The 42,422-nt window shown below is 60.9% G+C and carries 33 protein-coding genes and 4 pseudogenes; 18 read left to right on the forward strand and 19 right to left on the reverse strand.

What is annotated here, in order from left to right; translation table 11 throughout:
* The 3 genes from CWO89_RS07810 to CWO89_RS07820 all read right to left on the reverse strand — a co-directional run.
* The coding region (locus CWO89_RS07810) for an FAD binding domain-containing protein (RefSeq protein ID WP_130578050.1) at nt 1–896 on the reverse strand (896 nt) is incomplete at its 3' end.
* 3 nt (nt 897–899) lie between these two features.
* The gene (locus CWO89_RS07815; protein ID WP_130578051.1) at nt 900–1,571 is read right to left on the reverse strand and encodes a 2Fe-2S iron-sulfur cluster-binding protein; all 672 of its coding nucleotides are present in this window, start codon (nt 1,569–1,571) and stop codon (nt 900–902) included.
* Nucleotides 1,514–2,377, reverse strand: coding sequence for a helix-turn-helix domain-containing protein (locus CWO89_RS07820; RefSeq protein ID WP_245475805.1), 864 nt, complete (start codon nt 2,375–2,377; stop codon nt 1,514–1,516). Before CWO89_RS07820 ends, CWO89_RS07815 begins: the two co-directional genes overlap by 58 nt.
* An 887-nt stretch (nt 2,378–3,264) precedes the next feature.
* Between CWO89_RS07820 and CWO89_RS07825 the strand changes: the two genes are divergently transcribed.
* From CWO89_RS07825 to CWO89_RS07835, 3 genes are all read left to right on the forward strand, one after another.
* Nucleotides 3,265–3,984, forward strand: coding sequence for a response regulator (locus CWO89_RS07825; RefSeq protein ID WP_130578053.1), 720 nt, complete (start codon nt 3,265–3,267; stop codon nt 3,982–3,984).
* The gene (locus CWO89_RS07830) at nt 3,981–5,507 is read left to right on the forward strand and encodes a sensor histidine kinase (protein WP_130578054.1); all 1,527 of its coding nucleotides are present in this window, start codon (nt 3,981–3,983) and stop codon (nt 5,505–5,507) included. The genes CWO89_RS07825 and CWO89_RS07830 overlap by 4 nt, the downstream gene beginning before the upstream one ends.
* A gap of 244 nt (nt 5,508–5,751) precedes the next feature.
* Entirely contained in the window at nt 5,752–6,849 is a 1,098-nt protein-coding gene (locus tag CWO89_RS07835; RefSeq protein ID WP_245475806.1) for a lactonase family protein, read from the forward strand.
* A gap of 155 nt (nt 6,850–7,004) precedes the next feature.
* Here the strand turns inward: CWO89_RS07835 and CWO89_RS07840 are convergent, their stop codons facing one another.
* From CWO89_RS07840 to CWO89_RS07850, 3 genes are all read right to left on the reverse strand, one after another.
* Nucleotides 7,005–7,469, reverse strand: a complete 465-nt coding sequence (locus CWO89_RS07840; protein WP_130578056.1) for a HEAT repeat domain-containing protein — start codon at nt 7,467–7,469, stop codon at nt 7,005–7,007.
* 10 nt (nt 7,470–7,479) lie between these two features.
* The gene (locus CWO89_RS07845; protein ID WP_130578057.1) at nt 7,480–9,300 is read right to left on the reverse strand and encodes a glycoside hydrolase family 15 protein; all 1,821 of its coding nucleotides are present in this window, start codon (nt 9,298–9,300) and stop codon (nt 7,480–7,482) included.
* A gap of 228 nt (nt 9,301–9,528) precedes the next feature.
* Entirely contained in the window at nt 9,529–11,694 is a 2,166-nt protein-coding gene (locus tag CWO89_RS07850) for an amylo-alpha-1,6-glucosidase (RefSeq protein ID WP_130578058.1), read from the reverse strand.
* A 468-nt stretch (nt 11,695–12,162) separates the two neighbouring features.
* On the opposite strand from CWO89_RS07850, the gene CWO89_RS07855 reads away from it, so the two are divergent.
* From CWO89_RS07855 to CWO89_RS07895, 9 genes are all read left to right on the forward strand, one after another.
* Nucleotides 12,163–12,783, forward strand: a complete 621-nt coding sequence (locus CWO89_RS07855; protein ID WP_130578059.1) for a histidine phosphatase family protein — start codon at nt 12,163–12,165, stop codon at nt 12,781–12,783.
* Between the two features lie 103 nt (nt 12,784–12,886).
* Nucleotides 12,887–13,576, forward strand: coding sequence for an HAD family hydrolase (locus tag CWO89_RS07860; RefSeq protein ID WP_130578060.1), 690 nt, complete (start codon nt 12,887–12,889; stop codon nt 13,574–13,576).
* 4 nt (nt 13,577–13,580) lie between these two features.
* A complete protein-coding gene (gene tal, locus CWO89_RS07865; protein WP_130578061.1) occupies nt 13,581–14,666 on the forward strand; it encodes a transaldolase in 1,086 nt (361 codons plus the stop codon).
* A gap of 27 nt (nt 14,667–14,693) precedes the next feature.
* The gene (locus CWO89_RS07870; RefSeq protein WP_130578062.1) at nt 14,694–15,401 is read left to right on the forward strand and encodes an ROK family protein; all 708 of its coding nucleotides are present in this window, start codon (nt 14,694–14,696) and stop codon (nt 15,399–15,401) included.
* A gap of 12 nt (nt 15,402–15,413) precedes the next feature.
* Nucleotides 15,414–17,048 carry a glucose-6-phosphate isomerase gene (gene pgi / locus CWO89_RS07875; protein ID WP_130578063.1) on the forward strand — a complete coding sequence of 545 codons (1,635 nt, stop codon included), beginning with the start codon at nt 15,414–15,416 and terminating at the stop codon, nt 17,046–17,048.
* Nucleotides 17,049–17,143: 95 nt separating this feature from the next.
* A complete protein-coding gene (gnd, locus tag CWO89_RS07880) occupies nt 17,144–18,175 on the forward strand; it encodes a phosphogluconate dehydrogenase (NAD(+)-dependent, decarboxylating) (RefSeq protein WP_130578064.1) in 1,032 nt (343 codons plus the stop codon).
* Nucleotides 18,176–18,177: 2 nt separating this feature from the next.
* Nucleotides 18,178–19,551: a glucose-6-phosphate dehydrogenase gene (zwf, locus tag CWO89_RS07885; protein WP_130578065.1), complete on the forward strand. Its 1,374-nt coding sequence runs from the start codon at nt 18,178–18,180 to the stop codon at nt 19,549–19,551.
* A 145-nt stretch (nt 19,552–19,696) separates the two neighbouring features.
* Nucleotides 19,697–21,763: a transketolase gene (gene tkt / locus CWO89_RS07890; RefSeq protein ID WP_130578066.1), complete on the forward strand. Its 2,067-nt coding sequence runs from the start codon at nt 19,697–19,699 to the stop codon at nt 21,761–21,763.
* 1 nt (nt 21,764) lies between these two features.
* On the forward strand, nt 21,765–24,488 hold the full coding sequence (locus CWO89_RS07895; RefSeq protein ID WP_130578067.1) for an MGH1-like glycoside hydrolase domain-containing protein: 2,724 nt from the start codon (nt 21,765–21,767) through the stop codon (nt 24,486–24,488).
* A 69-nt stretch (nt 24,489–24,557) separates the two neighbouring features.
* Here CWO89_RS07895 and CWO89_RS07900 read toward each other — a convergent pair.
* Nucleotides 24,558–24,677, reverse strand: a pseudogene (locus CWO89_RS07900) (transposase); the annotation flags it as partial.
* Between the two features lie 146 nt (nt 24,678–24,823).
* On the opposite strand from CWO89_RS07900, the gene CWO89_RS07905 reads away from it, so the two are divergent.
* Nucleotides 24,824–25,447 (forward strand): TetR/AcrR family transcriptional regulator, encoded by a 624-nt coding sequence (locus CWO89_RS07905; RefSeq protein WP_165421048.1) that lies wholly within the window; start codon nt 24,824–24,826, stop codon nt 25,445–25,447.
* Nucleotides 25,448–25,582: 135 nt separating this feature from the next.
* Here CWO89_RS07905 and CWO89_RS07910 read toward each other — a convergent pair whose 3' ends face one another.
* Nucleotides 25,583–25,801 (reverse strand): hypothetical protein, encoded by a 219-nt coding sequence (locus CWO89_RS07910; RefSeq protein WP_130578069.1) that lies wholly within the window; start codon nt 25,799–25,801, stop codon nt 25,583–25,585.
* A gap of 8 nt (nt 25,802–25,809) precedes the next feature.
* Complete coding sequence (locus CWO89_RS07915) at nt 25,810–26,724, reverse strand: SDR family oxidoreductase (RefSeq protein WP_130578070.1); 915 nt, start codon at nt 26,722–26,724, stop codon at nt 25,810–25,812.
* A gap of 205 nt (nt 26,725–26,929) precedes the next feature.
* Between CWO89_RS07915 and CWO89_RS07920 the strand changes: the two genes are divergently transcribed.
* Nucleotides 26,930–27,358 (forward strand): DUF2147 domain-containing protein, encoded by a 429-nt coding sequence (locus CWO89_RS07920; RefSeq protein ID WP_130578071.1) that lies wholly within the window; start codon nt 26,930–26,932, stop codon nt 27,356–27,358.
* A 99-nt stretch (nt 27,359–27,457) separates the two neighbouring features.
* On the opposite strand, the gene CWO89_RS07925 is transcribed toward CWO89_RS07920, so the two are convergent.
* The 5 genes and pseudogenes from CWO89_RS07925 to CWO89_RS07940 form a co-directional block, all read right to left on the reverse strand.
* Nucleotides 27,458–28,051 (reverse strand): TetR/AcrR family transcriptional regulator, encoded by a 594-nt coding sequence (locus CWO89_RS07925; protein WP_130578072.1) that lies wholly within the window; start codon nt 28,049–28,051, stop codon nt 27,458–27,460.
* A 441-nt stretch (nt 28,052–28,492) separates the two neighbouring features.
* Complete coding sequence (locus CWO89_RS47670; RefSeq protein WP_245475807.1) at nt 28,493–28,747, reverse strand: hypothetical protein; 255 nt, start codon at nt 28,745–28,747, stop codon at nt 28,493–28,495.
* A 3-nt stretch (nt 28,748–28,750) separates the two neighbouring features.
* Nucleotides 28,751–28,936: pseudogene (locus CWO89_RS49430) on the reverse strand (hypothetical protein); the annotation flags it as partial.
* A gap of 653 nt (nt 28,937–29,589) precedes the next feature.
* Nucleotides 29,590–31,776 carry a xanthine dehydrogenase family protein molybdopterin-binding subunit gene (locus tag CWO89_RS07935; protein ID WP_130578074.1) on the reverse strand — a complete coding sequence of 729 codons (2,187 nt, stop codon included), beginning with the start codon at nt 31,774–31,776 and terminating at the stop codon, nt 29,590–29,592.
* Nucleotides 31,776–32,222 carry a (2Fe-2S)-binding protein gene (locus CWO89_RS07940; protein WP_282528112.1) on the reverse strand — a complete coding sequence of 149 codons (447 nt, stop codon included), beginning with the start codon at nt 32,220–32,222 and terminating at the stop codon, nt 31,776–31,778. Before CWO89_RS07940 ends, CWO89_RS07935 begins: the two co-directional genes overlap by 1 nt.
* Before the next feature lie 534 nt (nt 32,223–32,756).
* Between CWO89_RS07940 and CWO89_RS07945 the strand changes: the two genes are divergently transcribed.
* Entirely contained in the window at nt 32,757–33,569 is an 813-nt protein-coding gene (locus tag CWO89_RS07945; protein ID WP_165421049.1) for a DUF3108 domain-containing protein, read from the forward strand.
* A gap of 286 nt (nt 33,570–33,855) precedes the next feature.
* Here CWO89_RS07945 and CWO89_RS07950 read toward each other — a convergent pair whose 3' ends face one another.
* Together CWO89_RS07950 and CWO89_RS07955 are read right to left on the reverse strand one after the other, a co-directional pair.
* The gene (locus tag CWO89_RS07950) at nt 33,856–35,184 is read right to left on the reverse strand and encodes an MFS transporter (RefSeq protein ID WP_130578077.1); all 1,329 of its coding nucleotides are present in this window, start codon (nt 35,182–35,184) and stop codon (nt 33,856–33,858) included.
* 472 nt (nt 35,185–35,656) lie between these two features.
* The gene (locus CWO89_RS07955) at nt 35,657–36,553 is read right to left on the reverse strand and encodes a dihydrodipicolinate synthase family protein (RefSeq protein WP_165421050.1); all 897 of its coding nucleotides are present in this window, start codon (nt 36,551–36,553) and stop codon (nt 35,657–35,659) included.
* Nucleotides 36,554–36,737: 184 nt separating this feature from the next.
* On the opposite strand from CWO89_RS07955, the gene CWO89_RS07960 reads away from it, so the two are divergent.
* Nucleotides 36,738–37,472, forward strand: coding sequence for a FadR/GntR family transcriptional regulator (locus tag CWO89_RS07960; RefSeq protein WP_130578079.1), 735 nt, complete (start codon nt 36,738–36,740; stop codon nt 37,470–37,472).
* A gap of 281 nt (nt 37,473–37,753) precedes the next feature.
* Here the strand turns inward: CWO89_RS07960 and CWO89_RS47680 are convergent, their stop codons facing one another.
* Both CWO89_RS47680 and CWO89_RS49435 read right to left on the reverse strand, forming a co-directional pair.
* Nucleotides 37,754–38,062 (reverse strand): hypothetical protein, encoded by a 309-nt coding sequence (locus tag CWO89_RS47680; RefSeq protein ID WP_245475809.1) that lies wholly within the window; start codon nt 38,060–38,062, stop codon nt 37,754–37,756.
* A gap of 51 nt (nt 38,063–38,113) precedes the next feature.
* Nucleotides 38,114–38,685: pseudogene (locus CWO89_RS49435) on the reverse strand (filamentous hemagglutinin family protein); the annotation flags it as partial.
* 610 nt (nt 38,686–39,295) lie between these two features.
* On the opposite strand from CWO89_RS49435, the gene CWO89_RS07970 reads away from it, so the two are divergent.
* Nucleotides 39,296–39,511, forward strand: a complete 216-nt coding sequence (locus CWO89_RS07970) for a hypothetical protein (RefSeq protein ID WP_130578080.1) — start codon at nt 39,296–39,298, stop codon at nt 39,509–39,511.
* A 269-nt stretch (nt 39,512–39,780) separates the two neighbouring features.
* Nucleotides 39,781–40,728, forward strand: a pseudogene (locus CWO89_RS07975) (HWE histidine kinase domain-containing protein); the annotation flags it as partial.
* Between the two features lie 21 nt (nt 40,729–40,749).
* Here CWO89_RS07975 and CWO89_RS07980 read toward each other — a convergent pair.
* Nucleotides 40,750–42,297 (reverse strand): acetolactate synthase large subunit, encoded by a 1,548-nt coding sequence (locus CWO89_RS07980; protein ID WP_130578082.1) that lies wholly within the window; start codon nt 42,295–42,297, stop codon nt 40,750–40,752.
* Nucleotides 42,298–42,422 lie beyond the last annotated feature (125 nt).

The raw sequence follows: 42,422 nt of genomic DNA on the forward strand, positions 1-42,422 counted from the left end.
CCGGAAAGGGCCGCATCGGCGGCCGCGGCGCAGGTCTCTTCACCCGCGGGCTGTCCGGCAAGAGCCCGCTCGCCTTCGGCAGAGCGCCATGGCTTGGGCGCAACGCCGCCCATTGCGATGCGCGCGCCACGGATGCGTCCGGCGGCGACGTCGACAATTGCCGCGACCGAGACCAGGGCGAAAGCGTAGGACGCGCGGTCGCGGACCTTGCGGTAGAGCTGCCGACCCGGCGGCGGTGGCGGCAAGATCACAGCGGTGATCATCTCGCCAGCGGCGAGCGTGGTCTCGATGTGCGGCGTCGTTCCCGGCAGACGGTGCAGTTCTCGAAGCGGAAAGACCCGTGTGCGGCCGTCGGATTGTATCGTCTCGATACGCGCATCGAGCGCGGTCATGGCCACCGCCATGTCGGATGGGTGGACGGCCATGCAGGCCTCGCTGGCGCCGAGGATCGCGTGAAGCCGGTTGAAGCCGCCGCGCGCGCTGCAGCCCGAGCCGGGGTCGCGCTTGTTGCAGGGCATGCCGCGTTCATAGAAATACGGGCAGCGCGTACGTTGCAGCAGGTTGCCGGCGGTACTGGCCTTGTTGCGCAACTGGGCGGAGGCACCCGAAAGGAGCGCCTGCGAAAGCAATGGATAGCGGGTTCTCACCCGCATGTCGGCTGCTAGATCGCTATTGGGAACCTGTGCCCCGATACGCAGGCCGCCTTCCGATGTCTCCTCGATCAACCGCAGTGGCAGCCGGCTAATGTCGACGAGATGTATCGGCTGCTCGATTTCCAGCTTCATCAGATCGACGAGATTGGTGCCGCCGGCGATGAATTTGATGCCGGGACGCGCGGCCACCGCGGCGGCCGCCTCGCGCAGGCCGGATGCGCGTTCATAGGTGAACGGCTTCATCGTTCAGGTCCTCTCGGCGACATCGCGAATGGCCGCGACGATGTTGGGATAGGCGGCGCAACGGCAGAGATTGCCGCTCATGCGCTCGCGAATTTCGGCATCGCTCAGCGTGGTCTGTGCAACGAGATCGTCCGTGACATGGCTCGGCCAGCCGTCCCTGGCTTCGTTCAGCATGCCGACGGCCGAGCAGATCTGGCCCGGCGTGCAATAGCCGCACTGGAAGCCGTCGCGCGCGATGAACGCGGCCTGCATCGGATGCAGCGCCTCGCCTTGCGCCAACCCTTCGATTGTCGTGATCTCGTCGCCTTGATGCATGACCGCGAGCGTCAAGCAGGAGTTAACTCGCCTGCCGTTGATCAGGACCGTACAAGCGCCGCACTGACCATGGTCGCAGCCCTTTTTGGACCCGGTCAGACCAAGCTGGTGGCGCAGCGCATCGAGCAGCGTGGTGCGCGGATCGAGTTCGACTGAAGTCAGGCTGGCGTTGATGATCAGACTTACGGGGATTCTCGTCGTTGCGGCTGCAGGCTCGACAAGACTGCTAGACTGAGCAAGCGCCGGCACAGCGTCGGCGATCCCAACGGTGAGCAGCGCCGTCGCTGCCGCGGCCCCCTGAATCACGCTCCTTCGAGTCGGCCCGTCATCGGTCGGGCGTCGGTCCTTGCAGTCGGCCATGTCGAGCTCGCTCCCTTGCGCACCCCGTGCTTGCTCGGCGCAAGATAGGTGCGCCGCTTCGGGCGTTCTTTCACGATTCCGGCGCTCTTGCAGGATTCAGGAAAAAGCTGTTGCCGGTAAGCCCGGGGCGTCATGCCTCGCTCGCGTTTGAATGCCGTGGTGAAATGGCTCTGGCTGGAGAAGCCTAGTCTGGCCGCGATCAGCGCAAGTTCGTGGTCGGAAACCGCAAGAAGCTGCTCGGCGCGGCGAATCCGCCGCGCGATCACAAAGGCATAGGGAGCCATTCCGGTCGCGGTCCTGAAGCGGCGCGCGAAGGAATCGATCTCCCTGTCTGCGATCGCCGCGAGATCGCTCAGCCTGATTTCCCCGCCGAGGTGCTCGTCGACGTACTCCTCAATCCTGCGGAGCGTCGCCTTGCTGAGTGCGCCATGTGCACTTGGACGGGGTTTGCCGCCGTCGAGCGCCATGATCCGATGCATCGCAATGGCGGCGAGATGCTCGACATAAGCAGTGTCCGGCTTGCTGCCGAATGCAACGTCGTTATGCAGCGCCGTCAGCAGCGCGGCGATAACCGCATCGGCGCGATTTACTAATATTGGTAACGTCTGCGCCGAACGCTCGCATCCGAACCGAGCGTGATCGAGCCAAAGGGCGGAGTAGACGAGATCCGGCTCGCAATAGCTGCCGGAGCGCTCGACACCTGCGGGGATGAAAGAGAGCGCGCCCGGCCTGTCTCGGCCGTCATAGACGAGTTCGCCGGAGCACGAAATCCGCGTTCGTGCGGTCTTGCCTGTATGGGTCAGCACGATCAGATGCGAAGGCGCTGTCCAGGTTAATTCTGCTTCCCGGCAGGACCAGCGGCGATGGTCGAAGACGATTGCGCCATCAAGCCATGAACACGTATCCGGTGACTCCGATCGGATCTCATCTGTGATCCGGAGTTCACCCTCTCCGATCATCGGGGTCAAAGCCATGGCATGCACCTTTCCTTGATCAACTCAATTCGCTTGACCTCATCGAAACGGCCCAAATGAATTCGGGCACTTCCGCATACGAATTTGAGATCTCGCTCGGACGTCAAACAGTCGCCCTCCGTCACGAGGCGTGAAATAGCTGTGCTATTTGCGCCATACGTCAGATCAAGGGGCGTCGCCGAGGTAGACGCATTCCGCAACACGAAGACGAGCAGCCAACTTATTCGAAATGCGTATCTGCAAGAAAACGGTCCCTTCCGTGTGGCGTAGTCTTCATCGCTCTCGGCTGATGAGCCCCTCGAGCTTCCGGGAACTACCCTGCGAGAAACAGCATCGATCGCATCGCACATGCAGTGCTCCTGCTTCGTTGAACAGGCGCACGATGGGGTCCGGTTGTCGCAGAACTTTGCCGACCGCTATCGGCAATTGTCGCAATCTGTCTCAGGAACGCTGCACTGCATAGTTCGCGACAAATTGGAGCCGTCTTTCGCTGAAGCTTCTGTCCGCTCCTCTTCAATCACCTTGCTTTCAATACGGCTTCGCGGAACTGCATCAAGTCCTAAGCGATACGACTTTGCGACAAAGTGGCTCACTGGGACCTGATTCTGCGACGGCTTGTACTTAAAACGGATTCAACCCTGCGCGACCGATACATTCTGTTACACTTTTCCGGTGGGTTGAACGCTGGACTTCGGTATGATGTGGAACGGAGCAACTGGATGGACTCGGCACCGCACATCGCCGTCGTGGATGATCATCGCGACATCCGCGATCTGGTCGGCAAATACTTGATGCAACATGGCTACCGCATCAGCCTTGCGGAGAGCGCCGCTGCACTTCGCCGTCTGCTCGAACGAAGTGCTTTTGACCTGGTGGTTCTCGACGTCATGATGCCGGGTGAGGACGGATTGTCTCTCTGCCGCTATCTCCGCAGCACCACGGACCTTCCCGTTATCCTGTTGACTGCCATGGTGGAGCAGACCGATCGGATCGTCGGCCTCGAAATCGGCGCCGATGACTACGTGTGCAAGCCATTCAATCCGCGCGAACTCCTTGCCCGTATCAAAGCGGTGCTTCGCCGAGTCCAAAGCCTGCCGCCGCAGAAAGGCCGGCTCGCGACCAAGATCGTACGTTTCGATCGGTGGACCTTTGACATCAGCCGGCGCGAGTTGGTGGGACACGATGGCGTTGCTGTGCCGCTCAGCACCGCTGAGTTTCGGCTCCTATGCGCCTTTGTCGACCATCCCGGTCTGGTGCTCAGCCGCAATCAGCTCCTCGACTTGACGGTCGGCCGAGATGCCGATCCGTTCGACCGGAGCATTGATAATCAGGTCAGTCGCTTGCGGAAGAAGATCGAGGCCGATCCGAAGGTGCCGGCCTTGATCAAGACTCACTGGGGCGGTGGATACAGCCTCGTCGCACAGGTCGAACGGCCATGATGAGCTTATGGAAGCGCAGCCTGGCGGCCCGCTTCATCTGCTTCACGCTGCTATCCCTCATGCTGTCGCAAGCAGTGGTGTTCTTCATTTCCTGGGATGAGCATGGGCAGGCAATCCGGAAGGCCGCCAAGGGCGAGATTTTCAGCCGGTGCGCCTCGCTCGCCCGGGTCTTAGAGGCGACGCCTCCAGCGCTTCAGTCCGATATCCTGAACGCCAGCAACACCAGTTCAGCAAGATATTGGATATCGGCCAACGGCCTGAAGGATGCCCCCGCCTGGCGAGAGGAGGCGTGGGAGCGTTTGGCCCAGCCGTTGCCGCGCGTATCCTTTCCCGGCCACAGCGCGCCCGTCGAGGCGAGACCGGATTTCGTCCGAAATTCGGCCAGCAGTAGCAGCGCCACCTCCTCGCAATGGATCGATCTCAAGCCGGGAGCTTGGCCGCTGTCCCGGCCAGCGAAATTTCTCTATCTCGATGACAGCACCGGCATGGGTTTGGCCGTTCAATTGGCGGACGGCGCATGGCTGAACACTGCATTTGCCAAGCCCGCGCAAGACGGCTTCTGGACCTCCCAATCCACGGTAACGCTCGGCCTGTCGGCGTTGTTGTTGTCGATCATTGCCGTATTCGCCGCGCGCGGCATCGCGCAACCATTGCGTCGGCTGGCCGAGGCGGCCGAAGCCCTTGGCCGCGGTCAGGAGATCGTACCGCTGCCGGAGACCGGCCCCGACGATATCCGGCGTACGGCCGAGGCATTCAATCGCATGCAGGCGCGCCTGCATCGTTTCGTCGACGATCGAACCAGAATGCTGGCCGCCATCGGCCATGATCTGCGCACACCTCTGACCTCGCTCCGTTTGCGTGCAGAATTCGTGCCCGATCAGGAAGTGCGGGAGAAAATGCTCTCCACGATTACAGAGATCCAGACGATGACGGAGGCAACCCTCGCATTCGCCCGCGAGGATGCGACCGCAGAAGCCACGCGTACGGTGGACCTCTCCGCTCTCGTGGAAAGTCTTTGCGACGATCTCGCCGAACTTGGCTACGATGTTTCGTTCTCGGAGGGGACGAGGATCAGCTATAGCTGCCGGCCTGACGCGCTGCGCCGCGCGTGCCGCAACCTCGTCGAAAATGCCATCCGTTATGGCGAGCGGGCGCGGGTCTGCGTGGAGAGGCGAGCAGACAGCATCGAAATCATCGTCTCGGATGATGGCCCCGGTATTCCGGACAGCGCCAAGGAGCAGGTTTTTACGCCGTTCTTTCGGATGGAGAATTCGCGGAATCGCGAAACTGGGGGCGTCGGTCTTGGTCTTTCGATTGCGCGGACCATCGTGCGCCATCATGGCGGAGATATCACATTGATCAACCAGCAGAAGGGACTGCGCGCGGCCATTAGCCTGCCACCGCTGGATAGCGGACCTCCTCCCAATAGCGGACCTCCTCCCATCGGGGTCCGCGTCACGGTCGCAGGAGTGAAGGACAATATCAACGCTCTCGAACCGGCAACCCGCAGCGTTTCCACTTGAGCATACCATCGAGATAATGCCTTGCCACAATACGCTGTTTGAAATTTGATCCAGAATATTGATCAAGGTCCGGTGCACGACAGCGGGCTGATTCCGACCGTCGGTTGTGCGCGGACGCATTCTCGCTGAATGCCGCCAAGCGACATGCCTTTGACAGGTCCAGGGAGAGGTCAAAATGAAAACGCTAACGAGTGGAGCGACGCGTCTTGCACTAGCACTGCTGCTTACAATCGGAGCAACGCTGATGTGTGCCGCAAAGACATTCGTCTATGTGTCGAACGCGCAGGACGGCAACATCGATGCCTACACCATGGACACGAGCACCGGCTCGCTCACGCCGATCGGAAAGGCCGAGGCCGGCAAGCTGGTCATGCCAATGGCAGTGAGCCCGGACAAGAAGCACCTCTATGCCGTGGTACGCTCGCAGCCGCCGCACGTATTGACCTACTCCATTGATCCGGCAGCCGGTGTGATCACGCAGAAGGCATCGGCGCCGCTTCCCGACAGCATGCCTTATGTCTCGACCGATCGCACCGGGCGCTACCTGTTCACCGCCTCTTATGGCGGCGACAAACTCGCCGTGAGCCCGATCGACGAGAATGGGCTGGTCGAGGCGGAAGCGATTCAAGTGATCCCCACCGGCCGCAATGCGCATTCGATCTTGCCCGATCGCAGCAACAAATTCGTGTACGCGGCCACGCTCGGCGCCAATCAGGTGTTGCAATTTACTTTCGACAACAACACCGGCAAGCTCACGCCCAACGTCCCGGCGGCGGTCAGTCCGGGGCCGGGTCACGGCCCCCGCCACATGGCGTTGTCGCCCGACAACAAGAACCTCTATGTGCTCAACGAATTGTCGGGGCACGTCACGCAATATGCGGTCGATTCCGGCAAGGGGACGTTGACCCTCGTCGAGAGCATTAGCTCGGTGCCGGCGGATGCCGGCCTCGCTTGGGGTACGCCGCAGGCGCCCGTCGGCGCTGCACCGACGCCCGGCTCAGCGCTGCCGAAGGACGAGAAGCCGAAAGTCTGGGCTGCTGACATCCAAATCACGCCCAACGGCAAGTTTCTGTATTCGACCGAACGTACCACCAGCAAGATCGCCTTGTTCACCGTGGCACCCGGAACCGGCAGGCTCGCCTACGTCGCCAATTTCGCGACCGAGGCGCAGCCGCGCGGCATTGGGATCGATCCGAGCGGCCAGTACCTCGTCGCGTCGGGTGAAAAGTCGGATCACCTTTCGGTCTACAAGATCGACCAGAGCACGGGCAAACTCGGCGAGCCTAGTCGCTATCCAGTGGGAAGTGGAGCGAACTGGGTCGAGATTGTCGACGTGCAGTGAGCGTACTCGCTTTTTTTGGGCTCTGTTCCGCGGAGATCGTGCGTTGCGCCTCCGCGATTGCGCTTGTTCTACTCCCCAATGATGGCCATCGACGTGAGCCAGGATGGCTTCAATAGGATTGCGTTGGCGACCATCAGCCACGGGCTCGCTGTCGCTCAAGTACACAAAGACCTCAGCTCCGGCGGCGGGGCGCCCTTCCCCTCGAGCATCCCCAGCGCTAGCGCGGCCTCCACCCGCACGCTCGGATCCTGATCGCCCGCTAGCTGTCGGAGAGGGAGGAGGGCTTGTTCGATCCCCGGGAAGGCCGGACCGAGGCGACCGAGGTGCCAGGCCGCCAGGCTGCGGACGAAGCCAAGCTCGTTGCCCAACTCCGCGATGAGGACGGTGACCGACTCTCCACCCGATGGCGCCACCCGGGCCAGGGCCGCCGCCGCCCAGACGCGCACGAACGCAACCGGGTCCTGGAGGGCCGCGGCGAGGTCGGACATAGCCTCGGTTGCCGCGGGGCCGATCTCGCCCAGGGCATATGCGCCGAGGCGGCGCTGGAGCGGATCGGTGCTCGAAAGCTCCCTCGCCCAGTCTGGAACGGAAGTCCCTAGGTAAGCGAACTGCGCGCTCATGGCCCGACCCTCAAGGCCCCGCGCCGAGCCGGCGGTCCAGGTTGAACGCGGCGCTTATCAACCCGATGTGAGTGAATGCCTGCGGGAAGTTGCCCAGCGCTTCGCCACACGGACCTGTCTCCTCGGCGTACAGACCGAGGTGGTTGGCGTAGGTCAACATCTTTTCGAAGATGAAGCGGGCCTCCTCGGCGCGGCCCGCCCGGGCCAGCGCTTCCACCAGCCAGAACGTACACATATTGAACGTCCCCTCGCTCCCGGTCAGGCCGTCGCCGGCTCCTCTGCCGATCTCGTAGCGGTGCACCAGGCTGTCGGAGACCAGCTCCGCCATGGTCCGGTCCAGCGTCCCGCGCATGCGGGGGTCGGTCGGCGACAGGAAGAAGACGAGCGGCATGATCAGATTGGACGCATCCACCGCGTCAGTGGCGAAGTGCTGCACGAAAGTCTGCCGCTCCGTGTCCCAGCCGTGCGTCATGATGGCCTCGTAGATGCGGTCCCGCTCCGCGGCCAGGCGGGTGCGGTCCAGCGGCAGGCTCCGCTTCTGCGCAAGGCGGATCGCCCGATCCAGCGCCACCCAGCACTGCACTTTGGAGTAGACGAACTGCTGCTGTCCACCGCGCACCTCCCAGATGCCATCGTCGGCTCGCTCCCAGTTGTTCGTCACCCAGTCCAGCATCTTGCGCAAATGGCACCAGGAATCATAGGCGATCGGCGTCCCGTACTTGTCGTACAGGTAGACGGCGTCCATCAACTCGCCATAGATGTCGAGCTGCAACTGGTCGGCAGCGGCGTTGCCGACTCGCACCGGACGCGAGCCGCGGTAGCCATCGAGGTGGCCGAGGACCTCCTCGGGCAACTCGCGCCCGCCGTCGATGCGATACATAGTCTGCAACGGGTCGCCCCGGGTGCCCTCAACGGCCCGTTGCTCCAACCAGGCCATGAACTGCTCTGCCTCCGACGTCAGCCCCAGGCGCAGGAAGGCGTAATTGGTGAAAGCGGCGTCGCGCACCCAAGTGTAGCGATAGTCCCAGTTGCGCACCCCGCCGATCTCTTCCGGCAGCCCGCAGGTCGGCGCCGCCACGATCGCGCCGGTCGGCGCGAACGTCAGCAGCTTCAACACCAGCGCCGAGCGGTGGACCATCTCGCGCCAGCGACCTGAATAGTTGCACTTCCTCAGCCACTGCCGCCAAAAGGCCAGGGTCTGCGTCAGGGCCTCCGTGCCGACCAGCCGCGCCTCGAGCAGGACCCCGTCATGAACGCTGTCGTGGCCGTTCTCCTCCACCTGGCGGAGGATGAACGTGGTCGTCTCGCCGGGGTTGAGGACGAACTCGGCAGCGACGCCGTCGCCCTGCCGACCAAGCGGGAAGCGGCTGACTAGCGAGACTTTCATGCCTTGCGCCTCGAAGATCGCTCCCCGGCCCTCCAGGACGACCTGGTGGGGCCGGCGGGCGAAGTCGAAAGCCGGCCGGCAGTCGAGGCGGAAGCGGACCGACCCGCGCACCGCCCGCACCACCCGGACGATCTGATGGATCTTTCTGATCTCGCGCGCGCTTTGGACCGGCATGAAGTCCACGACCTCACCGACGCCCTGGTCGCTAAGAAAGCGCGTCACCAGAACGTTGCTGTCAGGCATGTACATCTGTTTGTGCTGCGCCTCGTAGAGACTGGCGATGCGGAATGAGCCCCCTTTCTGGTCGTCGAGGATCGCCGCGAAGACGCTCGGCGAGTCAAAGTGCGGCAGGCAGCACCAGTCGATGGAGCCGTCGATGCCAACCAGGGCAACGGTGTGCAGGTCGCCGATGACGCCGTAGGACTCGATCGGCTTGTAGCCCATGATCTCGTCTCCTCCGCTCGCTCGACGCTGATCGAGCCCCACGATGGGCGTATCGTCAATGCCCTGAGGCGGCGAAAAGACACACCGGATATTCAACTTTTTTGCTTGCAACCCTCGCCCGCGGCCGCTCGCCAGTAAGATTTCTGAAATTCAGAATCCGCTAAGAGGTCCGAAAAACATCGTTCGCATCGAGATCAACTGGTCTGCACTTTCGATAGCTTAAGCGTTCTACGCTGAATGTGGAAACTCCAGCCGTGCACCGAAGGGCCTCCTTTGGACGGCTCCTGGAGCGCCTCGCAGGACGTCAAAGCGCGTCTCATCGCCATCGCGCCAGAAACGGATGTCGAATAGCCCTGTACCAAGCCGCAGATCGAGTACGGTCAGATCGGGCAACCATTGCGGCAGAGATGGATCAACGTACAGCTTTCCCTTCGGAGCGTCCGGCGCGAACCCAAGTATCGCCTGCAGAAATGCGAAGACCGACCCCGCTGCCCAGGCCTGTGGGATGTTGGCGCCAAGATATTGAACGGGAAAGCTCCTTCGATCACGCTCGATCGTCGTATAGAGCTCCGGCAACTGATTGGACAGGAAGTGGCTTCCTGCATCGCTGATATCGCGCGCGATCCTTGCGGCCTCTGCGTGGAATCCATATCGTTTGAAGCCGAGAGCGATGACGGCATTGTCGTGGGGCCAGACCGACCCGGTTTGGTAATTGTATGGGTTGAACGCTGGGTTCGAGGCCGACAGCGTGCGGATGCCCCAACCGCTCCACATGTCCAATGCCATGAGACGTTGCACGACCTTTCCGGCGCGTTCCTGCGGAACGATGCCTGACCACAAGCAATGGCCGGCATTGGAGGCAACCGTGAGGACCCTTTTCTTTTCGCCATCCAGCGCCAGGGCGTAGAAACCCAACTCCTCATCCCAGAAGGTCTCGTTGAACCGTTTGAAGAGTGCTGCGGCTTTCCTTCGCAGATCCGCGGCACGGCGTGTCTTGCCGAGTTCATCGAACACTTCCGCCATGCGCAGCCAGGCGTCATAGACATAGCCCTGCAACTCGCACAGCGCCTTCGGTCCCTTGACAAGCGATCCGTCAGGATAAACCACACTGTCTCCGGAATCCTTCCAGCCCATATTCTCGTAGCCGACCGGAGAGCGGGTCTGATATTCCTGGAATCCATCGTCGTCGCTATCACCGTGGTTGTCTATCCAGGACAGGCATCCCTCCGCGGTCTCAAGATGCTGATCCAACAGCGCCCTGTCGCCCGTTGCCCGCCAGGCCGCATGTAGCGTGATGAGATAGAGCGGCGTCGCATCGGCCGTGCCGTAATATGGCGTGTGCGGGATCAGTTTGAAATGAGCGAGTTCTCCGTAGCGGATTTCATGCAGGATCTTTCCCGGCTCCGCGTCACGATAATCGTCCCGTTCCTTCGCCTGGAGCGAGCCCAGGATGTCGAGCGTTCCACGGGCGAAATCTGGATAGATCAGCATGTTCTGTAGCGACACGATCAAGCTGTCCCGGCCGAACGGAGCCACAAACCACGGCAAGCCGGCGGCAGGCAGGAACACCATGTGATCGGTGCCGGCGATCGGGAGCCGAAGCGCCGCCATGTCCTCCAGCGCCTGGCGATAAAGGCGGTAGAACTCCTCGTTACTGCAGCGGATCTTCAGTACCGATTGCAGCCAGTCCGAGAGCGCCTCGGCGTGGCGGGTTCGTTCATGGTTGTGCACACACGCGTCCGGTGCAGCGAAGTGTCGGTCGCCGTCCTCCAACGCATAGAGCAAGCAGCAATGCCAAGCTTCGCCCGCCTCGAGGCTGATTTCGAAGCTCAATCGGCCATTGGCGTACTCGATTTCGCTCTGGCGATGTACAGGAGCAACGGTTACTGCGCGGACGAAATCGCTGTTGCGATAGCATGTGCGAAGTTCCTGGTTCGCCGACGACCATGTCGTGGTGATCCGCCCGCGGCGCACAATATCGCCCGATTTTACCTCGAAAATGTCTGCGAAGTCCGACCGTATCGCGATCTCGAGCTGGAAGCGTACCCGCTTCGTGCCGTGATTTGTAATGTCGAGATCCTCGTGCATCCCGCCATTGATGTATCGGCTGATCACGAAACCGAGCGTGCGCGGCGGGATCAAGCCGTCGGCGGAGGGAATCCCGGGGTTCGTAAGATAAATTCGGGACGCGTAATGGGTGATGGAACCTCCATTGAGAAGATCCCAGGGTTCACCATTTGCGTAGACGGCCCAGCTGCTGATTACCCTTGTATCAAGGAAATAAAGTCCCTTTTCAGTTGGCCAGTTGATTTGTGCGTCTGGTTCGCTGACCAGCACTGTTTGCCCCTGATGGATCGAGATTTGATGCGGACCAACCTGAACCTTAAATGGCATGGGATGCTCCCGAATTCGACCACTTGGTGCCCGCGATCGCAACAATGCCATCAACAACGACCAGATGAGGCTGCAAGCTTCTCTAGAAGCATTGCTAAGGCAGAAGCATTACGCGTTTCGGTCTCATCTGCCAGCTGGATTTAGGTTTCCGACAAGAACGAACGATACCTTGCTCCCCCTCGGGGCCCGGTGGGGATCTTATTTCCGCACACGCGCTGGCTCAAAGGACTCAGGCGCCGCAGTCGCAAATGCCTGTAGCGAATAGGTCAGCGTTTCAGACGCACATCCCTTCGAGTGGCGAACTATCATAACGCTGGAGGGCTGGTCGTTGCTTCTCCGAAGAAGTCGCGCTACCAGTGGGCGGGCGCGCGCACGGGCCTTGATACGGAGATGCCCTAGTACGAAGTGTTCCGAGTTCAGTTCTTTCCGCCGCACGCGCCGGAAGGACCAAGCTGAAGGGGCGAGACCATGAGCGCCGTCCTTCCGATCGTTTGCCTTGCAAGGCATGGCGAGACCGCGTGGAGCCTCTCAGGCCAGCATACCGGCCTCACAGATTTGCCTCTCACCGAGCGCGGCGAGCTCAATGCGCAGAGTTTGGGCTCGCGGTTGCTGGGTTTCACTTTCGCGAAAGTGTTCACGAGCCCCCTGAAGCGAGCGGTCCGGACGTCTGAGTTGGCTGGCTTCGGCGTCGAAGCGGAACCCGACCGCGATCTGCTGGAATGGAACTACGGCCAATACGAGGGGCGTCGCACAAAGGAGATCCATGAAGAGCGTCCTGGCTGGCAATTGTTTCGCGACGGCTGTCCGGGAGGAGAAACACCGAACCAAGTCGGCGCCCGGGCCGATCGCATTGTGGAGCGCGTTCGCAACGTCCCAGGGAACGTGTTATTGTTTTCGAGCGGACATTTTCTCCGAGTTTTGGCGGCACGCTGGTTAGGCCTCGATGCGGGGGCCGGACGGTTCTTCACGCTCGACACTGCAAGCCTGAGCATACTTGGGTACGAACACGATCAGTCAGAACCAGCGATCCGGTTGTGGAATGACACCCGACGCGTCGAAGGTCGGTTAGCACCAGCCTTCGCACACTGAGATTTAGAAGCGCCAGTCGGAGTAACATACTCTTGAATATGCCCCGTGCGTGTTAGGCGCGCACGCTGAGCATATTGCAGAGAGTTGCGTAAGGGTAAGACCGATGAATCAGGTCGTCTTTCTGGTCGATGTCGACAATACGCTTCTCGACAACGACCACATCCAGGCTGACATCAAGGCCCACCTCGAGCGCCAGTACGGTGCCGCCTGTCGCGACCGGTACTGGGCAATTCTCGACGACCTGTTTGTCGAACTGGGGTATCGAGACTATCTCGGTGCACTGCAGCGGTACCGTGTCGAACACCCGCAGGACATGCATCTGTTGTCCATGTCTTCGTTCCTGGTCGATTACCCGTTCGCCAATCGTCTGTACCCGGGATCGCTGGATGTGCTCGAACGACTGCGTCAGCGGGGCCCAACCGTCCTTCTCACTGATGGCGACGTTGTTTTTCAACCGCGTAAGGTTGAGCGCTCCGGCCTTTCAGAGGCAGTCAACGCGCATGTGTTGATCTACATCCACAAGGAACTCGCGCTCGACGATGTCGCGTCCCGCTATCCGGCACTGCACTACGTCCTGGTGGACGACAAGCCGCGAATCCTCGCCGCGGTCAAGGAAGCTTGGGGCAGTCGCGTCACCACTATTTTCCCTCGACAGGGACAATATGCGCATGACGCGAAGGCGCTCGCCTCCTTCACACCCGACGTGACGGTGGACCGGATCGGAGACCTGCTCGACTGTGATCTGGGTCGCCTGCTTGCGGCAATCCCTCAACTCGAAGCTGTGCGGAGGTGAAGCGATGAAGGCAACGCAAAAGCTCCACGAGCTCGGACAGAGCGTTTGGCTCGACAACATCACGCGCGACCTGCTAACGAGCGGCACTTTGAAGCGCTACATTGCCGACTTGTCGCTGTCGGGGCTCACATCGAACCCGACAATCTTCGATCACGCGATCAAGAACAGCTCTCATTATGATTCTGCGATCCGCAGCAAGCTGAACGAGGGAAAGTCGGGTGAGACGCTGTTCTTCGAACTAGCAATCGAAGACCTGGCGCAGGCAGCGGACCTGTTCTGCCCGATTTGGGACCGCACCAATGGTGTAGACGGATGGGTCTCGCTCGAGGTCTCGCCACTCCTTGCACATGATACGGCGAGCACAATCGCAGCCGCCAGGGAGTTGCACGCACAGGCGAAGCGCCCCAACCTCTTCATCAAGATACCCGGCACCAGGGAAGGGCTGCCCGCCATCGAAGAGGCAATTTTCGCCGGCGTGCCCGTGAATGTGACCCTGTTGTTCAGCCGAGAGCACTACCGCGCCGCGGCCGAGGCATATCTGCGGGGCATCGAGCGGCGCATTGCAGCCGGTCTGAATCCAAATGTTGGCTCCGTTGCATCGGTCTTCGTCAGTCGCTGGGATGCCGCCGTCGCCAACAAGGTTCCCGCGCCTTTACAGAACAAGCTCGGTATCGCAATCGCGAAACGAACATACAAGACAGCCTGCGAGTTGGTCGGCTCAGCACGCTCGCGGCGTATTTACAACGAGGGTGGGCGGCCACAGCGCCTGCTATGGGCGAGCACGGGAACCAAGGATCCCGCGGCATCCGACGTCCTGTACATCAAGGCGCTGGCCGCGCCGCTCACGGTCAACACCATGCCGGAAAGCACGGTGAAGGCCCTCGCCGACCACGGAGACGTTGGAGAGATGTTGGCGGCCGATGGCGGCGACTCCGAAGAGGTGCTGTCGCAATTTGCAAAGGCCGGCATCGATGTCGATGCGTTAGCAGCAACGTTGCAGGACGAGGGCGCCAAGTCGTTTGTCAAATCCTGGAACGAACTGCTGGACGTTATCTCTGCCAAAACCGAGGTGCTCAAGAAGGCAAGCTAGGTTGCAATCGAGACTAAGGTCCTCCCAATGAATATACTGGTCGTCGACGTTGGCGGCACCCACGTCAAGATCCTTGCCTCCGGCGAAAAAGAGAAACGAGAAATTGACTCCGGGCCGACCCTGACGGCACGGCAGATGGTATCGAGCGTCAAGAAACTGGCCGATGGTTGGGAATATGACGTGGTGTCGATTGGTTATCCGGGCCCCGTAGTGCATGACCGGCCTGTGACCGAACCTCACAACCTCGGAAAAGGCTGGATTGGTTTCAACTTCACTGCAGCATTCAAACTGCCGACGAAAGTCATCAACGATGCCGCGATGCAGGCGCTCGGCAGCTACCGGGGCGGCAAAATGTTGTTTCTAGGGCTCGGGACGGGGCTTGGCTCGACGATGATCGTGGACGGCATTGTCCAGCCAATGGAGCTTGGCCATTTGCCCTACAAGAAGCGTACCTACGAGGATTATGTTGGCGCTCGCGCGCTGGAAGAATTTGGGAAGAAGGCATGGCGAAAGCGCGTCGAGGATGTTGTTGAATGCCTGGTTGCGGCACTCCAACCCGATGACGTCGTGCTGGGCGGCGGCAACGCCAAGAAGCTGAAACAACTGCCGCCATCGTGCCGGCACGGGGATAACGCGAACGCGTTCAAGGGCGGATTCCGGATGTGGGAAGGCCCGCTGGCGGAGAAGAGTGCTCGCTCGCGCAAGCAAGCTGCGCAAGCCGCCATGATGCGTTAGCAGGAGCGATGAATGCCAACAGCCACGAAATCAGTCACTGTACTTCCCGCCTGGAACGCTCTGTCGGCACATTTTCAGAAGGTCGGCCGCTTACATCTGCGCGAGCTTTTTGCTCAAGACCCCAAACGCGGTGACCGTTTGACGAGCGAGGCAGCAGGACTCTACCTCGACTACTCCAAGAACCGCATAACCGATGAAACGCTGAATCTGCTGCTGCAACTGGCCGAACAGTCGGGACTGCGGGCGCGGATCGATGCGATGTTCAGCGGCGAGAAGATCAATACTTCCGAGAAGCGGGCCGTTCTGCACGTAGCGCTGCGCACGCCGAAAGGGCAATCGATCCTGGTTGATGGCGAGGACGTTGTACCCCAGGTCCATACGGTACTCGACCGCATGACCGACTTCTCCAATCGCCTACGCCGCGGCGCGTGGCACGGCCACACCGGCAAGCCGGTCTGTAACATCGTCAACATCGGCATCGGCGGCTCCGATCTCGGGCCCGTGATGGCCTATGAGGCGCTCAAACACTACAGCGACCGCGCGATGACGTTCCGGTTCGTCTCCAACGTGGACGGAACCGATTTCGCGGAGGCGACCCGCGATCTCGATCCGGCGGAGACCCTGTTCATTATCTCTTCCAAGACCTTCACAACGCTGGAGACCATGACCAATGCCCGGAGCGCGCGCAATTGGTCGCTCACGGCACTTGGGGGTGACGAGAAGTCGGTCGCGAAGCATTTCGTCGCGGTGTCGACCAACGCAAAGGAAGTGACCAATTTCGGCATCGACACCGCTAACATGTTTGGCTTCTGGGACTGGGTCGGCGGACGGTACTCCATGGACTCAGCGATCGGACTCTCGACGATGCTTGCCATCGGCCCGGACAACTTTCGCGCCATGCTTGGCGGCTTCCATGAGATGGATGAGCATTTTCGCACCGCGCCGTTCGAGCGCAACCTGCCCGTGCTGATGGGGCTGCTTGCCATTTGGTACAATAATTTCTTCGGCGCGCAGACGGTTGCCGTGTTGCCGTACGAGCAATACCTGAAACGATTTCCGGCCTATCTCCAGCAATTGACGATGGAGAGCAATGGAAAGCACGTCACGCGCGAGGGCAATTCTGTCGCGCATGACACCGGTCCGATTTATTGGGGCGAGCCCGGAACCAACGGCCAGCACTCGTTCTATCAGCTCATCCATCAGGGCACTCGCCTCATTCCCTGCGACTTCATCGCCTTTCAGAAGACACTCAACCAAGTTGGGGAGCAACATGACATGTTGATCGCGAACGTCTTTGCGCAGGGCGAAGCGCTCGCATTCGGCAAGACGGCCGACGAAGTTAAGGCGGAGGGTTCGCCCGACTGGCTCGTTCCACATCGCGTGTTCGAAGGAAACCGGCCCTCCAACACGATTCTGCTGGAACGGCTGACACCCGCCGCACTCGGTAAGCTGGTTGCACTTTACGAACACAGCGTCTTCACGCAGGGGACGATCTGGAACATCGATTCATTCGACCAGTGGGGCGTTGAGCTTGGCAAGGTTTTGGCCCAGCGCATCATCCCGGAACTCACCAGCGAGATTGAACCGAAGCTCGGCCACGACAGTTCAACCAACGCCCTGATTAGACGATACCGTACGTTCAGGTAGGAGCACCCATAAATACCGATCTCGAGGCGCCGAGAAATCTGGGCACCGGAGAGCAAACCACGTCGTAGCAGCAACATCCTTCAGAGGAGCCACCCATGCAGCTCGGAATGATCGGCCTTGGCCGAATGGGCGCCAATATGGTGCGAAGACTTCTCCGACATGGCCACCAATGTGTCGTCTTCGATATGTCACCTGATGCGGTGGCGGATCTGGTGAAGGACAAGGCGACCGGCAGCTCTTCGCTGGCGGATTTCGTAAAAAAGCTCGAAAAGCCCCGAGCGATCTGGTTGATGGTTCCGGCAGCAGTCGTGGATAGATCGATCGGTGATCTGCTGCCGCTGCTCGAAGCCGGCGACATTCTAATTGACGGCGGCAACTCCTACTACATCGATGACATCAGGCGTTCCAAGGAGTTGGCGCGGAGCGGCATCAATTATATAGACGTCGGCACCAGCGGCGGCGTGTGGGGTCTCGAGCGCGGCTACTGCATGATGATCGGCGGTCCTGACGAGGCCGTGCAGCGGCTGGATCCCATCTTCAAGACCCTCGCCCCCGGTGTCGGCGATATCCCGCGCACGCCAGGACGAGAGCGCGCTCCCGCCGGCACCTCCGAGCACGGCTATCTCCACTGCGGGCAGAGCGGCGCCGGTCATTTTGTCAAGATGGTCCACAACGGTATCGAGTACGGGCTGATGGCGGCGTATGCCGAGGGCCTCGGTATCCTGCGCGCGGCGAACATTGGCAGGCAGGCGCACGCGACGGACGCCGAAACAACACCGCTTCGCGTTCCCGAACACTACCAATATGACCTGAAGCTGCCCGAAATCGCGGAAGTGTGGCGGCGCGGCAGCGTGATTGCCTCGTGGCTTCTCGATTTGACAGCAACAGCGTTGCTGGAAGATCCGGCGCTCTCCAAATTCGCAGGGCGCGTATCTGACTCCGGCGAAGGACGCTGGACCATCGCAGCAGCGATCGACGAAGCAGTCCCCGCCCCGGTGCTGACGACGGCGCTTTACGAGCGCTTCAGTTCTCGCGGCGAGGCTGACTTCCAGAACAAGCTGCTTTCGGCGATGCGCTACGAGTTCGGTGGACACTTGGAAAAGGCGGCCAATGAGAGACCGAGATAGCCATGAGCGAACCTAGATCCGACGCATTGGTGTTTTTCGGCGCAACCGGCGATCTCGCCTACAAGAAGATCTTTCCGTCGCTGCAAGCGATGCTGAAACGGGGCCACCTCGATGTGCCCGTCATCGGCGTCGCAAAGGCCGGCTGGACACTCGACCAGCTCAAGGCCCGAGTACGAGATAGCCTCGAAAAGCACGGCGGCCTCGACCCCGCTGCGTTTGACAAGCTAGTCGGTCTTTTACGTTACGTAGATGGCGACTATGCCGATCCGACCACGTTCGACGCCCTTCGCAAGCAGCTCGGCTCGGCGCAGCGGCCGGCACATTATTTGGCGATCCCACCGGCATTGTTTGCAACCGTAGTGGAGCGGCTCGACACTGCCGATTGCACCAACGGCGCGCGTGTCATTGTGGAGAAGCCATTCGGGCATGATCTCGCCTCGGCACGCAACCTCAACAAGATTCTGCTCGCCAGGTTCGACGAAGATCATATCTTCCGCATAGACCACTATCTCGGAAAACGACCTGTTCACAACATGGTCTTCTTTCGCTTCGCAAACGCGTTCCTGGAGTCGTTCTGGGACCGCAAGTTCGTGAGCAGCGTGCAGATCACAATGGCGGAGAATTTCGGCGTGCAGGGTCGTGGTGCGTTCTACGATCAAACCGGCACAATTCGCGACGTAATCCAGAATCATCTGTTTCAGGTGTTGGCCAATCTGGCGATGGAACCGCCAGCCCGATCGGACAGCGAATCGCTGCGTGACGAGAAGGTCAAGGTCCTGAGATCGATTCCACCGATCGCTGAGAAGGAGTTGGTGCGCGGACAGTTTCACGGCTACCGGCAGGAGCCGGGCGTTGCTCCGGACTCGCAGGTGGAGACGTTCGCCGCGCTGCGACTGGAGATCGACTCCTGGCGCTGGCAGGGAGTGCCATTTTACATCCGTGCCGGAAAATCGCTTCCCGTGACTTGCACGGAGGTGATCGTACGCCTTCGTGAGGCTCCGCCGATCTTTCCCCATTGCGCCGCGATACCGAATTATTTGCGGTTTCGCATCAATCCCGACATGGCCATTGCTCTTGGCACGATGGTGATGGATGAGGGTGATCGAGAGGTCGGCGAGCCGGTTGAATTGTTGGCGAGCCGCCGCCCTGGCCCAGAAGAGATGGATGCATATGAACGCGTGCTCGGCGACGCCATGAACGGCGACCGGACGCTGTTTGCACGACAGGACTATGTCGAAGAAGCATGGCGGATCGTCGATCCGGTCTTGAAGAAGGTGACCCCCGTCCACGAATACCAAGCCGGAAGCTGGGGGCCTCATGAAGCGGACAAGAATGTCACGCCACCGGGCGGCTGGCACAACCCAACGGTAGCGTAACGCAGAGAGTGAGGAATGTAGATCGAAGTGCTCCTCGATCCCGTCTCTGTTGCTCGATGGGCGGCAGCCTATCGCTGACGAAGCACGCACACCGGTGGCCGCGCACAAGCGGCCTGTAATCGACGCCTGCGGGAGGAAATCAGCCATGACCGACGCCGAACTCGACCAGCTCGCGATCAACACCATCCGCACACTGTCGATCGACGCGGTCCAGGCCGCGAACTCCGGCCATCCCGGCACGCCGATGGCGCTTGCGCCCCTTGTCTATACGCTCTGGAACCGAGTCATGCGCTTCGATCCGCAAGATCCGATCTGGCCCGGCCGCGACCGCTTCGTGCTGTCGAACGGCCACGCGTCGATGCTGCTGTGGTCGGTGCTTTATCTTACGGGCACGCAGGCCGTGAATGCCGAGTACGAAACGTTGGGCAGGCCTGCTGTCACCCTCGACGATATCCGGCGCTTTCGCCAGATTGGGAGTCACGCGCCAGGGCATCCCGAATACCACCTGGTATCCGGCGTGGAGACGACCAGCGGCCCGCTCGGACAAGGCATTGCGACCAGCGTCGGCATGGCAATCGCGCAGCGCTGGCTCGCTGTGCGGTACAACAAGCCGGATTTTGCTATCTTCGATTACGACATCTATGCCGTGTGCGGAGACGGATGCCTGATGGAGGGTGTTGGCTCTGAAGCGGCATCGCTCGCCGGCCACCTTGGCCTCGACAATCTGTGCTGGATCTACGACAACAACCACATCACGATAGAAGGCAGCACGCGGCTGGCATTCACCGAAGATGTAGCCGTCCGTTTCACCGGTTATGGCTGGAATATCCTTCATGTCGGTGACGCCAACGACATTGCGGGCATTGAACAGGCCTTGGCAACGTTTCGCGATACGAACGGCCGACCGACGCTGGTGATACTCGACAGCCATATTGGATACGGCTCGCCACACCGCCACGATACGGCCGCGGCGCATGGCGAGCCGCTCGGTGTTGAAGAAGTCAAGCTCACCAAGCGCGCCTATGGGTGGCCCGAAGACTCGAATTTCCTGGTGCCTGACGGCGTTATCGAACACTTCGCCTCCGGCGTCGGCGTGCGAGGCGCCGAGGCCCACCGCAAATGGCAGGCCCTGTTCGCTGATTACCGCTCGAAGTATGCCGCGCTGGCGACCGAGATCGACCAGATGCAACAGCGCAAGCTTCCGGCAGGCTGGGACCGTAACCTGCCGTCATTCCCGGCCGATTCGAAGGGTCTCGCGGGTCGTGAGGCGTCGGGAAAGGTCCTGAACGTTCTAGCGCAGAACGTTCCCTGGTTGATTGGCGGTTCGGCCGATCTAGGTCCATCGACCAAGACGCTGCTAACCTTTGAAGGCGCGGGCGATGTTCAGGCCGCCACACCGGGCGGCAAGAATTTGCATTTCGGCATCCGCGAACACGCGATGGCTGCAATCCTGAACGGTCTGGCACTATCGAAACTGCGGCCGTTCGGCGCGACCTTCCTGATTTTCAGCGACTACGCCCGGCCCGCGATACGACTGGCCGCGCTGATGGAGCTACCGGTCGTCATTGTTTTTACCCATGATGCCATGGGCGATGGCGAAGACGGCCCAACGCATCAACCGATCGAGCATCTCGCCTCAATGCGGGCAATGCCGGGTCTGACGCTGTTCCGGCCGGGTGATGCCAACGAAGTGGTGGAGGCCTATCGCTATGTCATGCAGCTTCGTCATCGGCCAGCCTTGTTGGCGCTGTCTCGTCAACCGTTACCGACCCTCGATCGCAGCAAATATGCATCGGCATCCGGGGTGTCGCGAGGCGCCTACGTGCTTGCCGACGCCCCTGACGGCAAGCCAGACATAATCCTGATTGCCACCGGCAGTGAGTTGAGTTTGGCGGCCGACGCTCATGAGAGACTTAGCTTGGATGGTATCCGCTCGCGCGTGGTCTCGATGCCTTCCTGGGATGTCTTCGAACGCGAGACGCAGGAATACCGCGACGCCGTCTTGCCGCCGGAGGTCACGGCCCGCGTTGCAATCGAGCAGGCGTCAACGTTCGGCTGGGAGCGGTACGTCGGGCGGACCGGCCGAGTCATTGGCATGCACACTTTTGGCGCTTCCGCTCCACTGAAGGCCTTGCAGCAGGAGTTCGGGTTCACTGTCGATCATGTCATCGCGACGGTCAAGGCGATATTGCAGCCCTCGAAAGCCGCATAGCATGGACGATGTCGGGCGAACCGTTCCACCCCGTTCGGCTGAGCATGCAAGGCTTGCCGACTCGTCGCCCGATACTCCCGGTGAGTGGAAAGCGATCGGGCCTTACATCAGCGAGCGGGCTTGGGGTACGGTGCGTGAAGACTACAGTGCGGATGGACAAGCCTGGCAATACTTCCCATACGAACACGCGCGCTCGCGCGCCTATCGGTGGAACGAGGACGGTCTCGCCGGCCTTTGCGATCGAGCGCAGCGCCTGTGTTTTGCTCTAGCCTTTTGGAATGGACGTGACCCCCTCCTCAAGGAACGTATCTTCGGTCTCAGTGGTCCAGAGGGAAATCACGGCGAAGATGCCAAAGAGTACTGGTGGTACATCGACGCAACACCGACCAGCTCGTGGCTTCGTTGGCGTTACCACTATCCGCACGCGGAGTTTCCCTACGCGTTGCTTCGGCAGGAGAACGCAAGGCGCAACAAGGACGAGCCTGAATTTGAACTCGTGGATACCGGTGCTTTCGAAGGGGATCGTTACTGGCAGATCACGGCGGATTACGCCAAAGCATCACCTCATGATGTATGCATACGCATCAGCGTTCGTAACGCGGGACCCGATCCGGCTGAGCTTCACGTGCTTCCGACACTGTGGTTTCGCAACCGCTGGTCATGGGAGGCAGGTGTCGCACGGCCGACCATCCGGGCGACCGCTGAAACCGGCAACGTCGGCGCGATCGCTGAAGAAGAACTGCTGGGCCGCTGGCGCTTCACTGCCGGGGCGGATCCGGCCGGAAGGCCGCCGCTGCTGCTGTTCTGTGAAAACGAAACCAATGCCAAGTACCTGTATGGCGTCACTGCTGAGCAGACGCCCTATCCAAAGGACGGCATCAACGACCACGTCGTCCACGGTGCCGCGACAGTAAATCCTGCGAGGCAGGGCACAAAAATGGCCTGCTGGTATCGCCTCAACGTCGCTGCCGGCGAAACGGTCGAGCTCAGGCTTCGCCTGGCACGTGATGGGCTGGGCCAGACCGCGGACCTCGGGGCAGACTTCGAGCGGATCCATGCCGACCGGAGCCGCGAAGCTGACGAGTACTATAAAGCGCTGACCCCTGACAGCGCGAGCGAGGATGAGGCCGCAGTGATGCGCCAGGCGTTCGCTGGAATGCTGTGGAGCCAGCAGTTCTACCACTACGACGTCGCGCGCTGGCTCGCCGGCGACATCATACGTCCGCCCGAGGCACGCACGTCCGGTCGCAACGCGGACTGGCGCCATCTCAACAACCACGACATCATCGCCATGCCCGACAAATGGGAATATCCATGGTATGCCTCATGGGATCTCGCCTTCCATTGCGTGGTGCTAGCGCACATCGACCCCTCAGCAGCGAAGCATCAACTGCTGCTGCTGGCGCGCGAATGGTACATGCACCCGAACGGCCAGTTGCCGGCGTATGAATGGAATTTCGGAGACGTGAATCCGCCAGTTCAAGCGTGGGCCACGCTTGCGGTGTTCCGGATCGATGGCGGCACCGATTTCGATTTTCTGGCTCGCGCTTTTCAAAAGCTCTTGATCAACTTCACCTGGTGGGTAAATCGAGAAGACGCATGTGGCGACAACGTGTTCGAGGGCGGCTTCCTAGGACTCGACAACATCGGCCCGTTCGACCGCTCGCAGATACTCCCCGAAGGCGATGTACTGGAGCAGTCGGATGGCACCGCCTGGATGGCCAAGTTCTGTCTCAACATGCTGGAGATGGCACTCCTGCTTGCCAACCATCAGCCTAGCTACGAGGACGTCGCGGTAAAGTTCTTCGAGCATTTCGCTCTAATCGCTGCCGCCATGAGCAGGCTCTGGGACGACCAGGACGGCTTTTTCTACGATCGGCTTCGCAAGCGCGACGGCTCGACTTTCACGGTGCGCGCGCGTTCCATGGTGGGACTGTTGCCAATCTTTGCGGCCGTAGAGCTCGATGCGGCGCTGTGGGAACGACTGCCGATGTTTCGCCAGCGCACGCGCTGGTACATCGAGAACAAGCCGCACCTTGCAGAATTCCTGCACATGCCGCCGACCAATGAACGCCCTCGGCTGATCTCGCTGGTGGGCAAGTCGCGCATGAAGCAGATTCTCGCGCGTATGCTCGATGAGTCGGAGTTTCTGTCGTCTTACGGGCTGCGATCGCTGTCGCGTTACCACCGCGAACATCCGCTCATCGTCAACATGGACGGACATGTCGCTCGTCTCGACTATGAGCCGGGCGAATCTCGGACCGGACTGTTCGGCGGCAATTCGAACTGGCGCGGACCGATCTGGTTTCCGCTCAATTTTCTCGCAATCGAGTCGCTACGACATCTGCATACCAACTTTGGGGAAGACTTCACCGTTGAATTGCCGACAGGATCAGGCAGGCAGGCAAGCCTCGAGCAAGTGGCCGAAGAACTCGAGCGCCGACTACTCAGATTGTTCCTCCGGAACGCAGAGGGCCAGCGACCAGCGCTCGGATTGAATCCCCGCTTCCGGCGCGGCGGGGCTTGGTGCGATTTATTGCTCTTCTACGAGTATTTTCATGGCGATACCGGCGAGGGCCTTGGCGCCTCACATCAGACCGGCTGGACTGCTCTCGCCGGCGCGCTGGTGGCTAATCGGCGTTTGCGAAATGATAGGGACTCGCGCAGAGGTCGCAATATTTCGAATTGGTCATCACCCGCATCGACCGCGAGTCAGGAAGCATAAGTTGCCGGGCGCTCGTGCGGAAATTCGTAAACGCATGCGAGACGACAGTTAACCGTACTGCTCCTCGCTCCTTCGCTGATTCGTGTGAACGTCCAGGTCGCGGCTGGCTTGCGCCACCGACACCCCGCGTTCCCTGAGCAGCTTGACCGCTTCGACCTTGAACTCGCGACTGAACTTCCGTCTCTTCATCGCCCACCTCCGGCTTCATGAACACCCAATCCTGATGTCCATCAAACCGGGCAGCAGCTCGATCTTCCAATAGTTCTGATCGCTCTAATTCGTTTGTAACAGCGATTACTTCGGCTTATAGGGCACTTATGCGGAAACTCGACCCGGTGAAGCACGAAAATAAGCGTCAGGAAATTTTGACGGCGGCGATGCGCTGCTTTTTGCGGAGCGGACTCAAGGGAGCCTCCACGGCCCAAATATGCTCCGAAGCAAAGATCAGCCCTGGGCACCTCTATCATTATTTCGAGAGCAAGGAAGCGATCATCGGAGCACTGTCAGAGGCATACCTTCAGACGGCAGCGGAACGCTTTAGAGCAGCAGTTGGCGGAGATCGCTCGGTAATCAATGCGATTCTTTCCGAAATGGACATACAGGCGAAAGGGAGCCAACCGGCCAAACTCGCGCTTCTGTTCGAAGTCTTCGCCGAGAGTGCGCGCAACCCCGAAATAGCGAAGATATTGCGGACATACGACCTAAGCAGGCGTGGCGTGATGGCGGAAGTCCTACGTCACGGACAAAGGCGAGGCGAAATCGATCCCAAATTGGATCCGGAGGCTGGGGCGACGGCGGTAATCGGCCTTGTTGACGCAGCGAAAGCGATGACCCTTCGCGCGTCGCGATCCGACGTTAAAAAGGTTCAAGACACATTCAAGTCGATATTGACGGGACTTCTGCGTTCACCGACGCAAAAGGCAACGAAATCAACACCACCTTTCCGCTCGCGTCCATGATCGGGCCGAGACTGGTACGCCACGACGTACCCGCAAAAAAGGTCTTGCCCCCCATTCCGGCAAAGGCTGATTCGGCGAACACCGATCAGTGACCTATTGGACTTGCGGGGTGCGGCACGAAGGTTGCGAGTTCACTCACGATCGTCGGGACACCGCTTCATCGAACGGATCGACAGCGACCGTCTCGAAGTCCGCGTCACGCTCGATCGGCGGCCGGATCGCTTGGCGTTGCACCTCGTCACGCTGCACCGGTGACAATGACGGACTGACGTCGACAAGTCGCTCGCCGCAGCCGGCGAGCCCAGCCGTCAGGATCGCGCCGCCTAGAGCGAGGCGGGAACGCATTTTGCTCATGGCGCGGCCTACCCGAACTGGACGCGGCAGAGCCGTTCGGAGACTTCCCACAGGCGGAAGGCGACTTCGGCGTCCTTGGCCTGGGGCGGCAGCTTCGCCTCCGCCGGGTGTCCACGCATCTCGTTCATCTTGTCGGGCCCATAGTACGTGCCGGGACGCGCGTCGGGCGAGGTGGCGGCGAAGAGGGTCGGCAGCGCGCCTTGCGCAGCCGGCTGGAACATGAACCAGAAAAGCCGCCGCGTAAGACCGACGATGCTGCTTCGCCCGGCGCCATTGGGCAGCAAATCGGTGCGCGAGACGCCGGGATGGGCCGCGAGGCTGGCGACACCCCAGCGGCCGCGATCACTGCGGCGCTGAAGCTCAAGCGCGAACATCAAGTCGGCCAGCTTCGACTGGCTGTAGATCGCCATCGGCTTGTAATCGCGCTCCCCCTGGAGGTTGTCGAAGTCGATCTTGCCATTGCGCGCCGCGACACTGGATATCGTCACCACGCGCGGGTCGCGGCCCTTGCGAAGCAACGGCATCAGTCCGGCCGTGAGCGCGAAGTGGCCGAGATAGTTGGTCCCGAATTGAAGCTCGAACCCGTCCGAGGTCACGCGCCGAACCGGCGGGACCATCACCCCGGCGTTGTTGATGAGCACGTCGAGGCTGGCACGCGTGCCGCGCAGCCGCTCGCTAAAGGCGGCGATCGAGGCCAGACTCGCAAGGTCTAACTCCTCGAAGCCAGCATTCGCCTGCGGCACTGCCTCGCGGATGCGGGCCAATGCCTCCGCACCCTTGGCAGGGTTGCGCCCGGCCACGATGACCTCCGCACCGGCGCAAGCAAGCGCCAGAGCGTCTTCGAAGCCGAGCCCTCCCGTGCCGGTTACGATGACGGATCGGCCATGCAGTGATGGCATGTCGGCCGTAGTCCACTTTGCCATATCGATTCCTTTTTGAACTGCTGCCTATATTAGATCGATCACTCGATCTATTTAATATCCGGAGAGCGGCCGCGCAACTGCTCACCCCGAGGGGCGCTTGAATAATTACACTCAGTGTAATACATTAACTACACCCAGTGCGAGTTTTTCGAAAGGATCTGCAATGCCGAGTTGGAAAGCGTTAGCCGCAGCCGGAATCGTCTTGATGCTCATCGCGGGCACCACCGGTGCCTTGGCCCAAAGCAAGAAGCCCGATGATATCGTCGGCATATGGGAATCCGACAACCTCAAGATCGACATGTTCAATGCCGGCCCGGAATACAATGCGCGCCTGCTCTGGGGCGACAAAGTCGTCGAGGCCGACGGTAAGACGTTCAAGCTCGACGCCCACAATCCCGATCCGTCGCTACGGTCGAGATCTCTGAAGGGAATTGTGTTGATCAAGGGACTTACGTGGAAGGACGGGAAGTATACCGGAGGTACGCTGTATGACGGCCGTTCGGGACAAAGTTACAACTGCGACGCGGAAGTCGCCGAAGGCGAACTCCGGCTGCGCGGCTACGTGGGAGTTTCGCTTCTCGGCAGAACTGTCGTTTTCAGAAGGGCGTCGGCGGCGTCGGGCTCGAAATCCTGACAGCGGCGCCGGACGACGAAAGATCCCGGTACCTGGCGGCATTCCCGCCTCGGGCTCGGAATAGCATCATCGGAAGAGCCGACCTCTCAGCGCGGAAGCTTAGAGCTCGGCCTTCAAGTTCGCGAACGAATCGCGGAGATAGGCCGAGAGAGGGCGTTTTCCCTCCTCGGCGCCCCACGCTTCGAGCGCCAGACGCATCGCGCCGATCGACATCATGGCGACCGCGCGCAGCGCCTTCTGTCGCTTCGGTTCCGGCCACATAATGCAGAGCGCCTCGAATACGGCCTGCTCGCTCTCGACATATTTGGCGTGGGTCCGGGCCGCCAATGCTTCGTTCGAGCGCATCAGCTTGTCGATCATGATGCTCTTGTCGGAGTGATAACGCGCCGTGAGTTTCAATAGAGCATTCTTCACTGCTTCAAGCGGGGGCTGCTTGGTGGACTGTTCCAAAACCACGCTCCTGAGCGCCTCCGCCAGTCCCCGCTGCCAAGCGAGCACAATCTCCTCCTTGGACTTGAAGTAGTAGAAGAAGGTCCTTCGCGAAATTCCCGAAGCTTCCGCGATTGTCTCGAGAGTGGTCGCGTCGTAGCCGTGCTTCACAAACAGTTGCAGACCCGTTTCGGCTATGCGTTGCAGGGTTTCGCGCCTTTTGCGTTCGCGAACCCCCTCTTCCTTCGGAGATGTGTTCTTCATGACCTATTGTCGCATGAATTTCAGCCCTTGGTGACCTTCATCGAGTGCAATAATGGATTCTTGCGCATAGTGCGATTCTCTGTCCAGTAAGGTCAAGAGCGCATGGTTTCCTTCTTCAGACAACGGCCGGTCTTCGCTGCTGGGATAGGCCGTCAGGATGCGAAGAGCAAGCCGCGGACAATAGCAGAGTCTGTATGCACGACCTTGCGAAGCGAGTGCGGGAGTCCGGGCAAATTCGCCTTCTCGCCGAACGTCAATCCACTGGAGTCACAGCGCTGCTTTGCAGCGGACGCAATCAGTATCTCAAGACGCCGACGAGGCTTTTGAGCGCTCGGCAGCCCCGGCGATTTGGGCGGCCGTTGCATCCGGGTTCGCGGTGGCTCGCAGTGTTAGTATCCTCGATTCGTTCCACGACGACGCCTGCCAAGGTCGTACAGGCGGTCACGCCTTGCTCGGCATTGCCGACGAGAACGCGGCATAGCTCCGCGCCCGGGCGTATTGCCGGAAGTCGTCCGCGTCGAGCGGACCGAATGCCGCCGCCTTCTCGAAGGCTTCGGCGCATTTCGTAAATTCCGCGAGCATGTAGGTGGCACGCCCCAGGCCGACGTATCCGCTCGCGTCCCCGTGCTCGATTCCGTTGCGGAAGTGCTCGGCCGCGTCTTCGTAGCGACCAACCTTCAGATAGAGCGCGCCCAAGCCGAAGCTGGCTTCCGCAAGGCTCGGATCGAGAGCGAGCGCGGAGAGGAAAGCTTTTTCCGACTCTTCGGCGTCGCCTCTCTCCTGCCGGTGAGAATCGCCAGTCGGAGCCAGGTGTCGGCGTGGACGATCTCCAGCTCCAACGCTTTGCGCAGGCAGGTCTCGGCCAGCTCGTCGCGGGAGAGGCATTCGTAGATGCTCGAAAGGTCGCGCCACAGCCGGACGTCGGTCGGCGCCAGGGAAAGGGCCGCGACGAACGCCTCCATGGCTAGTTCGTAGTTCTCTGCCCTACGGCACATCGATCCGAACTGACGCAACGTCGGCAAGGGTGCCCCGTGCCTCTCGAGGAGGGTCACGACAATGGGAAATCTATTCTTTAGATCATCCAACTTGCCGGAGACGCTATCGGCATCCAGCAGGTTAAGCGCCAAGTCGATCGAAGCTGTCTTCATCGGGCCGAGGTTCGTCTGTGCTTCGATGTGGTCCGCAGCGGCCACCAAGCCGGTCCGCAACGTACCCCGGAGGTGGCCCCGCTGAAGACGACCGGCCGTCACGAGCGCACCATCGTCACCAGGACCCCGCGGATGTCGCCCTCCGATTCGAGGGAAACCGACTGATGGTCCCCGCGGGTCGCTGACGATTCCCCGTGCGCAACTGCGATCGACTGAAGATTGAGGACAGCCGCCGCAAGGCAACGAATGAGACTCCGACGGTCGAACTTCATGGCAACTCTCCTTCGATAAATGAGAGGAAATCGTGCGAGATGTGTGGCTCTCGACGAAGCGGTTCGAGGCAGACGTTCGGTTCAAAGGTATTGCTGAGGGACGATTTCGCTCCCAAGATCACGTGACGAACGGAAGACCGGTCGTCGCCCTTCCGGTGAGGCTCAGAATCGCGTTGGCCACGGCGGGAGCGATCAATGGCACACCGGGTTCGCCCACACCCGTCGGGTTCCTCCGCGAAGGCACGATGTAGGTTTCGACGGAAGGCGCCTCGTCCATGCGAAGAACCCTGTAACCGTCGAAGTTCGTTTCCTGCGGAACGCCGCGATCAAGCGTTATGCGGCCGTAGAGCGCGGCACTTAGTCCGAAGCAGACCCCACCCTCCATCTGCGCGGCAATCTGGTTCGGAGCTACGGCGACGCCGCAATCAACCGCGCAGACCACGCGGCGCACTTTCGGGATTCCTCCGCGCATGGATACTTCGGCCACCTGGGCGACGACGGTACCGAAGCATTCGTGAACGGCGAGCCCGCGTGCCCACCCGGCTTCGATCGGGCCGGCCCAACCTGCCTTCTTGCAGACGAGCTCCAATACGGCGAGCCGACGGACATCGCCTGCCTTCGCATAGATTGCGCGGCGGTACTCGGCCGGATCGCGTTTGGCCCGACGCGCGAGCTGGTCGACTGTATGTTCGAGGACCATGGCCGTGTGAGAGTTGCCGACCGAGCGCCAGAATGCTGGAGGCACGGCGAGCTTCGGCGTGAAAACCTTGCCATCGACCACGGCCGCGACGGCAAGGTACGGCGAATTCTTGATGCCCTCGACAGCGATTTCGTTGGCGCCGAACGGAATCAGCGCCTGCGCCACGGCGTGATGGCGCCAGGCAGCCGGAAGGCCTGCGTCGCCGCACTTGATGGAAATCCTGTGGTGAACCATCGGCCGGTAGTATCCTGAAGTCATGTCGTCTTCTCGCGTCCAGACGAGCTTGACCGGCCTGCCGCCACCCACGTGACGGGCGATGTTGACGCATTCGACAACGTAGTCGGATGTCATGATGCCCCGGCGTCCAAACGATCCGCCCGCCGGCAACGTTTCGATCTCGACCATGCCGGGCAGCGAGATCGCCGTCAGCGCGGCATTAATCTGGTCCATGGTCTGCAGCTGCGACGCGAACATCAGCTTCACCTTGCGCCCGTCGACCCGCGCGACGCAGTTCATCGGCTCCATCGCAGCATGTGCGAGATACGGGAAGTCGAACGACGCCTCGAAAAGTTCTCCATCGAAGGCCCGCTCGACATTGCCGACGGTATGGAACGCCGCGCCGGTCACATCGGTTTTGCCGTTGGCGATATCGCGGTAGAGAGCCCGCAGTTCGTGCGATGAACGCGTCTCGGCCTTCGTGTCGTCCCAAGTGATCTTGAGCGCGTCGCGCCCGCGGCGCGCGGACCAGGTGTCTTCCGCAACCACCGCCACGCCGCTCCCGATCTCGAACACGTCCACCACGCCGGGTATTCTTCGGGCCGCGCCGGCGTCGAAGCTGGCGAGCTTGCCTCCGAAACGGGGAGGGTGGGCAACCATTGCCGTGAGCATGCGCGGAAGCTGGACGTCCTGCGTGTAACGCGCAGTACCGTTGCTCTTGGATTGGCTATCCTTGCGGCGCACAAGATCCGTTCCGATCAATTTGTAGTCCTTGGGATCCTTGAGCGTCGGATTCGCCGGCGGCGTGACCTTCGCCGCGTCAGCGAGCAACTCAACGAAAGTTTCCTGACGGTCCGAACCGGCGTGATATACGACGCCGCTTCGTACGTTGATCGAGGCGACGGGTACGCCCCACTTTCCGGCAGCAGCCTGCACGAACATCGCGCGCGCGGCGGCACCGGCGTGGCGAAGCTGGTCCCACGAGCCTGCGATGGCGCTCGAGCCCGCGGTAGCCTGGATTCCCATCACCGTGTTCTTGTAGATGGCGGCATTTGCGGGGGACGACTCGAGCCTGACTTTTTCCCAATCCGCGTCAAGCTCTTCCGCGACGATTGCCGCGAGCCCCGCGTGGGTGCCCTGCCCCATCTCCTGATGCTTGTTGACGACGGTAACCCAGCCCGCTTCGTCGATCTTGATGAACGGCCCGAACGCGCTTGGATCCGGGCTTTGCGCGCCGATGCTCAGCGCGCCAGACGCGACGGCTCCTATGTTTCTTGCCGTGTAACCGACCACTAGCGCCCCGCCCAGCAGGCTGCCGCCCAAGACCAGACGCCGGCGGGTGAGCACGGGCGATCGCGACGACCGTTCTTCGGATTTACGTTCGGACATCACGCGACTCCTGCCGCATCCTTGATCGCCGCTCTGATGCGCTGATAGGTCCCACATCGGCAGATGTTTCCACTCATGGCACCATCGATGTCGGCGTCGGTGGGCTTAGGGATCGCTTCAAGCAGCGCGGCGGCTTGCATGATCTGGCCGGACTGGCAGTAGCCGCATTGCGGAACGTCGTGCTTGACCCAAGCGGCAAGCAGGCGATGGTCTGCACCCAATCCCTCGATCGTCCTGATCCTCATGCCTTGCGCGTCGGCTACGGAAATCGAGCACGAACGCAGAGCCTGCCCGTCCGCATGAACCGTACAGGCTCCGCATTGGGCGACGCCGCAACCGTACTTCGTCCCGGTCAACCCGAGATGATCGCGGATGGCCCAGAGCAACGGCATGCGGACATCGCCGTCGAAGTTCCGGTCGTTTCCATTGACGTTGAGCTTCATCACCGCGCTCCTTGCCTCCGCCCCGGCCCGCGGCGGAGCGGCTAAATAATTGCACCAAGTGTAAAGTTTATATCGCACTCAGTGCAACAACAAGCCCAGAGGTTGAGCTTTTATGCGGCCATTTGGCGCGTACACAATATCTTTAGTCGCTTTCGAGTTGGACTCAGCCCCCTTAAATAGAGCGACCGGTCTAATTCTCTTGACGCTAAAATTCGTCCTCGATAATAGATCGATCATTCCGTCTATTGTTCCGGGGGAATGCCATGCGATTGCTTCGAGCCCATCGTGGATCAGTCGACCCCCGCGGCTGTGAGAGCGACGCGGGTCACCAACTTGCCGCCGTGCCGAGGCGAATTCACAACACCTCCACTCTCGGCACTTGGTGGCGCCCGGCTTAGCGCTATTTGCGCCTCAGATCGGACAAAGTTGAATCCGGATGGCAGCCTCCTTCGACCGGAACGAACTTTGAATGCAAGGCCGAGGCAAGGAACCAAGTTACTACGCGGCGCTGGCGCGCTCGCAGAAAGAGGTCGAACAATGATCGATTGGGCAGGGAAACCAGCCAGGCGAACGATCGCGGCGCTTATGGCCGTTGCGGTATCAGGGCCAATCCCTCAATCGGCCATGGCTGCGACGGTCTATGCGCGGTATTCGCTGGCTTATCTGGGGGTTCGGGTCGGCGAGGTTAAGACGGCGAACGACATTGGCGCGTCATCCTACCAAGCTGACCTTGATGCCCAGCTAACGGGCGCCGCGAGAGTCGCTATGTCGTATAAGATCAACATGAAGGCGAATGGGCTTGTCCGCGAAGGAGCCCTTCTTCCCTCGCACTTCACGACCAGCCAAGTCGGGACCGGCAGAGCGCAAAGCATACGGGTGTCGCTCAAGGGCGGCAACGCGCAAACCACCGAGATTGATCCACCGATCGAAGATAGCGCGGCACTGGTTCCTTTGAAGGAAGAATACAAGCAAAATGTGGTCGATCCCGTTAGCGCACTCATACTGACTGTTCCGCCCGGTGACGATGGAGTGGGCCCCTCCTCCTGCAACCGAACCTTGCGCGTGTTCAACGGTGTTTTCCGGGCGGATATAACCCTCTCTTACCTCAGGACGGAGCAACTCAAGACCCGAGGCTATTCCGGTCCCGCGGCCGTATGCTCCGCGCGGTTCGTCCCTCTCGCGGGTCACGACCCAAATTCGTCGATGACAAAATTCATGGTCGCCAACCAGGGTATCGAAGTTCGCCTGGCTCCGGTGAGGGGCACCTCAATGGTCATGTTAGTCTCGGCGACCGTACCCATGCCATTGGGTACCGGAGTCATAAAGCTCGAGGAACACAAGACGCAATAACTGCCCGTCGGCACGCGCCAGTGAAGCAGTCCCAGTTTCGACTCGATTCATCGACTTCCGAAGGAGGTTAAACGCCTTCCCGCCGCAAGCGACATCATGGGAGAGCGCTCAGGCCGGCCGGAAAATCTTTCCCATCGTGCCGGCTACAGGCGCGGGAATGATCTCCTTCCGGCGCTGATGCTCGAAGGGTGCGGACGATCAGTTGCCGCGATGGACGTGGGCCGCATCATGCGGATCCGGACCCACGTTTCCCCGACACGGTGTTCGAACCAACGACGCCATACGACTAGCGCTCCTGCCCCACTCGGCTGAGAGTATTTGCCGCATCGGGATCCTCTGGCACGACGTAGAGGAGAGTGCCCGCGACCGCAGATATCAGGGAGGCCCCACCCATGAAGGCCGCGATCGCGTACCAGTTCCCCGTTGCGCCCAACAAGTAGGTCCCCATCAGAGGCGCCGTCGCACTGCCGAAGATCGTGCCCAAGGTGTATCCGATGGCCATCCCGGTATAGCGAACCTTGAGCGGAAATACCTCGGTATAGAATGTGGGCATCACGCCGTAGTTTGCGGCAAACGGAACGAACATGATGATGAAGCCGAGCAGCATCAGGCTGAAGCTCCTGGTCTCCAGGAGCGAGAACCAAATGAATGGCGCCACGGTCATGACGGCTGCGCCTGCGACGAAGATCATCTTGCGATTGATCCTGTCAGAAAGCCAGCCGAAGAACACCATGGCTACTGCAAGGAAAAGGAAGGCACCCATCACCAGGATGAGCATTTCTCCACGCGGGACGCCCAGATGTTGGGCATAGGAGAGGGAAAAGACAGAAGCCGTATAAAAGAACGTACCGGCACCGACGTATGCCAATGCGAGAAGGATTAGCCGCCCCTTGTAATCCTTAAACGTCTCCAGGAGGGGCGTCTTCACGAGGTGCGCCCTGCTCTTAACTTCTTCGAAGTCAGGGCTCTCGGAGACACGCGCGCGGATCACCATTCCAACCACAACCAGAATTGCGCTCAGAACAAATGGAATTCGCCAACCCCAGGACAGGAACTGAGACTCATCCAGAGCGCTCAGGGCCAAGAAGGCCAGATTCGCAAGAATGAGGCCGAATGCCGATCCCGTGTTGACGATACTCCCAAACAGGCCGCGTCGCCCGGGGCCGGCGTGCTCCACACTGATCAGCACGGCCCCGCTGTACTCTCCGCCCAAGGAAAAGCCTTGAACAATGCGGACAACGACGAGCGTTACCGGTGCCCAGATCCCGATTGCATCATAAGTCGGCAGGAGCCCGATCAGGAATGTCGCGCCACCCATCAAAGACAAGGTGATGATCAAGGAGGACTTGCGCCCGATCCGATCCCCGAGATGACCAAATACGGCCGCCCCAATGGGGCGCGCAATAAAAGCAACCGCGAAAGTGGACAGCGACAGCAACGTGCCGACAAGCGGATCAAAAGAAGGAAAGAAGAGCCGTCCAAAAACCAGAGCGGCCGCGATTCCATAGACGAAAAACTCATACCATTCGACGATAGTCCCCGCTAAGCTCGACGCAAGCGCCTTCGTTGCGTCGGCGCCGTCCACAACCTCACTTTCAATCGTAACTGTCGACATATCAATCCTCCCATTGGATTTTGGTTTTGGCGCATCCATCAAAAGCCCGCACTGTGGTCTTGGCTTTGTTGACGCTTCGAAGTCGGATGCTCGCTCCCAAAGGAAGCCGGATCGCCATTTGTGGAAATGCGCTGACTCCTTTAAGCTGCTTCTTTTTGTGACGTCCTTAGTGCTCCTCAATCAATGCTCTGAACTGGAGTTTCTCCTGAACGCCTCGGGATCAGCTCGCCACTGCGTCAATGCTCTACGCCTGCGCTGATCAAGGCTCAGGGCTGAAAAGGTTGGACGTTCCAGCCGAGTGTCGACGAAGTGTGGCCTGGGTACTCAATGCGCCGTTCCAGCGGCTCAGCAAGCAGCCGCCCAACGTGAGCGCCAACGAAACGACCCGCCAATGTTGCCTTGATACCTGTGGAGCAAGGCGAGCCCTTTTCTCCAGCCAGACGCCTTGACCACAGCGTCGATGGAGGACCGTCTAGAGAACGCCGAGGTCGACAAGGACCGCCGCCAGCCGCTTCTCGTTTTCAACCGACAGTCGTCCTAGGGGATTTCTGGCCGGTCCGACACTCAGTCCCAGCACGTGGAGCGCGGCCTTGACGGCCTTCGATAGGCCGAGTTCGACAAGGAGATTGGCCAACGGTAACAGCTTCTCATGCTGCTTCCTGCCTTCGACCAGGTTCGATTCGACGACCACTGTGCGATGAAGTGCTACGCAGCGGGATGGCACTATGTTTGCCATGCCGGTTGTCCATCCGCGCACACCCAGGCAGAAGGCGGGAAAAGCATATGGATCAAAGCCGCCGCCAAGCACCTCGAAGCGATTGCCGAACCTAGACTTCAGCAGCGAAATACGGTTCACGTCCATGGTCGCTTCCTTGATCGCGACAAGGTTTTCGATGTGGACCATGCGAGCGATCGTATCGCCGGTCAGATCAACCTGCGACGTGAACGGGTTGTTATACAGCATTACCGGCAGCTTGACGGACCGAGCGACCTTCTCCACGTGTGCGACGACCTCGTCGGCCCCCAAAGCATAGTACGTTGGGATGCTGATCATCACGCCGTCAGCCCTACTGGCCTCGGCATGCTCGGCCAGGCCGATCGTCTCTTTCGTGGTGATAGCGGAGATTCCGATCACCGCAGGGATGCGGCCTTTCGTGATCGACACGGTCGCCTCGGCGAGTTGCTGGCGTTCAGGAGTGCTGAGATAGGCAAATTCACCGGTGCTGCCGAGAGGAATTACGGCATGCACGCCTCCCTCGATCACGTGGTTCAGCAACCGCTCGTATGAGCGCAAATCGATACGTTCGCCTGACTCGTCGAAAGGAGTGACAGGAAAGGCAAGGACTCCCTGGAAAAGTTCTTTCGCCATTTCAAACCTCATCTTTTCTGAATGGCTCTCGAGCCGGACTTGGATCTGTCATGGGCAGGAACCAAACCACATATCAGGCTGTCTGACAAGTAGGTCACCTGATATCAGGTAGCCGGATTATCTTGCGAGGATCGGTCCGCTTTTGTAGAGGTCTTATTGAGCACCAGAGGGCAGGTAGCGGGCGATGGACTTGAAAACTCAAAAAGCACTTCCCCGCGTGACAAAAGTGTCGCTGGTAGATGAAGTCATCGCCGCGATACGCACGATGCTGACCGAGGCCTGGAGCGTCGGGAGCAAGCTTCCTTCCGAGCAGGAACTTAGCCGGCAACTGGGAGTTGGCCGCTCCACGGTACGCGAAGCGCTGCGTGTGCTTGAGCATCTCGGCCTTGTCGAATCCCGCAGTGGGCTGGGCACCTTTGTCATCGAACAGCGGATGACCCCGCCTAGGATTAAATACCCACAAAGCCCGGAAGCCTTGGTGCAGCTCTATGAGTTTCGTCGCGCGATCGAGATTCCCTCAGCACGTCTGGCGGCAGAGCGCCGAACCGCCGAACAGTTGGCAAACATCAAGGCGGCGTGGCGCGATTGCGAACTCGCGGTGAAGCGCGACAGTGCTGATGAGTTTGCGCGGCTCGATTTCCTCTTCCACGCCGCGATCGTGAAGGCCGCGCATAATCGTTTTTTCCTGGAAACCTTTTTCAGCGTGCAGGACTCCTTTGCCAATAACGTCACGCTGATCCTCGGACAGGGTCAGCTCAAGAGCATGCTGCATTTCCATGACGGGTTGATCGAGGCGATCGAACGACGTGACGCCAAGGCCGCCGCCCGTGCGGCTGAAGACAATTTCAAGGAAACTGATGTACGCATACGATTGCTGTTGCAGAGCACCAACGGCGTAGACAAGCCGAAGAAGCGATAGTCTACGCGATGTGCCGCTGGTCTAGCAGCGGAATGGGGGAAAGCTGCATGGTGGCGCGCCGGCATAGACGTTCGCAATTCGTCGAACCCAAACATCCCGGTTCGTCAGAGCCGTTTGAAAACCGTTTTAATCCACTGCTCCCTGCAATGAACCATATTTGCATCCCCTGAGCGACGAGACGATCGCTCAGGTGTCCACCCCGAAGGACGGCCGGTAGCCATGTCGATGACGAACCCAGCCAAGTAGCCGCAAGCAGCCCATCGCGCCAGCCGCCGTGGGCGCTAAAGTTTCCGCTTCTCCTCATCATTCAGGACCTCTTTCTCCTGATCGGTCAAGTCACCGTGACCCAAGACCTGCACCGCTCCGTTTGTGTTGTATGTCTGCCGCCCCTGCATTTTGCGCGAACGCTCGTCGTCATTGCTATTCGGCGCAACACCATCACCGCCGCCGAAGCCGAGGAATTCGACGATGATGATCGAGGGCTGTTCTGCGGTTCCGGTCTGGGCCGGTTTCGCCACCTGTTGGGCGGCGCCGGCGGTGTTCGACGCCTCGGTGAGACCGCCGATGTTCGGGGCGTGGATTGTGGGCACACCGGTCGTATTGCCCTGCGCCTGGATATTGGCGGCGCTGAGGATCTGCAGCGCCGCGAGGTTGACGTTACCCGAGGAGCGGATGCCCGCCTCGCCCGCATCGATCGTGCCGAGCGGTGCGATCAGATCGACATTGCCCGCAGGAATGCCCGGGATCGGTTGAGGGTCGCGATGCCCGCACCTGAGGACGGCACATTCGGCGACAGGGTCACGCCGCCATAATCGTCATAGACGCGCCTTGCCGGCGTGTAGACGATCGTGCTCTTTGCGCCGCGGCCGGCGTTGATGTCGCCTTCCGCCGACCAGATCAAGATATCTCCGCCGAAGGTGGTCATGATGCGCGACAGGCCGAGCAGCACGCTGCCCTTGGAATACATCTGAATGTCGCCCTCACCCTGCGTGATGATACCCGCACTTGACGGCGGCACCGTGCCTTCCACGCCGACGATGATCTGCCCGTTCGGCGCGAGCATCTGGATGTTGCCGCCGAAGTTGGTGCGGATACTCGACCCTCCGAAGATGGTGATGTCCCCCTTGCGCTCGGTCGGATTGCCATTGGCGTCCGTCTCGGGGAACAGCATGGCGATCGCCTCGCGGCCGCGCAGATAGGAGTTGAAGCGCATGCTGTTCGGATCGTTGTATTCGCGGCCGCCTTCGCGCAGCTCGGCGAAGTGGACCTGGCGCAGGAAGATCGCGCGTTGTTCGACCGGAAGCGCATCGAAAAAAGCGATCGCCTGCTCGACCGTGCCCTGGAAGCCGAACCGACCCTTGAGCCATGTGCTCAATTCGGCTTCGTAGATCTTCGCGACCTTGCCGGGTTGATCGGCCAGAGGGACACCGGGCTGCGCGAGGTTGGCCGGATCGAGATAGCGCGCTGCAAGAGCAGCGTAGTCCGGACCGCTCGATCCAACGCCGGCCTGCAGGACAATATCGGCACCGGGACGCAGATCCCCCGCGACCAGCGGGCCGACGCTGGAAAACGGACCATTGACCAGCGTCCCCGGATCGGACTGGAAGACGTTGCGGCCGGCCGTCACTTCCAGCGAGGTACCGAGAAGAGTGATCGACTGGCCGGCTGCCGGAGCCAGAACGTCCGGCAGGCACCGCGGGTTCCAGCCTCGCGCCTTCCAGCGTCGAGTTCACGCGCCGCTCACGGACTGCTGATCGCGGCAACGGAACCGGACGCATCGCGGTTCCGTTGAAGACCGGGGGCCAACTTGGGAGAACCATCCTATGCGTAGACTGATTATCGCCGCCACCGCACTGGCGTTCATTTCGTCGGCCGCTTCAGCACAGACCACCGACAAGGCCGGCGGCGCGACTGGCCAAGCGGCACAGAGCGACAATGCGAGCAAGGATGATGCGTCGAAAATGGCGCCGAAGAAGAGCTCGAAGAAGGTGGCGAAGAAGTCGTCGAAGAAATCCGGCGAAGACACGATGCATCAGTAAGACAGGATTCATGGGGATCAAGGCCGTCCTTCGGGGCGGCCTTTTTTGATGTGCCCTCGTCGCTGTGCTCACCGTCCTTCCGTCCGGATTTCCACTGAATTTGCAGGCCACTGCACGCACCGGGAGGAACATTTCCCTTGGTGTCGAATTACCGGCTGAAGACCTGCGGGCATGGACGTGTGATGCTGAACCTCTTTGACGATTCGGAAGAAGAAGCAGAGATCGAAAAGATCCTGGCGCATCACACCGCCATCAGCGCCGACACCGACGAGCAGCAGTTTCGCGATGTGCTTCAGGCGCTGCCCGCCGCGATCTACACGACGGATGCGGAAGGCCGCATCACCTTCTTCAACGAGGCCTGCATCGAGTTTGCCGGACATGTGCCTGCCATCGGCGACATGTGGTGCGTGAGCTGGAAGCTGTTCCGCCCGGACGGCACGCCGCTTCCGCATGGGGAGTGTCCGATGGCGGTCGCGCTTCGTGAGAACCGCCCGGTCCGCAACATGGAAGCAATCGCCGAGCGGCCCGACGGCTCGCGCATCTGCTTCATGCCCTATCCTACACCCTTGCGCGACGCTGAGGGGCGGCTGATCGGCGCCGTCAACATGCTGGTCGATACCACCATGCGCAAGCAGGCCGAGGAGCGCATGATGCGGCTCGCCTGGGAGGTCGATCATCGCGCCAACAATCTGCTGGCGGTGATCCAGGCGATCCTGCGCCTGACCAAGGCCGATACCGCGCAGGAGTTCCAGGCGGCCTTCCAGGGGCGCCTCAGCGTGCTCGCCAATGTGCAGCGGCTGTTCTCGGTCTCACGCTGGACCGGCGCCAACATCCGCGCGATCATCGAACAGGAGCTCAAGCCCTATGCGGTACACGACTCGAGGCGGGTCGCGATCGACGGCGGCGATTTGAGGCTGACGGCCACGCTGGCGCAGGCGATCGCGGTCTCCGTGCATGAGCTCGCCACCAACGCCGCCAAATATGGCTCGCTCTCCAGCCCCTCGGGAAAGATCGCCGTCAGTTGGCGGACCGATAACGCCAACCTTTCCCTGCGCTGGCAGGAGAGCGGCGGTCCCAAGGTGGCCGCGCCCACGCGGACCGGATTTGGCGTCGGCGCCGTCGACGGCGTGGTTCGCACGTTGAGCGGCACCATCACCCGGCAGTGGGAGCCGGAGGGGCTGATCTGCGAGTTCTGCTTCCCGGATATCGCGGCATAGGGCAAATCGCGAGCAGCCCCCTTACATCTGCACCTCGATCAGCCTCGGTCCCGGCTCGGCGATCGCCTCCGCGAGCGCCTTGTTGAACTCCTCAGCAGTCGCGACCGCGCGGCCCGGCACGCCCATGCCCTTGGCGAGCGAGACGAAGTCGATGGTCGGCCGGTCGATCTTCAGCATGTCCTGCGCCCGCTTGCCCGGCTCGCCGGCGCCGACGCCATCGAACTCGCCGCGCAGGATCTGATAGATGCGATTGGCGAACACGATGGTGACGACGTTGAGGTTCTCGCGCGCCTGCGTCCACAGCGCCTGGATCGTGTACATCGAAGAGCCGTCACCGACCATGCAGATCACCTTGCGATCGGGAGCGGCCACCGCGGCGCCGGTCGCAACCGGCGGCGAGAAGCCGATCGAGCCGCCCATGTTCTGCAGCCAGTCATGGGGCGCTGCGGCCGCCGTCGGCGGGAAGAAGCCGCGGCCGGTGGTGATGGATTCATCGACCACGATTGCGTTCTCCGGAATTGCGCACGCGATCGCCTGCGCGATCGAGGCAAACGTCAGCGCACCGGTCGGCTTCGCAAGCTCGACGAGCTTCTGCGGCTTGACGTCCTGCGGCTTGGCCCCGAGTGCGCCGGCGAGCGCCTCCAGCGCCGCCACCGAATTCTCGCCGCCCGAGGTCATGCGATGCACCTCGCAACCCTCCGGCTTCAACAAGCTCGGCTTGTTCGGGTAGGCGAAGAAGGCGACGGGGTCGTTGGCCTCGACCAGCATGATGTTCTTGAAGTCCTTGAGGATCGGCAGCGCCTGCTCGATCACGTAAGGAATGCGATCGATCAGGAAGCGGCCTCTGCCGCGGGCCATCTTCGGATTGTAGGTCTGGCCCATCACCTTGCAGCCGGTCTTGCCGGCGATCTGCTGCGCCAGCGCCAGCCCATGCTCGGTCAGCGCGCTGCCGGTCAATAGCAACAGGTTCTGCGTGCCACCTTCGCGCAGCACCTTGGCCGCCGCTTCCACCGCCTGCGCCGAATAGTTCGGCCGCTGGCTTTCCGCCGGGACCTGCGCGATGCCGTCGGCCTCGTTCCAGGCGGTGTCGGCCGGCAGGATCAGGGTCGCGATCTGCGGCGGCGTGCTCTTGGCAGCGGCAATCGCGGCAGCGCCATCGGCGGCGACCGACTTGGCATCCGGCGAGGTCCTGACCCAGGCCGACATCGGCCGCGCCAGGCCCTCGATGTCGGAGGTCAGCGGCGCGTTATAGGCGATGTGGTAGGTCGCGTGCTGGCCGACGATGTTGACGATGCCGGAATTCGCCTTCTTGGCGTTGTGCAGGTTGGCAAGGCCGTTGGCGAGACCGGGGCCCAGATGCAGCAGCGTCGAAGCGGGTGTTTCCTTGATACGGAAATAACCGTCGGCCGCCCCCGTCACCACGCCCTCGAACAGGCCGAGCACGCAGCGCATGCCCTCGACCCTATCCAGCGCGGCGACGAAATGCATCTCCGAGGTGCCGGGGTTGGTGAAGCAGACGTCGACGCCGCCCGCGACCAATGTCCGCACCAGACTTTCCGCACCATTCATGTCTCGCTCCCGCATTCCCGCGATGTTGTGTTGGCCCAAGTCGAGTGTCTCAAGCCTGGCGTCCCAGGCTCAGATCAACCATTGTTCGCCCGTTTCGTCAAAGGTTTAGCGGGACATTGCTGTGG

The organism is Bradyrhizobium sp. Leo170 (assembly GCF_004296405.1).
Classification (GTDB): domain Bacteria; phylum Pseudomonadota; class Alphaproteobacteria; order Rhizobiales; family Xanthobacteraceae; genus Bradyrhizobium.

What these genes read in the sequence shown, in the direction of transcription:
- CWO89_RS07815 (WP_130578051.1), bottom strand. Translation starts at nt 1,571, where the DNA reads ATGGCCGACTGCAAGGACCGACGCCCGACCGATGACGGGCCGACTCGA.
- CWO89_RS07825 (WP_130578053.1), top strand. Translation starts at nt 3,265, where the DNA reads ATGGACTCGGCACCGCACATCGCCGTCGTGGATGATCATCGCGACATC.
- CWO89_RS07830 (WP_130578054.1), top strand. Translation starts at nt 3,981, where the DNA reads ATGATGAGCTTATGGAAGCGCAGCCTGGCGGCCCGCTTCATCTGCTTC.
- CWO89_RS07835 (WP_245475806.1), top strand. Translation starts at nt 5,752, where the DNA reads ATGTGTGCCGCAAAGACATTCGTCTATGTGTCGAACGCGCAGGACGGC.
- CWO89_RS07840 (WP_130578056.1), bottom strand. Translation starts at nt 7,469, where the DNA reads ATGAGCGCGCAGTTCGCTTACCTAGGGACTTCCGTTCCAGACTGGGCG.
- CWO89_RS07845 (WP_130578057.1), bottom strand. Translation starts at nt 9,300, where the DNA reads ATGGGCTACAAGCCGATCGAGTCCTACGGCGTCATCGGCGACCTGCAC.
- CWO89_RS07850 (WP_130578058.1), bottom strand. Translation starts at nt 11,694, where the DNA reads ATGCCATTTAAGGTTCAGGTTGGTCCGCATCAAATCTCGATCCATCAG.
- CWO89_RS07855 (WP_130578059.1), top strand. Translation starts at nt 12,163, where the DNA reads ATGAGCGCCGTCCTTCCGATCGTTTGCCTTGCAAGGCATGGCGAGACC.
- CWO89_RS07860 (WP_130578060.1), top strand. Translation starts at nt 12,887, where the DNA reads ATGAATCAGGTCGTCTTTCTGGTCGATGTCGACAATACGCTTCTCGAC.
- tal (WP_130578061.1), top strand. Translation starts at nt 13,581, where the DNA reads ATGAAGGCAACGCAAAAGCTCCACGAGCTCGGACAGAGCGTTTGGCTC.
- CWO89_RS07870 (WP_130578062.1), top strand. Translation starts at nt 14,694, where the DNA reads ATGAATATACTGGTCGTCGACGTTGGCGGCACCCACGTCAAGATCCTT.
- pgi (WP_130578063.1), top strand. Translation starts at nt 15,414, where the DNA reads ATGCCAACAGCCACGAAATCAGTCACTGTACTTCCCGCCTGGAACGCT.
- gnd (WP_130578064.1), top strand. Translation starts at nt 17,144, where the DNA reads ATGCAGCTCGGAATGATCGGCCTTGGCCGAATGGGCGCCAATATGGTG.
- zwf (WP_130578065.1), top strand. Translation starts at nt 18,178, where the DNA reads ATGAGCGAACCTAGATCCGACGCATTGGTGTTTTTCGGCGCAACCGGC.
- tkt (WP_130578066.1), top strand. Translation starts at nt 19,697, where the DNA reads ATGACCGACGCCGAACTCGACCAGCTCGCGATCAACACCATCCGCACA.
- CWO89_RS07895 (WP_130578067.1), top strand. Translation starts at nt 21,765, where the DNA reads ATGGACGATGTCGGGCGAACCGTTCCACCCCGTTCGGCTGAGCATGCA.
- CWO89_RS07910 (WP_130578069.1), bottom strand. Translation starts at nt 25,801, where the DNA reads ATGAGCAAAATGCGTTCCCGCCTCGCTCTAGGCGGCGCGATCCTGACG.
- CWO89_RS07915 (WP_130578070.1), bottom strand. Translation starts at nt 26,724, where the DNA reads ATGGCAAAGTGGACTACGGCCGACATGCCATCACTGCATGGCCGATCC.
- CWO89_RS07920 (WP_130578071.1), top strand. Translation starts at nt 26,930, where the DNA reads ATGCTCATCGCGGGCACCACCGGTGCCTTGGCCCAAAGCAAGAAGCCC.
- CWO89_RS07925 (WP_130578072.1), bottom strand. Translation starts at nt 28,051, where the DNA reads ATGAAGAACACATCTCCGAAGGAAGAGGGGGTTCGCGAACGCAAAAGG.
- CWO89_RS07935 (WP_130578074.1), bottom strand. Translation starts at nt 31,776, where the DNA reads ATGTCCGAACGTAAATCCGAAGAACGGTCGTCGCGATCGCCCGTGCTC.
- CWO89_RS07945 (WP_165421049.1), top strand. Translation starts at nt 32,757, where the DNA reads ATGATCGATTGGGCAGGGAAACCAGCCAGGCGAACGATCGCGGCGCTT.
- CWO89_RS07950 (WP_130578077.1), bottom strand. Translation starts at nt 35,184, where the DNA reads ATGTCGACAGTTACGATTGAAAGTGAGGTTGTGGACGGCGCCGACGCA.
- CWO89_RS07955 (WP_165421050.1), bottom strand. Translation starts at nt 36,553, where the DNA reads ATGGCGAAAGAACTTTTCCAGGGAGTCCTTGCCTTTCCTGTCACTCCT.
- CWO89_RS07960 (WP_130578079.1), top strand. Translation starts at nt 36,738, where the DNA reads ATGGACTTGAAAACTCAAAAAGCACTTCCCCGCGTGACAAAAGTGTCG.
- CWO89_RS07970 (WP_130578080.1), top strand. Translation starts at nt 39,296, where the DNA reads ATGCGTAGACTGATTATCGCCGCCACCGCACTGGCGTTCATTTCGTCG.
- CWO89_RS07980 (WP_130578082.1), bottom strand. Translation starts at nt 42,297, where the DNA reads ATGAATGGTGCGGAAAGTCTGGTGCGGACATTGGTCGCGGGCGGCGTC.